This is a genomic window from Vibrio sp. D404a (assembly GCF_030248535.1).
GTDB lineage: Bacteria > Pseudomonadota > Gammaproteobacteria > Enterobacterales > Vibrionaceae > Vibrio.
The window spans coordinates 1-57,671 of sequence record NZ_JAHGAJ010000018.1; the positions used below are offsets into that span (position 1 = coordinate 1).

46 protein-coding genes and 2 tRNA genes (1 of these 48 running past the window's edge) are annotated in these 57,671 nt (G+C 45.8%); 10 read left to right on the top strand and 38 right to left on the bottom strand.

The features are described from left to right. Positions 1-89: 89 nt before the first annotated feature. Together fusA and radA are read right to left on the bottom strand one after the other, a co-directional pair. A complete protein-coding gene (gene fusA, locus KI655_RS11280) occupies positions 90-2,177 on the bottom strand; it encodes an elongation factor G (protein ID WP_150869204.1) in 2,088 nt (695 codons plus the stop codon). 236 nt (positions 2,178-2,413) lie between these two features. Next, complete coding sequence (radA, locus tag KI655_RS11285; RefSeq protein WP_255230010.1) at positions 2,414-3,793, bottom strand: DNA repair protein RadA; 1,380 nt, start codon at positions 3,791-3,793, stop codon at positions 2,414-2,416. A gap of 161 nt (positions 3,794-3,954) precedes the next feature. On the opposite strand from radA, the gene KI655_RS11290 reads away from it, so the two are divergent. Then, positions 3,955-6,303 carry a PilZ domain-containing protein gene (locus KI655_RS11290; protein WP_285404902.1) on the top strand — a complete coding sequence of 783 codons (2,349 nt, stop codon included), beginning with the start codon at positions 3,955-3,957 and terminating at the stop codon, positions 6,301-6,303. Between the two features lie 113 nt (positions 6,304-6,416). Here the strand turns inward: KI655_RS11290 and serB are convergent, their stop codons facing one another. Continuing rightward, the gene (gene serB / locus KI655_RS11295) at positions 6,417-7,397 is read right to left on the bottom strand and encodes a phosphoserine phosphatase (RefSeq protein ID WP_285404904.1); all 981 of its coding nucleotides are present in this window, start codon (positions 7,395-7,397) and stop codon (positions 6,417-6,419) included. Positions 7,398-7,506: 109 nt separating this feature from the next. Between serB and KI655_RS11300 the strand changes: the two genes are divergently transcribed. Next, positions 7,507-8,121 (top strand): YtjB family periplasmic protein, encoded by a 615-nt coding sequence (locus KI655_RS11300; RefSeq protein WP_285404906.1) that lies wholly within the window; start codon positions 7,507-7,509, stop codon positions 8,119-8,121. Between the two features lie 95 nt (positions 8,122-8,216). Here KI655_RS11300 and deoD read toward each other — a convergent pair whose 3' ends face one another. The 9 genes from deoD to KI655_RS11345 form a co-directional block, all read right to left on the bottom strand. After that, positions 8,217-8,936, bottom strand: coding sequence for a purine-nucleoside phosphorylase (deoD, locus tag KI655_RS11305; protein ID WP_032551570.1), 720 nt, complete (start codon positions 8,934-8,936; stop codon positions 8,217-8,219). A gap of 70 nt (positions 8,937-9,006) precedes the next feature. After that, a complete protein-coding gene (locus KI655_RS11310; RefSeq protein WP_285404908.1) occupies positions 9,007-10,227 on the bottom strand; it encodes a phosphopentomutase in 1,221 nt (406 codons plus the stop codon). A 68-nt stretch (positions 10,228-10,295) separates the two neighbouring features. Beyond that, positions 10,296-11,654: a thymidine phosphorylase gene (gene deoA, locus KI655_RS11315; RefSeq protein ID WP_032551568.1), complete on the bottom strand. Its 1,359-nt coding sequence runs from the start codon at positions 11,652-11,654 to the stop codon at positions 10,296-10,298. 161 nt (positions 11,655-11,815) lie between these two features. Beyond that, positions 11,816-12,592: a deoxyribose-phosphate aldolase gene (deoC, locus tag KI655_RS11320; RefSeq protein ID WP_032551567.1), complete on the bottom strand. Its 777-nt coding sequence runs from the start codon at positions 12,590-12,592 to the stop codon at positions 11,816-11,818. Positions 12,593-13,144: 552 nt separating this feature from the next. After that, a complete protein-coding gene (locus KI655_RS11325) occupies positions 13,145-14,407 on the bottom strand; it encodes a NupC/NupG family nucleoside CNT transporter (protein ID WP_285404911.1) in 1,263 nt (420 codons plus the stop codon). 204 nt (positions 14,408-14,611) lie between these two features. Further along, positions 14,612-15,412 (bottom strand): TatD family hydrolase, encoded by an 801-nt coding sequence (locus tag KI655_RS11330; RefSeq protein ID WP_285404913.1) that lies wholly within the window; start codon positions 15,410-15,412, stop codon positions 14,612-14,614. Beyond that, positions 15,412-15,546 carry a DUF5363 family protein gene (locus KI655_RS11335; RefSeq protein WP_285404915.1) on the bottom strand — a complete coding sequence of 45 codons (135 nt, stop codon included), beginning with the start codon at positions 15,544-15,546 and terminating at the stop codon, positions 15,412-15,414. Before KI655_RS11335 ends, KI655_RS11330 begins: the two co-directional genes overlap by 1 nt. Before the next feature lie 108 nt (positions 15,547-15,654). Next, complete coding sequence (gene prfC / locus KI655_RS11340) at positions 15,655-17,235, bottom strand: peptide chain release factor 3 (protein WP_285404917.1); 1,581 nt, start codon at positions 17,233-17,235, stop codon at positions 15,655-15,657. A gap of 145 nt (positions 17,236-17,380) precedes the next feature. Beyond that, positions 17,381-19,393, bottom strand: a complete 2,013-nt coding sequence (locus KI655_RS11345) for a bifunctional diguanylate cyclase/phosphodiesterase (RefSeq protein ID WP_285404919.1) — start codon at positions 19,391-19,393, stop codon at positions 17,381-17,383. Positions 19,394-19,595: 202 nt separating this feature from the next. Here KI655_RS11345 and KI655_RS11350 point away from each other — a divergent pair, with 202 nt between their 5' ends. Continuing rightward, a complete protein-coding gene (locus KI655_RS11350; protein ID WP_285404921.1) occupies positions 19,596-20,582 on the top strand; it encodes a PstS family phosphate ABC transporter substrate-binding protein in 987 nt (328 codons plus the stop codon). Positions 20,583-20,670: 88 nt separating this feature from the next. Here KI655_RS11350 and rimI read toward each other — a convergent pair whose 3' ends face one another. From rimI to KI655_RS11370, 4 genes are all read right to left on the bottom strand, one after another. Continuing rightward, entirely contained in the window at positions 20,671-21,117 is a 447-nt protein-coding gene (gene rimI, locus KI655_RS11355) for a ribosomal protein S18-alanine N-acetyltransferase (protein WP_285404923.1), read from the bottom strand. Then, the gene (locus KI655_RS11360) at positions 21,110-21,508 is read right to left on the bottom strand and encodes a DNA polymerase III subunit psi (RefSeq protein WP_285404925.1); all 399 of its coding nucleotides are present in this window, start codon (positions 21,506-21,508) and stop codon (positions 21,110-21,112) included. Before KI655_RS11360 ends, rimI begins: the two co-directional genes overlap by 8 nt. Positions 21,509-21,654: 146 nt before the next feature. Next, positions 21,655-22,158, bottom strand: coding sequence for a GNAT family N-acetyltransferase (locus KI655_RS11365; protein WP_285404927.1), 504 nt, complete (start codon positions 22,156-22,158; stop codon positions 21,655-21,657). Further along, positions 22,142-22,669 carry an SCP2 domain-containing protein gene (locus KI655_RS11370; protein ID WP_285404930.1) on the bottom strand — a complete coding sequence of 176 codons (528 nt, stop codon included), beginning with the start codon at positions 22,667-22,669 and terminating at the stop codon, positions 22,142-22,144. The genes KI655_RS11365 and KI655_RS11370 overlap by 17 nt, the downstream gene beginning before the upstream one ends. Positions 22,670-22,929: 260 nt before the next feature. On the opposite strand from KI655_RS11370, the gene KI655_RS11375 reads away from it, so the two are divergent. The 3 genes from KI655_RS11375 to KI655_RS11385 all read left to right on the top strand — a co-directional run bounded on the left by KI655_RS11375 (position 22,930) and on the right by KI655_RS11385 (position 27,017). Beyond that, positions 22,930-24,969, top strand: coding sequence for a bifunctional diguanylate cyclase/phosphodiesterase (locus KI655_RS11375; protein WP_285404932.1), 2,040 nt, complete (start codon positions 22,930-22,932; stop codon positions 24,967-24,969). A gap of 138 nt (positions 24,970-25,107) precedes the next feature. Further along, the gene (locus tag KI655_RS11380; RefSeq protein ID WP_285404934.1) at positions 25,108-26,121 is read left to right on the top strand and encodes a peptidase U32 family protein; all 1,014 of its coding nucleotides are present in this window, start codon (positions 25,108-25,110) and stop codon (positions 26,119-26,121) included. Positions 26,122-26,138: 17 nt separating this feature from the next. Further along, positions 26,139-27,017 carry a U32 family peptidase gene (locus tag KI655_RS11385; RefSeq protein WP_285404935.1) on the top strand — a complete coding sequence of 293 codons (879 nt, stop codon included), beginning with the start codon at positions 26,139-26,141 and terminating at the stop codon, positions 27,015-27,017. Positions 27,018-27,089: 72 nt separating this feature from the next. On the opposite strand, the gene KI655_RS11390 is transcribed toward KI655_RS11385, so the two are convergent. The 17 genes from KI655_RS11390 to rlmE all read right to left on the bottom strand — a co-directional run bounded on the left by KI655_RS11390 (position 27,090) and on the right by rlmE (position 45,360). Further along, entirely contained in the window at positions 27,090-28,427 is a 1,338-nt protein-coding gene (locus tag KI655_RS11390; protein WP_285404936.1) for an MATE family efflux transporter, read from the bottom strand. A 127-nt stretch (positions 28,428-28,554) separates the two neighbouring features. After that, entirely contained in the window at positions 28,555-28,962 is a 408-nt protein-coding gene (locus tag KI655_RS11395) for a MarR family winged helix-turn-helix transcriptional regulator (RefSeq protein WP_285404937.1), read from the bottom strand. A 154-nt stretch (positions 28,963-29,116) separates the two neighbouring features. Next, a complete protein-coding gene (nlpI, locus tag KI655_RS11400) occupies positions 29,117-30,037 on the bottom strand; it encodes a lipoprotein NlpI (protein WP_285404938.1) in 921 nt (306 codons plus the stop codon). A 122-nt stretch (positions 30,038-30,159) separates the two neighbouring features. After that, positions 30,160-32,280 carry a polyribonucleotide nucleotidyltransferase gene (gene pnp / locus KI655_RS11405; protein WP_150893559.1) on the bottom strand — a complete coding sequence of 707 codons (2,121 nt, stop codon included), beginning with the start codon at positions 32,278-32,280 and terminating at the stop codon, positions 30,160-30,162. A 363-nt stretch (positions 32,281-32,643) separates the two neighbouring features. Continuing rightward, positions 32,644-32,913: a 30S ribosomal protein S15 gene (rpsO, locus tag KI655_RS11410; RefSeq protein WP_032551549.1), complete on the bottom strand. Its 270-nt coding sequence runs from the start codon at positions 32,911-32,913 to the stop codon at positions 32,644-32,646. Between the two features lie 206 nt (positions 32,914-33,119). Continuing rightward, positions 33,120-34,073 (bottom strand): tRNA pseudouridine(55) synthase TruB, encoded by a 954-nt coding sequence (gene truB / locus KI655_RS11415; protein ID WP_150869219.1) that lies wholly within the window; start codon positions 34,071-34,073, stop codon positions 33,120-33,122. Beyond that, on the bottom strand, positions 34,073-34,483 hold the full coding sequence (gene rbfA / locus KI655_RS11420) for a 30S ribosome-binding factor RbfA (RefSeq protein WP_032551547.1): 411 nt from the start codon (positions 34,481-34,483) through the stop codon (positions 34,073-34,075). The genes truB and rbfA overlap by 1 nt, the downstream gene beginning before the upstream one ends. Positions 34,484-34,616: 133 nt before the next feature. Next, positions 34,617-37,304 carry a translation initiation factor IF-2 gene (gene infB, locus KI655_RS11425; RefSeq protein WP_285404942.1) on the bottom strand — a complete coding sequence of 896 codons (2,688 nt, stop codon included), beginning with the start codon at positions 37,302-37,304 and terminating at the stop codon, positions 34,617-34,619. Between the two features lie 22 nt (positions 37,305-37,326). Then, positions 37,327-38,814 (bottom strand): transcription termination factor NusA, encoded by a 1,488-nt coding sequence (nusA, locus tag KI655_RS11430; protein ID WP_285404944.1) that lies wholly within the window; start codon positions 38,812-38,814, stop codon positions 37,327-37,329. A gap of 35 nt (positions 38,815-38,849) precedes the next feature. Continuing rightward, entirely contained in the window at positions 38,850-39,305 is a 456-nt protein-coding gene (rimP, locus tag KI655_RS11435) for a ribosome maturation factor RimP (RefSeq protein ID WP_285404946.1), read from the bottom strand. 236 nt (positions 39,306-39,541) lie between these two features. Continuing rightward, a tRNA-Met gene (locus KI655_RS11440) sits at positions 39,542-39,618 on the bottom strand. Between the two features lie 53 nt (positions 39,619-39,671). Then, positions 39,672-39,755 (bottom strand) — tRNA-Leu (locus tag KI655_RS11445). A gap of 15 nt (positions 39,756-39,770) precedes the next feature. After that, positions 39,771-40,103 (bottom strand): preprotein translocase subunit SecG, encoded by a 333-nt coding sequence (gene secG / locus KI655_RS11450; RefSeq protein WP_285404948.1) that lies wholly within the window; start codon positions 40,101-40,103, stop codon positions 39,771-39,773. Between the two features lie 281 nt (positions 40,104-40,384). Continuing rightward, the gene (glmM, locus tag KI655_RS11455; RefSeq protein ID WP_285404950.1) at positions 40,385-41,725 is read right to left on the bottom strand and encodes a phosphoglucosamine mutase; all 1,341 of its coding nucleotides are present in this window, start codon (positions 41,723-41,725) and stop codon (positions 40,385-40,387) included. 32 nt (positions 41,726-41,757) lie between these two features. Further along, positions 41,758-42,588 carry a dihydropteroate synthase gene (gene folP, locus KI655_RS11460; RefSeq protein WP_285404952.1) on the bottom strand — a complete coding sequence of 277 codons (831 nt, stop codon included), beginning with the start codon at positions 42,586-42,588 and terminating at the stop codon, positions 41,758-41,760. Positions 42,589-42,671: 83 nt separating this feature from the next. Beyond that, a complete protein-coding gene (gene ftsH, locus KI655_RS11465; RefSeq protein WP_285404954.1) occupies positions 42,672-44,624 on the bottom strand; it encodes an ATP-dependent zinc metalloprotease FtsH in 1,953 nt (650 codons plus the stop codon). Positions 44,625-44,730: 106 nt separating this feature from the next. Next, on the bottom strand, positions 44,731-45,360 hold the full coding sequence (gene rlmE / locus KI655_RS11470; protein ID WP_285404956.1) for a 23S rRNA (uridine(2552)-2'-O)-methyltransferase RlmE: 630 nt from the start codon (positions 45,358-45,360) through the stop codon (positions 44,731-44,733). Positions 45,361-45,474: 114 nt separating this feature from the next. Here rlmE and yhbY point away from each other — a divergent pair, with 114 nt between their 5' ends. After that, positions 45,475-45,771 carry a ribosome assembly RNA-binding protein YhbY gene (gene yhbY, locus KI655_RS11475; protein ID WP_032551538.1) on the top strand — a complete coding sequence of 99 codons (297 nt, stop codon included), beginning with the start codon at positions 45,475-45,477 and terminating at the stop codon, positions 45,769-45,771. 115 nt (positions 45,772-45,886) lie between these two features. Here the strand turns inward: yhbY and greA are convergent, their stop codons facing one another. Further along, complete coding sequence (greA, locus tag KI655_RS11480; protein ID WP_032551537.1) at positions 45,887-46,360, bottom strand: transcription elongation factor GreA; 474 nt, start codon at positions 46,358-46,360, stop codon at positions 45,887-45,889. 517 nt (positions 46,361-46,877) lie between these two features. On the opposite strand from greA, the gene KI655_RS11485 reads away from it, so the two are divergent. Both KI655_RS11485 and dacB read left to right on the top strand, forming a co-directional pair. After that, a complete protein-coding gene (locus KI655_RS11485; RefSeq protein ID WP_285404960.1) occupies positions 46,878-47,912 on the top strand; it encodes a porin in 1,035 nt (344 codons plus the stop codon). Between the two features lie 112 nt (positions 47,913-48,024). Beyond that, a complete protein-coding gene (dacB, locus tag KI655_RS11490) occupies positions 48,025-49,431 on the top strand; it encodes a serine-type D-Ala-D-Ala carboxypeptidase (protein WP_285404962.1) in 1,407 nt (468 codons plus the stop codon). Positions 49,432-49,508: 77 nt separating this feature from the next. Here dacB and KI655_RS11495 read toward each other — a convergent pair whose 3' ends face one another. Together KI655_RS11495 and tyrS are read right to left on the bottom strand one after the other, a co-directional pair. Further along, positions 49,509-50,354 (bottom strand): magnesium transporter, encoded by an 846-nt coding sequence (locus tag KI655_RS11495; protein WP_285404964.1) that lies wholly within the window; start codon positions 50,352-50,354, stop codon positions 49,509-49,511. A 426-nt stretch (positions 50,355-50,780) separates the two neighbouring features. Beyond that, positions 50,781-51,968, bottom strand: coding sequence for a tyrosine--tRNA ligase (gene tyrS, locus KI655_RS11500; RefSeq protein ID WP_285404966.1), 1,188 nt, complete (start codon positions 51,966-51,968; stop codon positions 50,781-50,783). Between the two features lie 129 nt (positions 51,969-52,097). On the opposite strand from tyrS, the gene KI655_RS11505 reads away from it, so the two are divergent. Then, on the top strand, positions 52,098-53,387 hold the full coding sequence (locus KI655_RS11505; RefSeq protein ID WP_285404968.1) for a peptidoglycan DD-metalloendopeptidase family protein: 1,290 nt from the start codon (positions 52,098-52,100) through the stop codon (positions 53,385-53,387). A 96-nt stretch (positions 53,388-53,483) separates the two neighbouring features. On the opposite strand, the gene KI655_RS11510 is transcribed toward KI655_RS11505, so the two are convergent. Next, positions 53,484-56,588 carry an efflux RND transporter permease subunit gene (locus tag KI655_RS11510; protein WP_285404970.1) on the bottom strand — a complete coding sequence of 1,035 codons (3,105 nt, stop codon included), beginning with the start codon at positions 56,586-56,588 and terminating at the stop codon, positions 53,484-53,486. A gap of 11 nt (positions 56,589-56,599) precedes the next feature. Beyond that, positions 56,600-57,671, bottom strand: partial view of an efflux RND transporter periplasmic adaptor subunit gene (locus tag KI655_RS11515; RefSeq protein ID WP_285404973.1) — the 3' portion only. 38 nt of this gene lie beyond the right edge of the window; the window shows 1,072 of its 1,110 coding nt (coding positions 39-1,110); the start codon falls outside the window, past its right edge — the gene reads right to left on this strand; the stop codon is at positions 56,600-56,602.

Sequence of the window (57,671 nt, forward strand, 5' to 3'; positions counted from 1 at the left end):
CTCGCATCTCGCACGATGATTCCCATAAAACAAAAGCCCCGCAAGCTTTCACTTGCGGGGCTTTGAAACTAATTAGATTCTAAAAACAATTACTTGTTTTCTTTCTCTTCTTTAGCTTTTGCGATTACTTCTTCAGCAACGTTTGCTGGACATGGTGCGTAGTGTGCGAATTCCATAGAGAATTGACCACGACCAGAAGTAATTGTACGTAGGTGACCGATGTAACCAAACATTTCTGATAGAGGTACGTCAGCTTTAATACGTACGCCAGTAGCACCAGCTTGTTGGTCTTTGATCATACCACGACGACGGTTAAGGTCACCGATTACATCACCAACGTGATCTTCTGGAGTAAACACGTCAACGTTCATGATTGGCTCAAGAAGTTGCGCGCCAGCTTTTGGCATAGATTGACGGAATGCGCCTTTCGCTGCGATTTCGAATGCGATTGCAGACGAGTCAACTGCGTGGAAGCCACCGTCGAATAGTTCAACTTCAACGTCTAGAGTTGGGAAGCCAGCAAGAACACCGTTATCCATCATAGACTCGAAGCCTTTCTCTACTGCAGGCCAGAATTCTTTAGGTACGTTACCACCAACAACTGTTGAAGAGAACGTGAAGCCAGAGTTTGGCTCACCTGGTTTGATGCGGTAGTCGATCTTACCGAACTGACCTGAACCACCAGATTGCTTCTTGTGCGTGTAGCTATCTTCAATCGCTTGAGTGATAGTTTCACGGTAAGCTACTTGTGGAGCACCTACAGTTAGCTCAACGCCGTATGTACGCTTAAGGATGTCTACCTTGATGTCTAGGTGAAGTTCACCCATACCTTTCAGGATAGTTTCACCTGAATCTTCGTCAGTCTCAACTTGGAAAGATGGATCTTCTGCAACCATCTTACCGATAGCGATACCCATCTTCTCAGTAGAACCTTTATCTTTAGGCGCTACAGCGATAGAGATTACTGGTTCTGGGAAGATCATTGGCTCTAGAGTACATTCGTGCTTAGGATCACATAGAGTGTGACCAGTTTGAACGTTCTTCATACCAACAACTGCGATGATGTCACCAGCTTGAGCTTCAGTTAGCTCGTTACGGTCATCAGCTTGCATCTCAACCATACGGCCGATACGCTCAGTCTTACCAGTTGCAGCGTTAAGGATAGTATCACCCTTCTTCATGCGACCAGAGTAGATACGGATGAACGTTAGTGCACCGAAACGGTCGTCCATGATCTTAAATGCTAGAGCACGTAGTGGCTCATCTGCAGATACAGTTGCAACTTCACCAGTTGGTTCGCCAGTCTCTTTATCAGTTAGAGGCTGTGGATCAACTTCAGTTGGAGATGGTAGGTAATCTACAACAGCGTCTAGTACTAGCTGAACACCCTTGTTCTTAAATGCAGAACCACAGAATGTTGGGAAGAATGCTAGGTCACGAGTACCTTTACGGATACAACGCTTGATGTCTTCGATAGAAGGCTCTTCACCTTCCATGTAAGCTTCCATTAGATCATCGTCTTGCTCAACAGCAGTTTCGATTAGCTCTTCACGGTATTGCTCAACATCATCAACCATGTCAGCTGGGATGTCTTGGATTTCGTAGTTTTCTGGAAGACCAGAGTCGTCCCATACGTAAGCTTTACGGCTTAGTAGGTCTACAACACCAACGAAGTCGTCTTCACGACCGATTGGTAGAACCATAACTAGTGGGTTTGCACCTAGAACGTTTTTAACTTGGTCAACAACGTTGTAGAAGTCTGCGCCCATACGGTCTAGTTTGTTAACGAAGATCAGACGAGATACTTCTGATTCGTTAGCGTAACGCCAGTTAGTTTCTGATTGTGGTTCAACACCACCAGAACCACAGAATACACCAACACCGCCATCAAGAACTTTAAGAGAACGGTATACTTCAACTGTGAAGTCAACGTGTCCAGGAGTATCGATAACGTTTAGACGGTGACCGTTCCAGAAACAGCTTACAGCTGCTGATTGGATAGTAATACCGCGCTCAGCTTCCTGTTCCATGAAGTCAGTCGTTGATTCGCCGTCATGTACTTCACCAGTCTTGTGGATTTGACCAGTTAGCTTAAGGATACGCTCAGTGGTAGTTGTTTTACCCGCATCAACGTGCGCGAAAATACCAATGTTTCTGTATTTCGATAAATCTGCCATTGTCTTACTCTGTTAATAGGATATAAAATGCGCGCAGAGTATATCACAATCTGTGAAGACTGATAGCTTTGCATGCATTTGAGACTAAAAAACTTTTGCCTTTCCACAATAAGAAAGGAAAAGTGCTCTGTAGAAACAACCTAAGCGGTTGTTAATTTTAATATTGGGCTCGCAGAAAGACGATTAGCAAACCCAATTTGATTTGCTGCTGTATAGATTAGCCTAACTTAGCTTTATTACAACTCATCAAAAGCACTAATTGCTTCTGACAGCTTTTTCACTCCGTGGATTTGCATCCCTGGAATACCGCCCTTAGGCATATTGGCCGCTGGCACGATCGCTTTTTTAAAGCCATGCTTGAAGGCTTCATTTAGACGCTCTTGTCCACTTGGAACCGGTCTAATCTCTCCCGCCAAGCCAACTTCACCAAACACGACCACATCTTTAGGCAGTGCTCTGTCTCTAAAACTAGACAACAATGCCATCACTAATGCTAAGTCAGCACTGGTTTCGGTTACTTTAACACCACCGACGACATTCACAAACACATCTTGGTCGGCCATTTGCAGTCCGCCATGTTTATGCAGCACAGCGAGTAATAAAGAGAGGCGGTTTTGCTCTAGGCCTACGGCAACGCGTCGAGGGTTCGCCAACTGTGAATAATCCACCAGCGCTTGAATTTCGACGAGAAGCGGACGCGTACCTTCCCAGACCACCATCACTGAACTTCCCGACGTTTCTTCTTCACCACGAGAAAGGAAAATAGCCGAAGGGTTGGAGACTTCTTTAAGCCCCTGCCCTGTCATCGCAAATACACCCAGCTCATTTACCGCACCAAAACGGTTCTTATGGCTGCGCAGCGTTCTAAAGCGGCTATCAGTGCCACCATCAAGCAGTACCGAACAGTCAATGATGTGCTCTAGAACTTTCGGCCCCGCCAGCGTGCCATCTTTAGTTACGTGACCAACAAGGAAAATAGCCACATTATTCTGCTTAGCAAAACGAGTCAGTGCGGTTGCTGACTCACGTACCTGAGCCACACTGCCCGGCGATGACTGAACATCGGCAACGTGCATAACCTGAATCGAGTCGATAACCATGATCTTCGGTTGTTCTTTCTCCGCAACCTGGCAGATCTTATCAACGTTAGTTTCCGACAACATTTTTAGATGATCTTTCGGTAGCCCTAAACGCGAAGCGCGCATCGCCACCTGTTGCAACGATTCCTCACCTGTGACATATAAGGTAGGAAGCTGTGAAGAGAGCAAACACATCGTCTGTAATAATAGAGTCGACTTACCCGCACCTGGGTTACCACCAATAAGAATCGCCGCACCGGGAACGACACCACCACCAAGAACGCGGTCTAGCTCTTTAAAGCCGCTACTGAATCTTGGTACTTCTTGTAGGTCGATCTCTGAAAGTGTTTGAACACTCGACTCGGTTGCGCTACCTGCGTAGCCGGTGAGTCTTTCATTACGTGCAACCTGAGGTGATGCAGCGAGCCTAACCTCTGTGATTGTGTTCCAAGCTCCGCATGCATTACATTGGCCCTGCCAGCGCGGGAAGTCTGCGCCACAGTCATTACATACATAAGCTCGTTTTGCCTTAGCCATAAAACCTCAATAATTTACTTTGTTACACGATGATGTTGTCAAATTGTGATGTCGTTGACCGTACGGATTAAAATAATCGTTGCAGTCGTACCAGTTATACTTAAAGATCGATTTAAACTAGTCGATAACACAAGTGCACTATCCATTCTAACAATAAAAGTATGCAGCAATCTGAAATTCTATCTGTAGCAGAGCGACTCATCCCAGCCTATCACGCTGAGGATTTTGATTTCCTTCTATCACAAATGACAGAGGGCGAATCCCCGTCTCTGAAATTGCTCGTTAAAATGGAACTGAATCGTATCATGGCGCCGTGTACCAAGAGTATCGATTTGCGCGGCCGTATCGACAACGAATGTCACCAGTTTACCCTAGATGGGCGTAAACACTGGCTCGATGATATCGCTCTTAATGCCTATCAGCGCGGCACAAAGAAGTTTCGCGGCTACACTGAAGGCGTTTGGGAGATGGTCATGTCTCCGCGAACTCAGCCAGTCAACAACCAAATCAATACCACTCAGCAAGAAGACAACGGCATCACCAGTGCCAATAGCCCTTATGAAGCGGAACCTATTAACCTTGGTTACGACTTAAAGCGTCAAGAGAACCGCTTAAAGGTTGCCTCACAAGTTGAGATAACCACCTCAAAGGGTCAAGTGTTGCACGGTGTTACTGTGGATATATCGCCATCAGGCGGGAAATTCAAGGTGCCAAGCGCATTCAAATACAACCTTGGCGAAATTGTCGGCGTCAAATTTACTGAATTGGTCGAAAAGTCGAAAGAGCCTGATGTGGATAGAACCACTGAGTTTCGTATTCTTGGAATCGACGACTCTTTCGAGAACAATGCAGTTAAGTTCCTACGAACGGTGCGTGTTTGTGACAGCAATGTCGTAGGCAGACTGATCGAAGAGTCACTCAACAGCAGCAGCAAAAAGACCCAACACGAGAACCAAGACCGCATCATTCGTACTCGAACTCGCGGTATTGAGCATACTTACCTCAAACATACCTGTAACCTGCCCCTCTTTTTTAGCGGTAGTGAGCTAAAACTGGCTCTATTAACCGACAACAACCACCCTCTTTGGCAGTACTGGCATGACGAGCGTAACCAACAAGCTTTAGGTACGTTGTTTAATGAGCAGCGTATGAATCAATTGGCGAAACCTGGAGTGAAAGGGACAAGCAATGTTATCTACTCGTTCACTCACGAGCACCAAAATAAGACGCTGTTCTACTCCATGATGTTGCCAGAGGCGAGCCGTGAGCAACGCCAATTGTTCTGGCACATTGGTGCGAAGAGATCGAGTTGGAAGACCTTTAAGTTCTCTGTTTTTGAGTTGTCCGAAGAAGAGCGTCAAGCATTAGCACAGCACTCGAAGGATTTAGCGAGAAGCTCTGAACAGCTGACCCACTGTGGCATCTTGCAAGAAATCGGCGCAGACGACAGTGCCGATGATTATCTACTGACAGAAAAACCCCGTATCGCGAGCAGTGAGCTGAATAAGTTCCGTCACGCGAGAACTGTGGTTGGCAATATCCAGAGTATCTATTTCGATTCTCAATCTCGACGCAAAGAGCCGCGCTATCAGTTTAAGTCGCCATTGCAGATCACCACTGAAGACGGTGCAGCAGCCAATGGTCACACTCAAGACCTTTCTAAGCGAGGGTTAAGTATTGCACTCGAGCAGCCACTGGTATTAAAGATCGATGACCCTGTGACTATCAACTTCAGTGAGCTTCAGCTCTATGATAAGAAGCTACCACTCAGTGCTGTGCCTTACCGAGTGATCCGTGTTAGTCCGAACGGTAAGAATGTTCAGTTGGCGATCGATGAAACGGGCAAAACCATGCGTACCGTGGCCTTCCTTAACGGCCTTATCGATCATAACCAAAACAAACTGATCAAAAAGAAAGAGATACTACCGACTCACTCACTGTTGGAATCCCTCCACAATGTACTATTGAGTAAAATGGTCAGTAACCCGATCTTTATTGATAAACCAAGTTCAAAACTACGCTGTAAGATCATTGGGGTTAACTTCCCACTCAATAACTACTTGAGCTTACTGGCGAAGCTTGGACACAACCATAAATTGTCACTAGAGCCGATATTTAAGGGTCACAGTAATACTCTATTAGCGGATCCGCTGAAGAAAATAGAGGGAGCAGGCCCTAAGCATCATGATGTTTACGTAGCAGCGGTTAAGTTTGGTGACAAGATTCAATCAGTACATACCAAGCTAAGCCGAGAGTTCAAATCGGTGAAAGAACGAATCATGTTCATTAAGAAAGCTCAGCATATGGGGGAGCTCTACGTTTTACGAGTATCAACCGCACCAGTTTTCGACCCACTGACCAGCCTGTTCCAATCTGATTTAGAGGCGATTGCTCGCATTAGTATGTATCAGGCGAAGAAGTTAGAGAATGAAGTGACGGCCTTTATTGGCTATGGTGAGATGTGTGATATCACAGATGAAGTGCTGATCAGACTCGAGCTGACCAAGTAATCGAACGCTCGAATATATCAACATAGAAACACCATCAAAAAAGCAGGCTCAATGGCCTGCTTTTTCTATTTATATGGTCTGCTAAAACCATCAAATGTTATGTAGAAAGGCACCTAGGGTTTCACTTGCCAGCTGATTTTCTGCTGCTTAGCAAGCACACCAGAAAGAATACACAACACGCCACCTAATCCAGAGTAACGAACTGCAGATTGTGCTTGTTGCTCTACTTTCGGTTTCGCATGATACGCAATACCCAAACCTGCAGCTTTCATCATCACTAGGTCATTGGCACCATCGCCCACTGCAACGGTATTATGCAGCTCAATCTCATGTTCTTCTGCAAGCTCAATCAGAATGTCTGCTTTGGTCTGCGCCGATACGACATCTCCCAACACTTGCCCTGTCAGTTTGCCATTAACGATTTCCAAGGTGTTAGATTGAGCGTAATCTAAGTTAAGCGTGTCTTTAAGGTAGTCGGAGAAGTAGGTAAAGCCACCAGAAGCAATGGCAGTTTTCCAACCTAGCTTATTTAACGTGTTTACCAACTCAACTAGATCTGGCATGAATGGTAGTGTGCTGCGCACTTGTTCCAAGATAGCTTCATCGGCATCTTTCAAGGCACCAACACGTTGACGAAGGCTCTGTTCGAAATCGAGTTCACCCTGCATTGCGCGCTCAGTGATGTCCGATACTAATTCTCCCACTCCCGCCAATTTGGCAATCTCATCGATGCACTCAATCTGAATCGCAGTCGAATCCATATCCATCACGATTAGACCCGGCTTAGACAGATCTGGAACTTCACTTAGGCAGGCGTAATCCAGTTTTAGACCCTGTAAGATCTCTTCATGCGCAGGAGTAAGTTGTCCAGACATCAGAGCAACTTCGTATTTGCCCACTTTCCAAGTGTCTAGAATGGTATTGTAGAAGCCTGTGAAAAAGTCGATGTCATCGAAGGCTTGAGGAGAAAGATACTCACCAAACACGATCCAGTTTGCCTTTGATTTGGCCAGTTGAGAAGCGAATCGCGTCTCCGGGAGTCGAGTTAACAGTGTAGTATGCCTTTTGATAGGCAAGAGTTTCTGTGCGTCCATGTGTCTGATTCCTAATTAACTTAGCTAGACGTTAACCTATTGCAATTTACATGTGCAAGTCTCAATATGTCTTAATCATAACATTTGTTTATTTCAGGCTTGATGAATCATGAATGAATCCTTGTTCTCATTACGCAATGCACTGCGTATTTTGGCGCTAATCTTATTAGCCGCCATGCTGGTCGTGACCATTAAAAATACCGTGGTGATCAGTAAAGGTAATGAGAAAATTCAAGCGAAGCAGCTCGAAACTCTGACCAAGGTGCTTATCTCACAGGCATCGCTATCCGCGAGTAAAATGATCATTCAGCAAGACCAAGAGCGCTTGCTAGAACTCACCAATCAACTGTCTCAAGACCGCTTGGTATTCGATACCACGATTTATAATGCGGAAGGGGTGCGCTTAGCGTCGAGTGAAAAGGCGCTGACCGTGCGCGAGGTGCTTGGTCTTGATACCCCACTCTCAACGGCAAGCATTGGCAAGCAGCAATTGGTTGAGCCTATCTATTCTCCAGAAAATGCCATCATCGGCTTTATTCGCGTGACCTTTGAGACGGGTCGAGTAACAGCGATCTCCGATCATCATTACCGCAAGAGTGACCGCTATATGATAGGTATGGTAGTGATGGGATTTGTGAGTGGCGTGCTGTTTATTCTATTAATCCTCAGACGTGGCAAGTCTAAGTCAGGCGAGAACCTGCTACTCAAGAACGTTAACTCTTAGTAGGCAAGCCCAATCCAACCAAACAATAAAAAGCCCCTACAGTCGAGACTGCAGGGGCTTTTTTCATTCAGCTCAAAGCATACTTAGGCTTTCGATTACTCGTCGTCACCCAGCAGAACAGAGTCTAGTGCAATTACCATCATGTCATTGAAAGTCGTTTGACGCTCATCAGATGTGGTTTGCTCGCCTGTTTTAATGTGGTCTGAAACAGTACAGATAGTCAGTGCTTTCGCGCCGTATTCAGCACATACACCGTAGATACCAGCCGCTTCCATCTCAACGCCAACGATGCCGTACTTGTCCATAACTTCGAACATTTCTGGATCTGGAGTGTAAAACAGCTCAGCTGAGAATAGGTTACCGACTTTTACGTCAACACCGCGCGCTTTTGCCGCGTCTTCAGCTGCACGAACCATTTTGTAGTCAGCAATTGCAGCAAAGTCATGACCTTTAAAGCGAATACGGTTCACTTTTGAATCTGTACAAGCACCCATGCCGATAACAACGTCGCGCACTTTAATATCTTCGCTAACCGCACCACAGCTGCCAACACGGATGATTTTCTTCACGCCAAAGTCTTTAATCAGCTCTGTCGCGTAGATAGAGCACGATGGGATACCCATACCGTGGCCCATCACAGAGATCTTACGACCTTTGTAAGTACCTGTGTAACCAAACATGTTGCGAACATCACACACCTGAACAACATCATCTAGGAATGTTTCTGCGATGTATTTAGCACGTAGCGGGTCACCCGGCATAAGAACAACGTCTGCGAATGCGCCCATTTCAGCATTAATATGTGGAGTTGCCATTGAAAATATCCTTTATCTCAAAACAAAAATGAAGAGAGAGGCTACCCTCTCTCTTCAGTATACTTAAAAATTACAAAAAGCTTGTGCCGTAGCCCATTGGCGACGTGCCGAAGTACGCTGCTAGCGTTTGGCCGATATCAGCAAATGTGTCACGACGACCTAGTGAACCAGCAGGTACATTCTTACCGTAAACAATCACTGGGATGTGCTCACGAGTGTGGTCAGAACCAGGCCATGTTGGATCACAACCGTGGTCAGCAGTTAGGATCAAGATGTCATCTTCTTGCATCATATCCATAACTTCGTGAATACGACCATCGAAGTACTCAAGTGCCGCTGCGTAACCCGCTACGTCACGACGGTGACCGTAAGCAGAGTCGAAATCTACAAAGTTAGTGAACACAATCGTGTTGTCACCCGCTTCTTTGATCGCGTCTTTAGTTGCTTCAAATAGGTCAGGAATACCTGTCGCTTTAGTCTTCTTAGTGATACCACAGCCAGCGTAGATATCAGAGATCTTACCGATTGAGTGAACCTCACCGTTTTTCTCGTCAACCAGTTTTTGCAGGATCGTTGCTGATGGCGGCTCAACAGATAGATCGCGACGGTTACCGGTACGCTCAAACTGACCTTTACCCGCACCAACGAAAGGACGCGCGATAACACGACCGATGTTGTAATCTTCTAGCTCTTCACGAGCGATCTGACAAAGATCTAGCAGGTTTTGTAGACCAAATGTCTCTTCATGACATGCGATCTGGAATACTGAATCGGCTGATGTGTAGAAGATTGGTAGGCCCGTCTTCATGTGCTCTTCACCTAAATCATCCAGTACTTGAGTACCCGATGCGTGACAGTTACCTAGGAAACCAGATAGGCCAGCACGCTCTAGAATGCGGTCAGTCAACTCTTTAGGGAAGCTGTTTTCTTTATCAGTGAAGTAACCCCAATCAAAAAGAACAGGAACACCCGCAATTTCCCAGTGACCTGACGGTGTATCTTTACCAGAAGACAGCTCAGCTGCGTGGCCGTAAGCACCGATGATTTCAGCGTCTGCATCCATACCAGGAGCAAAACGACCTGTTGACTCTTTATGAGCCATCGCAAGACCCAGTTTAGATAGGTTTGGCAGAGTCAGTGGACCTTGACGGTCAGCGTTATCCGCTAAGCCCTTATCACACTGATCAGCGATGTGACCCATAGTATCTGAACCTACATCACCAAATTTCTCAGCATCCGCTGTTGCGCCAATACCAAATGAGTCTAAGACTAAAATAAATGCTCTTTTCATTGCTATTTCCTTTAGCCCGCTCATTATCGAATAATTTTGGTGTGAGCAGGCTTTGTGTAATTTTTTAATTAAACGTCTTCTGAACGAATTTGACGGTAAACGTCCGGCGTTGCTGTGTATTCGCCACCAACAGTAATCGCATTTTGAAGGGCTGTTGCCGCTTCTTGCCATTGCTCTTCGTTGCGTGCGTGAATAACTGCAAGAGGCTTGTCTTCGCTTGCCACTTCACCTAGACGGATGAAGTTATCGAAGCCGACTGCGTAATCGATGCTGTCAGTTGCAACGCGGCGACCGCCACCCATGCCAACAACAGCCATACCGATTGCGCGCGTATCCATTGCTGATACAACGCCACTTTCAAGTGCGTATACTGGCTTGATGATTTCCGCTTTCTCTAGGTAGTTGTCGTAGTTTTCTACGAAGTCAGCTGGACCGCCCAGGCCTGCAACCATCTTGCCGAAGCACTCTGCTGCTTTACCGTTATCCAGTACCGCCATTAGCTTCTCACGAGCCTCTTCAGAGTCTTTCGCAAGGTTGCCAAGTACCAGCATTTCAGCACATGACGCTAGCGTGATCTCAAGAAGACGAGGGTTACGGTATTCACCCGTTAGGAACTGAACCGCTTCACGTACCTCAACTGCATTACCTGCAGAAGACGCCAATACTTGGTTCATGTCTGTTAGAATCGCTGTTGTCTTAGTACCTGCACCGTTTGCTACAGCTACGATAGATTTCGCCAACTCTTCAGACGCTTCGTAAGTTGGCATGAACGCACCTGAACCTACTTTTACATCCATTACTAGAGAATCTAGGCCAGCAGCCAGTTTCTTAGACAGGATTGAAGCTGTGATTAGAGAGATGTTGTCTACCGTCGCAGTGATATCGCGCGTCGCGTATACACGCTTATCCGCTGGAGCTAAGTCACCCGTTTGACCGATGATTGCAACGCCTGCGTCTTTGGTTACTTCACCAAACACTTCATTGGTTGGTGTGATGTTGTAGCCAGGGATAGACTCAAGCTTATCGAGCGTACCACCCGTGTGGCCAAGACCACGGCCAGAGATCATAGGAACGAAGCCACCACATGCTGCCACCATTGGGCCAAGCATTAGTGAAGTTACGTCACCTACACCACCTGTAGAGTGTTTATCAACGATTGGGCCATCAAAGTTCATGTGGCTCCAGTCGATAACCATACCTGAATCACGCATTGCACACGTTAGGGCAATACGCTCTGGCATCGTCATTTCGTTGAAGAAGATCGCCATTGCAAATGCAGCGATTTGGCCTTCAGAAACCGTGTTCTTAGCAACGCCCTGGATGAAGAAGTTGATCTCTTCAGCAGTCAGCACTTCGCCGTCACGTTTTCTGCGAATAATTTCTTGAGGTAGAAAAGTTGGAGTTTTGGTATTAGATACTTCAGACATTAGATTCCTCCCAACACTCATGATGAGTATGGTATGTAAGGTAAAGAGGTAATATGGAGCGGCAAAAGCACCGCCCCATCAAACAGACTATGTTGTTATCAATACTCTAAATATTTGGCTTTACAGCTAACGACGCTGCTGTGTCAAATATGACGAGTAAATTAGTAAGCTGTTGGATCAGCTGTTTCGTCTGTTACTTCTAATGTGTTTAGTAGGTTAGTCAGTAGGCTTGACGCACCAAAACGGTAGTGCATGTTGTCAGCCCAATCTGCGCCTAGGATGTCATCAGCCATTGCTAGGTATTGTGCTGCATCTTCAGCAGTACGAACACCACCTGCTGGTTTGAAACCAACAGTCTTAGCTACGCCCATGTCGCGGATAACTTCAAGCATCATGCGCGCGTACTCTGGAGTCGCGTTTACTGGCACTTTACCTGTTGAAGTTTTAATGAAGTCAGCGCCTGCTTTGATACAAATTTCAGATGCTTTCTTGATTAGTGCTTCTTCTTTAAGCTCACCAGTTTCGATGATTACTTTCAGTGTGATGTCGCCACATGCTTCTTTACACTGTTTAACTAGCTCGAAACCTACTTCTTCGTTGCCAGCGATTAGAGCGCGGTATGGGAATACTACGTCTACTTCGTCTGCACCGTAAGCAACCGCTGCTTTTGTTTCAGCAACTGCGATTTCGATGTCATCGTTACCATGAGGGAAGTTAGTTACAGTCGCAATACGTACTTCTGGAGTACCTTGCTCACGCAGTGCCTTCTTAGCTGCTGGGATAAAGCGAGGGTAAATACAGATTGCAGCTGTGTTGCCCACTGCAGTCTTCGCGTCGTGACAAAGCGCTACAACTTTTTCAGTTGTGTCGTCGTCATTTAGCGTAGTTAGGTCCATAAGTTTAAGTGCACGTAGAGCTGCTGCTTTTAAATCGCTCATTTCTATCTCCGATCAATATATTCAAATAGTTAACTACTTCGCCCTCCATCCAGTATAGATGGATATTTTAGTAATGCTCTGTAGTCACCAATGAACGGACTTGGTTCCCTGAAGACTTGTTGGCCTTACGCCATCAATTGCTATCCTTGTCACCGCACAGTACCAGTTTGGTCTATGGCACAACAAATCTACCTTGTTGTGTCTAACATCTATAGCGTATCGCTATGTTTGGCTTAATCCCAGAAGAATCACGATTGCGATTAAACAAGCGCTCATTTTCTTGCCAAAAAGAGAAATCCTATCCCTATAGCTTATACATTATAGGTATCCTTCGATAATTTGTAGTGCTCCTTAGAACGCAAACGGTTTGTATCTCAAAATAATTCAGTTTCCGAGTTATTGATGACAGCAATCTTTGCTAATAACACATCCTGTGTATCAACGTTTCCTGCCCTTCTCCAATAATCTGGTCCCTAAAACAAAAAAGCCCCGCAGCAATTTCTTGCTACGGGGCGATATTAAAGTGGCGTCTATATAATCTAATCTACTTAATTAGAAAGATAGGAAGAAGCCAGCAATTGTCGCTGCCATCAGGTTAGATAGAGTACCAGCAACAACCGCTTTAACACCCATACGAGCGATGTCGTGACGACGGTTTGGAGCTAGACCACCTAGACCACCTAGTAGAATCGCGATAGAAGAAAGGTTTGCGAAACCACATAGAGCGAACGAGATAATTGCTTGAGTCTTAACAGACATTACTTGGCCAGTCGCTTCAACGATTTGAGCGTTCTCACCAACGTATGGTACGAAGTTTAGGTATGCAACGAATTCGTTAACAACTGTCTTCTGACCAATGAAAGAACCAGCGATAGTTGCTTCTTCCCATGGCACACCAATGATGAATGCTAGAGGAGCGAAGATCCAACCAAGAAGTAGTTCAAGAGTTAGGTTCTCCATACCGAACCAACCGCCAACGCCACCTAGGATACCGTTGATTAGAGCGATTAGACCGATGAACGCTAGTAGCATTGCGCCAACGTTTAGAGCAAGTTGAAGACCAACAGATGCACCACCAGCAGCTGCGTCGATAACGTTAGCTGGTTTGTCGTCGCCGCCGTCCATTTCGTCAGCGATGTTGTCATCTGGAGTGTCAGTTTCTGGCTTGATGATCTTAGCGAATAGTAGACCACCTGGTGCCGCCATGAATGATGCAGCAACTAGGTACTCTAGAGGTACACCCATAGAAGCGTAACCCGCTAGTACACCACCAGCAACAGAAGCTAGACCACCACACATTACAGCGAATAGTTCAGACTGAGTCATTTTTGGTACGAAAGGACGTACAACTAGAGGAGCTTCAGTTTGACCAACGAAGATGTTTGCTGCAGCAGACATAGACTCCGCACGAGATGTGCCAAGAGCTTTCTGTAGGCCACCACCAAGAATCTTGATAACCCATTGCATTACACCAATGTAGTAAAGTACAGAGATAAGTGCAGAGAAGAAGATTAGAGTTGGTAGTACTTGGAATGCAAAGATGAAACCGATACCGTCAACTGAGAAGTTAACTAGGCTGCCGAATAGGAAACCAGTACCGTCTTTACCGTAGTCGATCACGTTTGCTACACCTGCAGAGAAACCTGCAAGAAGGTCACGACCCCAAGGGATGTAAAGTACGAATGCACCAAGTGCGAATTGGATAGCGAATGCGCCACCCACCGTTCTAAAGTTAATAGCTTTGCGGTTGTCAGATAGTAGTACTGCGATTGCAATCAGTACAACCATACCGACTAGGCTCATAAACAGGCTCATAGTTTATGACTTCCTTATTAGTTATTTATTGGCGTGTTACAAAATGGGGCTATAAAGCGCTGGCAATTATACTCATGCGACCACTAATAAAGTAATGCCGCCTTCACACTTTCGTATAAGATTCATGTATCATTCATTTACATATGTGATGAGGATCACGATACAACTGTAATTTACGCAAACGATAAACAAAAACTTTGGATTTTATTCACATATACCGAATAGGAGATGGCTATTTTGCCAAATTTGCGTTGCAATCGATTGCTTTGGTTCTTTTCTAAGCGAAACAAGTTCATTTAATATCGTAACTAAATATTTGGAATGATTAATGTTTCCTTGCTGACCACTTATCGGCATGTCCGGAGCATCGGTCTCTAAAACCATCCATTCAAGGGGCAAACGGGAGACCGTAGTGCGCGTTTTCTGTGCTCTTGGGTAAGTTATCGTGCCACCGACCCCAATATAGAAACCTAAGCGAATCCACTCTAAAGCCTGCTGTTCACTGCCCGAAAAACCATGAATCACACCGCCATTGGCAAATTTTTGCTGCTTGATAAGCTGAATAAGACGGTTGTGTGACTTTCGCTCATGGATGATCAACGGCAGTTTATAAGCCGTAGCAAGCTCAATCTGACGAACAAAAAAGCGCTCTTGCTTGTCGATATCAACATCTACAAAGAAGTCCAAACCGCACTCCCCTATCGCTATACACTGCTTAGAGGCACCGCTTAAGTGATGCTCAAGTTGATCAAAATCACCTTCATTAGCCGTCGCTAGGAAGTAAGGATGAAAACCTAATGCGTAGTAAAGATTAGAGTGATGTGAGCTTAGCTGTTCGAGTGTGTTCCAGTTGTTTTTGCCAATAGAGGGGACAACGACCTTCTCAACTCCTTGCTCTTGCGCGGCTGTGAGATAGTTTTGAGCGGCCATAAGATCGTCTTGAGTGCCAGTTGAAAAGGCGTCGAAATCTAGATGGCAATGGGTATCAAATAGCGGTATCGACATTATGGCTTATCTTTAGACTCGGGTTGTGGATCACTGCGATAAGGAGTGCAGCTACGCTTATTCTCCGGCGTTAACCCTAGCTCTTTACACCATTTATCGTACTGCTTAATCCATCTTTTAATCACTTGAAACATCCACTCTCCTTAAGACCAGACATAAAAAACGCCTATTGCAGAACAATAGACGTTTTTAATCACTTCGACTAGCACCACCTCAACGGGTTAGCACCGTCATCAATAAGATTAGTGCTCGCGAGTTGCACGGAACTCAACATCAGGGAAACGCTCTGACGCTAGGTTTAAGTTAACCATGGTTGGTGCGATGTAGGTTAGGTTATCGCCGCCATCCAATGCTAGGTTAGTCTGGTTCTTACGCTTGAACTCTTCGAATTTCTTCGCGTCGCCACACTCAACCCAACGTGCTGTTGCAACGTTCACGCTCTCGTAGATAGCTTCAACGTTGTATTCCGCTTTCAGACGAGCCACAACCACGTCAAACTGAAGTACACCAACCGCGCCTACAATCAGATCGTTATTCTGTAGTGGACGGAATACTTGTACCGCGCCCTCTTCAGACAGCTGAACTAGACCTTTAAGCAGTTGCTTCTGTTTTAGTGGATCACGTAGACGAATACGACGGAACAGTTCTGGCGCAAAGTTAGGAATACCAGAGAACTTCAGTGATTCACCTTGAGTGAAGGTATCACCAATCTGGATTGTACCGTGGTTATGCAGACCAATGATGTCGCCAGCGTATGCTTTCTCAGCACGTGCACGGTCGCCCGCCATGAAGGTTACCGCATCAGAGATACTGACATTCTTACCAGTACGAACATGGTTCATCTTCATACCTTGAGAGTAAGTACCCGATACGATACGCATGAATGCGATACGGTCACGGTGTTTTGGATCCATGTTTGCTTGGATCTTAAATACGAAGCCTGAGAACTTCTCTTCTGTCGCTTCAACGTCACGCTCAACTGCTTGACGAGTTTTCGGCATTGGAGCCCACTCAGTCAGGCCGTCTAGCATGTGGTCAACACCAAAGTTACCCAATGCAGTACCGAAGAAAACCGGTGTTAGTTCGCCCGCTAGGAACAGCTCATGGTCAAACTCAGGGCATGCGCCCATTACTAGCTCTAGCTCTTCACGTACGCTTTCAGCTAGGTCTGCACCAACTTCTGCATCCAGTTCAGGGTTATCTAAACCTTTAATAATACGAACTTCTTGGATCTCATGGCCGTGACCAGATTCGTACAAAATCGTCTCATCGCGGTGAATGTGGTAAACACCTTTAAACTCTTTACCACAACCGATTGGCCAAGAGATTGGTGCACACGCCATACCTAGCTCGCTTTCAACTTCATCTAGAACTTCCATTGGATCACGTACATCACGGTCCAATTTGTTCATGAAGGTTACGATTGGAGTATCACGTAGACGCGTTACTTCCATTAGTTTACGTGTACGGTCTTCGACACCTTTTGCAGCATCGATAACCATTAGACATGAGTCAACAGCCGTTAGTGTACGGTAGGTATCTTCCGAGAAGTCTTCGTGCCCCGGAGTATCTAGTAGGTTTACTAGGCAATCGTTGTACGGGAACTGCATCACAGACGTGGTTACCGAGATACCACGTTCTTTTTCCATCTCCATCCAGTCAGACTTAGCATGCTGGTTAGAGCCACGGCCTTTTACGGTACCCGCTTTTTGAATCGCGTTTCCGAATAAAAGAACCTTTTCAGTAATCGTGGTTTTACCCGCATCCGGGTGAGAGATAATCGCAAACGTTCTACGTTTGCTCACTTCTTGTTGGAAAGACATAGTCGCCCTTTGCTGATCTAAAGCGTAAAAAGGGCAAGTTGTTGAGACTTGCCCTTGAATTTTGTGTGCGGATTATACAGAAGTCGCCCAGCTTTCTAAAGCCTGAGCTAGAAAAAGTCAGGAGTTAGAGTAATGACGGCTTACACTAGCCCAAAGAGCCAGACATAGGTACGACGTTGGAGACAGGAGCCAGCCTAAGGTTCTGTATCAACCTCTCTGCCGTTTGAGGGGAAGATAGGTAAAAGCCCTGACCGATTTCACACCCCATCGCCATTAAATCTCGTTGCTGTTCTAATGTCTCCACACCCTCAGCAACCACGGCGACTCCAAGCTCATTACCAATCTGAATCATGCTCTTAAGTAGCACCAGTGAGGTCGAGTTAGTGACATAATCCATCACAAAGCTGCGATCGATTTTAAGGGTATCAAACTCAAAGTCTTTAAGATAAGAGAGTGAGGAAAATCCAGTACCAAAATCATCGAGAGCGATACGAACACCAAGCTGACGCAGCTCTTTAAAAATGATTTGTGCAAACTGGTCATTCTCTATCATCACGGTTTCCGTGATCTCCACTTCGATTTTATGCGTTGCCACACCACTAGAGATGATCACGCGTTTTAATGCATCAAAAAACTGAGGATGCTTTAAGCTGCGAGCCGAGATATTCAGGCTCATCACACCAATATCAATGCCGCGAGTCAGCCAGTTCTTATGTTGCGCTAACGCCAGTTCCGCCACCAGCAGATCGATCTGACGAATTTGCCCCGTCGCTTCCGCAACAGGGATAAAGTCATTCGGGTACATTAAACCTTTAATCGGATGATGCCAGCGTACAAGCGCTTCCACACCCTCAATATCACCCGACTTCAACGCCCACTTTGGTAAGTAATGAATCTCAAACTGCTGTTTATCAATGGCTTGCCTTAAGTCGCGTTCCAACTCTTTTTGCGACATAGCAATATAGTTGAGCTCTTTGGAATAGAACTGGAAATTGTTTTTCCCTAGTGACTTGGCGTGATACATCGCATCATCAGCATAACGGATCAGAGAGTGCTGAGAGGTGCTATCGTCTGGGTAAATCGAAATACCAATACTCGCTGTGACTTCCGCGGTTCCATGTTTCAGTTCAAAGGGCTCTCTCAGACGCTTAATCAGTTTCGAGGCAATTTTATTGGCGACACTCACCGCCATATCGACATCGCGTAAATGCTCCAAAACAATAACAAACTCATCACCGCTGAATCGCGCCGAGAGATCCGTCACTCGAATCGATTGTGTTATGCGCTGTGCGACCCGCTTTAACAGTTCATCACCTGCGGCATGACCATAGAGATCGTTGACCTCTTTAAAATGATCAAGATCGAGAAACAACAGCGCGAACGGACGCTGAGTCTGTTGAGCATTGAGTATCGACTGCCCGAGTCTATCGAGAAACAGAGTTCGATTAGGTAACTCAGTTAAAGGATCGAAGTAAGCTTGAGTATGAAGCTGTTTGTTCTTGAGCTCGATAGAAGACTTGGCATCAGTGAGCGATTTCAATAACAAGTCTCGGCTCTGTTCATGCTTAAACTGAACACGGAGCGAGTACACACCGATAAAGACAGCCGCAATAATCAGGGTAATACTGGTTTTGGTATAGCTGGCAATGCCTGACTCATAGCTGGTTTTGATCACGCGCTGAATCTCATCCGCCTGACTGGCGAAGTCGAGATAATACTCGTCTGTCTTCAATCCCAATGACGGTGTTTCTAAAACCGATTGTTGATAGTGCGAACCAGCATATTGGCGAAACTCAGCTAGTGTTTGGCGTAGCATCATCAATCTTTCTCGAAGTTCAGGGTCACTGATCGGTTGATAGCTACCCATGATGCTCTCTCCCCCATCAAGCAGCGCTCCTACATGCCAATCCGCAATCTCTAAGTAGTACCAAACCTCTTGGATCGATTGGGTTGTATCGCCAGACACAATTTCATCAAACCATAAATAAGCGAGCGAACCATTGATCTTTATCTCAGCAGCAGCTTCTGCAAGGGGGGACTTTTTGATCAAGAGATCGGTCGATTGCATGACGAGGACTGTGGTCGACGCTACCACCAGCAACGCTAATAGAGAGGTGAAGAGGAACTTTCGCTTATTTAGCAATTTGGGGAACAACATAATCAGGACAATAGGATGAGGAATGAATCAACCTTAACCCATCAATGTTTCAAATTAATGAACAGCCAGATATTTCAGTTACTTATGAAGTTTTGATGAATATTGGTGAGTGCACATTGTATAACCAAGTCCAACACCGTATATTTCGGTAGCTTGATTAAATCTGACAATGCAGGCCGATAGAAGCGTAACGTACACTATGATGGAAAGGTTCTTACACAAAGCAATCACCACTGTTTTCTGTTTGTCTCTATGGTCAACCATGGGCATGGCGAAAGATCTGATCAAGATCGAAGGCTCCAGCACGGTTTATCCCATCACTCGTCAGTTTGCTCAGCAGTTTATGAGCCTGCACAAAGACGTCGCGCAAGTTGTGGTTGGTGTCACCGGAACCGGAGGGGGCTTTCGCAAATTTTGCCGCGGCAAGACGGATATCTCCAACGCCTCTCGTCCTATCAAGACTCAAGAAAAAGCCTTGTGCCGAGAGAATGGCATTGAATTTTTAGAACTGCCCATTGCGCTCGATGCGATCACGCTTGTGGTCAGCAAAGACAATAACTGGTTGCAACACCTGTCCCTTGAAGAGTTGGCCACTTTATGGCACCCCTCTTCTGAGAAAACCATTACTCATTGGCATCAGCTCAATCCGAGCTTCCCAACAGAGCCAATTAAGCTCTATGCTCCGGGTAGTGACTCGGGAACTTACGACTACTTCACCAATGTTGTTCTTAATGGTAATGAACTGCGCAGCGACCATGTCGCCAATGAAGATGACTACCTGCTGGCCTCAAAGGTCGCCACCGATAAAAATGCGTTGGCCTTCTTAGGCTTTGCCTATTACCAAAACAATCAAACTCAACTCAAAGCTGTCTCGATATCAAGAAAAGATCAGCCAGCCATCGCGCCGAGTATCAATAGTGTCACCAGTGGCCAATACAACTCGCTCTCTCGCCCCTTGTTCATCTACGTTAATAAGGCAGCCGTCAATCGATACTCCGTCAATCAGTTCGTCGAGCACTACTTAAATCAAAAGCATCTCTCGTATGTCGTGAGTACTGCGGGCTACATCCCACTATCCCCTAGAATGCAAAATACCGCCCAATCGATTTTTGAAGCCCAAACTATTGGTTCAGTGTTTAACAGTAAGGAACTGAGCACCAACTTCGAGCGCTTTATGGAGCGTAATTAAGTCGTTATCTTGGCTTTAAAGAAAATGGGCAACAAAAAAGCCCAACCTAAGTTGAGCTTTGCTAATATCGATATTGTCGAACAAAAGACTAAAAGAATATGTAGCTCATGATGATTGCATCTTCTTTGCCTGTTGCCGTTGGGTAGTAATTACGGCGACGGTCAACCTCATTGAATCCTACCCACTCATACAGACCAAATGCGTTAAGGTTGCTTTCACGCACCTCAAGCCATGCACTTTCTGCCTTTGCTTGTTCACACACCAATAGAAAATGTTCAATCAAAGCTTTGCCATAACCTTTGCCTTGATGGTGAGGAGCAACAGCGATGTTCAGCAGCGTTACTTCGCCAACGATGTTTTGCGCATAGAAGTACCCAACCACTTCATCGTCGACTAGCATCACATGATGGCAGCCGCCGCGACTATCGAGATCGCGAATCATGTTTTGTGACCAAGGATGAGTATGAGCTTGCTGCTCAATCTGCCAGATTGCATCAAGATGCGACTCTGACATGGAGATAAATTGACTATTCATAAGAACAAATTTGTTGCCACAAAGCTCGACGTTGCTGGTTGTTGCCATCGATGTGAGATAATAAAGGGGACTGCAGCGTTTTAGCCGCAATATCAGTATCGGATTCACACCCTGCGAACCACACCCATTGCGGTGAACTTAAATCAAAATGACTCAGCTCACTTGGGTGTACATACTGCGCTTGTGATAACTCCAGCTTGATACTTTTCAACACTCGTTCAAACATCTCTGCCAGTGCACCTTGAGGCTTTTCTGGTGAAACTAATAGCAACTGGCATGTTTCAGGCAGTTTAGCGAGCTCGGTCTGATAACCAGCCAGACGCTCGGGGTGGCTCAGTTCCCACTGAGTAATCCCCATTTCTTGTAAATACTGCGCATGAATCTGTGACATGTGTTTGCCTATATGACTGAGCTCAAGGTTGAATCGAGCTGATACTAACAAAAAATAAAGGAGCATCAAGCTCCTTTATTTTTATTGGTCACGTTTCTTCTACTACTGCCTGATACAATGACTGAGCAGAAGATAGCTTGGCTAGTCTAAAGTTCATTAAACTCAGGGCTATATTCGATAGTACCACTGTGCCCATCAAAGATGCCCTCGACCAACTCAATCGCTTGGAATGCCCCCTCAGGTACATCCCAACGACATTGCAAATCGAATTCGCTGGCTGGTTTAAATCCAACCTTGCTGTAGAAGCTTGGGTCGCCCAGAACCACACATGCTGGATAACCAAAATCGTGCAGTGACGAAAATGCCTCTTCCATTAGCGATTTAGCAATACCTTGACCACGAAAGTCTTCACGTACCGCCAATGGCGCTAGGCCTTGCCAGTTGTAGTCTTCACCTTTGAGTGTGAGCGGGCTAAACATCACATGCCCAACCACTTCACCCTCGTCAGAGCACGCCACTAGAGATAGTGTTAAATGGCTATTCTCTCGCAGGCTCATCACCAGGTTGGCTTCCGCCTCTGTTTCAAAAACAGATTTCAGTAAGCGGTCAATTGCAAGTATGTCTGCAGGTGCTTCAGTTCGAATAAGCATTCATTACCTCATTTTGTGTCTGAGGTGATTGTACCCCCTTCTGCACAAAATCAGCTAATTGATTCAACAACATTTTCATTGGAGCAGGAAGTAAGTCTAAATCCACGCTATCCATTAGGTTCTTCACCTCTAGACCAAGCTCGGTATCCCCTTCAATTGAAAGGCGGCGTTGGAAAAATAGCGTATCTGGGTCTTCTTTACGCCCAGCGATCAAAACAAGGTCATTTAGGTTGCCACTGAAGCTCACATCTTCGGTTACTTCTTTGTCTGCCACCACCAGCTTTTCATCTTGATAGCTGATACACCAACTTAACCCCATGTCTTTTATGGACACTTTTAGCCACTTATCTTCGAGAAACTCAAAGTCACCATCTTCCAATGCTTCCTTGAAGACATTTTTAAGAGCTTCTAATAAGGCTTTTTTTTGTACTGTTTTTGGCAATAACTGGACTGGAGATCGCAAAATTGATGCGGCATTTTGAACTAGTTGAGTGCGAATCTTGTTTATCACGTGACTTATCCGTAACTTTATCAATAATATGGATCTCATCATAAGTGATGTTAAAGGCTCAATTCCTGTTATGTATCAAATTAATTTCGGTTTGATGCTTGTACTTTAATATCCCCAAAATCGCGGTTATAGTAACTCAGGTAATGAGAACAGTCGCAAAATCGCAGCTATGTTAGCTAGATACCTAAAATTACATCATTCAGTAATAAACATTCATCTATAATGAATGCTCAAGCTCTTGGAGAATTGGTAGTACTTTGATGCCTCCCCAGCAACTACAACATTGGTTTTCACAGCTCACAGCAAATAGCCCTTTCTTTTTTGCTGTTCTGGATGCTCAACATAACTATTTTATGGTGAATGAGCGCTACTGTGATATTGCGGGGTTAAACCAATCAGAGTTAACCGGAATGAACGACCGTCAAACCCTCGGCGACCAGTTCTACCAACATCTTAAGCCTTATTACGAGCGCGCTTTTAAAGGCGAATCCATTGAAGCGGAAATCACGCTCAACGAGACCGACCTCGACACCAGCCTTCACTTCAGCCTAGCCCCACTGTCTAACGGCAAAGAGACGGATTACATTGTTTTCCACGCCTTTGACACCTCTGAAAACCAAGTTCTAGTGCGCTCACTCGAAGAGTCTGAAGCCAAATTCCACAAGCTATCTTATTTGCTGCCAGACGGCCTGCTTCTTGTCGAAGATGACTTTATTCTCTCTTCTAACCCAGCGGCCGCACGTTTACTTGGGTTTAACTCGCCATCAGAGTTGCTTGGCGAAGAGTTAGGGCGTCTGTTTATTGATGAGCAAACCAAAACAGTCTTTAACAATAAGCTCAGCTCTATTGTTTCTGAGTCTGGTTTGGTGTGCTTAACTGGCGCGCGCTGTGGCTTTGAACGTAAGGTTCAATTGCATATTGATTCAACCGCCTTGTTAGGCAGTACGACTCAGTTAGTCTTGATTCAAGACGCACAAGAGACACCCAAAACCATTACGACAGCCGTTAATGAAGATGCCTATATCGACGACCTAACCAAGCTGTATAACCGTGTTGGTTTCACCAAGCGACTCGAGCAATTCATTCATAATGAAACAGCTGTTGTAATGCTGTACCTCGACATTGATAACTTCAAAAACATCAATGATTCACTCGGCCATCATATTGGTGACAAGGTGATCAAAGAGGTCGCCTCGCGCCTGAAGCGTCTATTACCAAGACGTGCTGTGGTGGGTCACTTAGGTGGCGATGAGTTCGGTATCATCCTGCCAGAGCCAGAGCACAAGCAGACGGTTGAAACCCTATCAGAGAAGATCATCTCGCTGATCAATCAACCGTTCGATCTGCACCACTTTAGTAAGCGCTTAGCTTGTTCGATTGGTAGTGTTAGCTTCCCACAAGATGGCATTGATGCCCGTATTTTGCTGCAAAACGCCGATACTGCGATGTATGAAGCGAAAGACCGAGGTCGTAACCGCTTAATCAAGTTCAACGAACAGATGAACAAAGAAGCTCGTATGCGTCTTTGGCTCGAAATCGAACTTCAGAAAGCACTGCAGCAGAATGGTTTAGAGGTGTGGTATCAGCCTAAGGTTAACGCCCGTGATTTCACCATCAACGGCGCAGAAGCGTTAGTACGTTGGAAGCACCCTGTTGAAGGCTACATCAGCCCTGCCGCCTTTATCCCGGTCGCGGAGCGAGCTGGTCTGATTGAACAACTGGGGCGGGTGGTCATGCGTGAAGTATTTGCAACGGTTAAGCGTTGGAAGATTCAGGGTATCTTACCGGGGCGTGTCGCAATCAACCTTTCTCCAGAGCAATTTGGTAACCCTAAGCTTATCGACTACATGGAGAAACTGCTGCGTACGACAGAGCTAGACCCAAGCGCGATTACCTTCGAGTTGACCGAAAGTGCGGTGATGAGTGACAGCGAACACACGCTTCAGATGCTTAACGCCATTAAGAAGCTTGGCTTTGCCCTATCAATTGACGATTTTGGTACTGGTTACTCATCGCTCTCTTACTTGGCTCGTTTCCCAATTGACGAGTTGAAGATAGATCGTGCCTTCATCACCGACATTGATACCCTGCCAAAGCAAGTCACGGTGATTGAGAACATCATCAACCTCGGTAAGTCTCTCAACCTGACTGTGGTTGCTGAAGGTGTAGAAACCAGTGAGCAAGCCACACTGCTCTCGAACCTGAACTGTAGCTCTATACAAGGTTTCCACTTCTACCGACCTCAGCCAAAACAGGAAGTTGAAGAGCTATTCGCCCAGAACCGTCGCCACAAGAACTAACCCACCAGTTTTGAATTTTACTCTACCTCAAATGGAGTAAAAGCGGATTTATCCGACTAAACCTGCCTTACATCAATTCTGACGTTCACATTTCTTCATAAAATGCTCGCTTCAAATTTATCTACTGGTAGTGAGCAAATGGAACTCTTATGCCCAGCAGGAAACCTACCTGCTTTGAAAACAGCCATTGACTGTGGTGCCGATGCTGTCTACATCGGATTCAAAGACGACACCAATGCACGCCACTTTGCTGGCCTGAACTTCTCTGGCAAAAAGCTGGATCGTGCCGTTGAATACGTCCATGACCGCAACAAAAAAATTCATATCGCACTCAACACATTCGCTCACCCTAACGGTTTCCAGCGCTGGACTAATGCCGTCGACCAAGCAGCCGCACTAGGCGTTGATGCTCTGATCGTGGCAGATATTGCCGTACTTGAATACGCAGCAAATAAATACCCTCACATGGAGCTACACCTGTCGGTACAAGCATCAGCAACCAATGCGGCTGCGATTGATTTCTACCACAAGAACTTCAATGTGAAACGTGTGGTATTGCCACGTGTGTTGTCGATTCATCAAGTAAAACAACTCTCTCGTAATATCTCTTCTGACGTTGACCTTGAAGTCTTCGCCTTTGGTAGCCTATGCATTATGGCTGAAGGTCGTTGCTATCTGTCTTCATACATGACCGGCGAATCCCCAAATACGGTAGGCGCCTGTTCTCCTGCGAAATACGTTCGCTGGCAAGAAACAGAAACCGGGCTAGAGTCACGACTAAATGAAATCTTGATCGACAAATACGCTCAGGGCGAGAACGCAGGCTACCCAACCTTATGTAAAGGTCGCTTTGAAGCGGACATTGAAGGCGAGCGTAAGCGCTACCACGCCCTTGAAGAACCAACCAGCCTCAATACCCTCTCGATGCTGCCAGAGCTGTTTGCCGCTAACGTTGCATCGGTGAAAATCGAAGGTCGTCAACGCAGCCCTGCCTACGTTGAACAAGTGACTCATACTTGGCGCGCTGCGATTGATCGCTACCAAGCCAACCCAGAGGCTTATCACGTTGATGCCGCTTGGAATGCTGCCTTAGCAAATGTATCAGAAGGCACACAAACGACGCTTGGTGCTTACCACCGTAAATGGCAATAGGATCGATGGAGAACGCAATGAAATACGCACTAGGTCCACTACTCTACTTCTGGCCAAAGCAAGATGTAGAAAGCTTCTACGAGCAAGCAAAAACAAGCTCTGCCGACATTATCTATCTTGGTGAAGCGGTCTGTTCTAAACGCCGTGAGATGAAAACCAAACACTGGCTGGATATTGCCAAAGAACTATCAGCGTCAGGTAAACAAGTTGTGCTTTCAACCATGGCGCTGTTAGAAGCGCCAAGCGAAGTGAACATCATGAAGAAATACGTCGACAACGGCGATTTCGCGATTGAAGCCAATGATGTATCAGCGATTCAGCTGGCGAGTGAAAGTAAGGTGCCATTTGTGGTTGGCCCTGCGGTCAACACTTATAATGCACACACCCTAAACCTGTTTCTTAAGCAGGGTATGACACGTTGGTGTATGCCGGTTGAGCTATCTCGCGAGTGGCTATCTAACGTGCTGACTCAGTGTGAAGAACTCAACATTCGTAACAAGTTCGAAGTTGAGGTGTTCAGCCACGGTTATCTGCCTTTAGCTTACTCAGCGCGTTGCTTCACTGCTCGTGCTGAAAACAAAGCAAAAGACGATTGCGAGACTTGCTGCATCAAGTACCCAACAGGTCTTCAAGTCGAGAGCCAAGAGGGGCAATCAGTCTTCAACCTTAACGGTATCCAGACTCAGTCAGGTTACTGCTACAACCTAATCAATGATCTGCCGAATATGCATGATCTGGTTGATGTGGTTCGTCTAAGCCCACTAGGTATCGACACCTTCTCTGAGCTCAATAACTTCAGAGCTAATGAAAACGGTGAGAGCCCAATTCAGATTGCTGACCGTCAGTGCAACGGCTACTGGCACCAATTAGCAGGCTTAGAAGTAAAGAACATCTAAGCCAAGCCCTCAAAAACACAAAAAGGTCTAGCAATCGCTAGACCTTTTCTTTATCCATAAACTTCTAATCGGTTATGCGGTGGCCGTTTGCAGATCCGGCGCATTGAGCTTCTTTATATCTTTCACCAGCATCACGATCACGACCGCGCTCAGCGCAATGTTTGAGAGTGGGTACGCGATCCAGATCCCCGGCACACCAAACAGCTTCGGCATGATGTACAAGAACGGTAGCTGAATCAGCATATTACCGACCGTGACAAACATCGCCTTACTGCCTTTGTTGACGGCTTGGTAATAAGCACCTGCTACCACTAGGAAACCATCCAGAGCCAAGGCAAACATGTGTAGTCTAATCCCCAATACCGTGTATTCCACCAGCTGTGGGTCTTCAGAGTTAAACACTGAGACAAATTCCCTTGGGAAGATGTTCAATAGAATAATAAACGCCATGCCGACAGCAACAGAGCTCACCATCGCAATCTTAAGCAGTTGGCGAATGTTGTCTTGGCGCTTAGCTCCGTGGTTGTAACTCACAAGCGGCTGCATACCATTGGCGATACCCTCTGCTGTGAGGTAGTAAACCGTCACAATGTAGCCAAGGATAGCGTAAGCACCAATCATCAACTGGTTACCATATTGAGCAAACAGTGCGTTATGCAGCGCGACCATCATCGAGCCGTAAGCATACATAAAGAAACTAGAGGTGCCGATGGCAAAGATCTGAGGAATCACATTTAACTTCAGTCTTAATTCACTCCAGCGCAGACGCAGGTTCGCTCTACGTGAGAAGAAGTAAGCTAAACCGAGCCCGGTTACGACAAACTGTGCAATCGCGGTGGCAAGTGCTGCACCGGTCAACTCCCAATTCAGCCATGCGATGAACATATAATCGAGTACGATGTTGATCACCGCCCCTACGACCATCAAAATAGTCGCTAAATTCGGGCTGTCGTCATTACGCAGCAAGAACGGCATTGCTATCGAGCCCAAGGTAAAGACACTGCCCACAATCAGAATCTGTAGGTACTGCAAGCCAAGATCAAACACTCGCCCTTCAGCGCCCTGCCAACGTAAAAAATCGTCTGCAAACAAGAACAAGATCCCGGCAACGAATGGAGCCAATGCTAATAACAGGGTCAGGCCAGTCGCAAGGATCTGTTTTGCACCCTGTGTATCTTTCTCCCCTTGGCGAATCGAAACCAAGGCTCCAGTACCTACACCCACGAGCATACCTAGGCCAAGGATCGAGCCGATCACAGGCCAAGCAACGTTGATACCCGCTAGGCCATCGGCACCGACAAAGCGACCAATGAAAATGCCATCGACGACTTGGTATAAGCCATTGACCAGCATTGCAGCCACGGTTGGGATTGTGTAGCGCCAAAACTGGCGACTGATTGACTGACTCATCTTCTACTCTTACTTTCTGCTGTTATCTCACTACCAATGAGTGAGTAATGACGTTTCTGCTGTCCTTGAAACTTATGTTCATCCTGCTGATCACTTAGTTAACCAGACTAACTAAATAATCAAATTTTTACTTTAATGCTTTGCTTAGCAATAGGTTTAACTGCTTTGATTCGTCTTCAGTTAATTGACTCTCTAGCGTGTTCGCCATTACCTGATAGATTTTGCTCTCTTCTTCTAGACCAGTTTCTGCTTTTGCTGTCAGCACAACCAATTTAGATCGTGCATCCTCTGGACTGGGCATTCGCTCGACTAAACCTTTTCGCTCTAAACGCTGAACCATAGTTGTCGCCGAAGGCTTAGTGACCAGCATCTCTTCAGCAAGGTCCGTTAGTCGAATTGGCTCTTTAGACGCTTGAATCACTTTAAGGTAGTCGTACTCATTAAAGCTCAGCTGTCCAATCGGATCCTCTTTTAACTGCGTTCGCCATATCTTAGAGGCAAAGCGTTCTATCTTTTCTAGGTTTTCGTTCAACATCTATTCTTCGAACAACCAATATTTAATTAGCAATGCTAACTATTTTAATCGTCATTGATTAAATTGCAATCAGAAAACGTGTGCCACATAAAAAAAGCCGCTAATCAATAGCGGCTTCTTGGTACGAGTTAGGAGTGAATCAGTCTGTAAGCGATCAGTTCGCTTCAGCTTGCTCTTGTTCTAGTTTGGCCTGAGCAATGCGCTCTTCTTTAATCTCGGTAAAAATATTACCTAACTCAAGGAAAGAGTAGCGATGTTCAACATACTCATAAACGTTGAATGAGACGGCCAGTTTGTAGAGAGAGATCGCATTCGCGTAGTCACCACGCATGTGGTAGCGCTTCGCCAAGTAGAAGTAGGTCTCGGTTAGGCGTTGAGCCAACAAAGTGTTGTCTCGCGTACCCGTTAGGATTGCCTTAAAGGCCTGCTCTTCTGAGATCTCATCGAGCATTATAGCGACCAAAACCCATCCCCACTGTTCATCACGATCTTGGTAGCGCGATTTCAGATCTTGTAGGGCTTGCTCCGGCGTTAACTCATGCTGAATGATGTAGAGCCATAGCGCACGAAATGGATCGCTAGGATCGTCATTGTAGTGCTTGAGCATCTCTTCATTAGACAATTCGTAACGTTCGCCATAGTAGAGGGCAATCGCTCGGTTACGCTCTGCATAAGAGTTACTTGGATCAAGTTCAAGTGTTGAATCGAAAGACTCATAAGCCGCGTCAAACTCACCCACCTGAGTAAAGTAAACGCCTAGCAAGTTGAAAATATCAGGTTGTGCAGGGTTCAAAGACAAAGACTGATTGAAATCGAGTCGAGCGAGATCACGCAGACCTACGCTATCGTAATAGTTGCCGCGTTCAAAAAGCATTTTAGCGCGAACGTCATCACCCAGGTCGGGTCTTTGTAACAACTGAGATAAGCGAGCTATCTGAACTTCTTGCTGCACACTCGGCTGAAGTGGTACAGCCATTGGTGGATAGACCCAGCGCTGAGCTGAGCTGTCCATTGTCGATGCACAACCTGTTAAAACAAGCAGCAGAGACAGACTCGCGGTTTGAAACCATTTCACAAATACTTACTCCTGTTATGACCGCAATAAAAAAGGGAGCGATATGCTCCCTTTATAACATGCTTTATTAATGATGGGTTAGAAATCACTAAAAAGCGATAGTTCCATCATTTTACTGAGAATTACTCAGCAGCAGGTGCTTCGCCTTCAGCTGGCGTTTCAACTGCTTCTTTCATGCTTAGACGTACACGGCCTTGACGGTCAATCTCAAGAACCTTAACTGGTACTTCTTGGCCTTCAGTTAGGTAGTCAGATACTTTCTCTACGCGCTTGTCAGCGATTTGAGAGATGTGTACTAGACCATCTTTACCAGGAAGAATCGTTACGAATGCACCGAAGTCTGCTAGACGCGCTACTTTACCTTGGTAAATGCGGCCAACTTCAACTTCTGCAGTGATCTCTTCGATACGACGGATCGCTTCTTTCGCAGCTGTACCTTCAGTTGCAGCGATCTTGATTGTACCGTCGTCGTCGATTTCGATAGTTGTACCTGTCTCTTCAGTTAGAGCACGGATAACTGCACCACCTTTACCGATAACGTCTTTGATCTTCTCAGCGCTGATCTTCATTGTGTGAATACGCGGAGCGAACTCAGAGATATCTTCACGAGCACCAGAGATAGCTTCATCCATTACAGATAGGATGTGCTTACGTGCACCTTGCGCTTGGTTAAGAGCAATTTGCATGATCTCTTTAGTGATACCTTCGATCTTGATGTCCATTTGAAGTGCTGTGATACCAGTGTTAGTACCCGCTACTTTAAAGTCCATGTCACCTAGGTGGTCTTCGTCACCAAGGATGTCAGAAAGAACAACGAAGTCGTCGCCTTCTTTAACAAGACCCATTGCGATACCCGCAACAGAAGACTTGATTGGCACACCTGCATCCATAAGAGCAAGAGAAGTACCACATACAGAAGCCATTGAAGAAGAACCGTTAGATTCAGTGATTTCCGATACAACACGTACTGTGTATGGGAATTCATCAACAGAAGGCATTACTGCTGCGATACCGCGTTTAGCCAGTTTACCGTGACCGATTTCACGACGCTTAGGAGAACCTACAAAACCAGTTTCGCCAACACAGTATGGAGGGAAGTTGTAGTGTAGTAGGAAGTGATCTTTACGCTCACCAGTTAGCTCGTCGATGATTTGAGCATCACGCTGCGTACCTAGAGTCGCAGTTACTAGAGCCTGAGTTTCGCCACGTGTAAATAGTGATGAACCGTGTGTACGAGGAAGAACACCAGTACGTACGTCTAGCGCACGAACCATGTCTTTTTCACGGCCGTCGATACGTGGGTTACCAGCGATGATGCTGCGACGTACAACTGTCTTCTCTAGATCGTGGAAGATAGTGTGGATTTCTTTTGTGTTCGCTTCTGGATCTTCAGCAAGTAGCACTTCGTTTACTTCACCAGCGATCTCGTGGATGCGGTCGTAACGAGCCATCTTCTCAGTGATTTGGTAAGCTTCAACAAGCTTAGTTTCAGCCAGTTCAGCGATCTTGTTTACAAGTGCTGTGTTCTCTTCTGGAGCAACCCAATCCCAAGCAGGAGTCGCAACTTCAGCAGCAAACTCGTTGATTGCGTTGATCACTGTTTGTTGTTGGTCGTGGCCGTAAACAACCGCTGATAGCATTTCTTCTTCAGTTAGGTTGTCAGCTTCTGACTCAACCATTAGTACTGCAGATTCAGTACCCGCAACAACTAGGTCTAGCTTAGAAGCTTCTAGCTCTGTGTTGCTTGGGTTAAGTACTAGTTGACCGTCGATGTGACCAACACGTGCAGCACCGATAGGACCGTTGAACGGAATACCAGAGATAGCTAGCGCCGCAGAAGTACCGATCATAGTTACGATATCAGGTTGAACATCTGGGTTAACAGATACTACCGTTGCGATAACTTGTACTTCGTTTTTGAATGCATCTGGGAAAAGTGGACGGATTGGACGGTCGATTAGACGAGCCGTTAGCGTTTCACCTTCAGATGGACGACCTTCACGCTTGAAGAAGCCACCAGGGATCTTACCTGCAGCGTATGTACGCTCTTGGTAGTTAACTGTTAGTGGGAAGAAGTCTTGACCTTCAACCGCTTCTTTTTTACCAACAACAGATACGAATACAGACGTATCGTCCATTGTTACCATTACTGCAGCAGTAGCTTGACGTGCAATAACACCTGTTTCTAGAGTTACGGTGTGGTTACCGTACTGAAACGTTTTTACAACTGGTTTTTCAAACATTGTATTTCCTTCATCTAAAGATTGCTCTTTAGAATAAGTGAATGGGTACTCCGCAATGACTAATCGCGACTAGTAAAAAGAGACGAAAAAGAACGACGTTCTCCGCTCATCTGTTTTTAATAGTCGCGACCTATTGGCCGACATCTGTGACTGTCATTGTTGAGTAAAGTGAAGTGCCAGCGTTTCATAGAATTACTGGCGTGCAAGAGTATAAACTATTTTTCTGACAAGAGACATTTTCAGAGCCAAAAAACGAGTTTACAGCACACATAACGGGTACTTTTCTCTGCGTTGTGACGATATTTCAGACATAAAAAAAGCCTCAGCAATTGCTGAGGCTCTTTCATCAAATTCGAGATTTGATTAGCGACGTAGACCTAGACGCTTGATAAGCTCTTGGTAACGACCAAGATCTTTACCTTTTAGGTAGTCTAGAAGCTTACGACGGCTAGAAACCATACGTAGAAGACCACGACGGCTGTGGTGATCGCCTTTGTGAGCTTTGAAGTGACCTTGTAGGTGGTTGATAGAAGCAGTAAGTAGAGCTACTTGTACTTCTGGTGAACCTGTGTCGCCTTCAGAGCGCGCGTATTCTGCAACGATTGCTGCTTTAGTTTCTGCATTCAGAGACATAATTCTCTCCTGATAAGAGTAGTTTGATATTTGTAGCAGCCAATCTCTGATTCAGCCGCTACGCGAGCCGTGGATTATAGGGAAGTTTGCCTAGTGGTGCAATAACAATCTATCGCTATCTCACCGCTACAAAACAAAAAAGCAGAAGACCTAAATTGGACTTCTGCTTTTCACGACTTATAAGCAAAGATTGCGTTTAATCTTGATTACGCTTGCGGCTCTTCTTCACGGAAAACCACCAAGCGCTTTGGTGCTACGCGACCATCATTATCGATCTGAGCTACACCAACAAACAGCTTCTCTTCACCACTTGTCATACGCACTGTGCCTTCTGCTGGTGCACCGGCAACTTGTACTGGCATACCGTGCTGAACTAAATCAGTCAGCTCCGCATTCAGATTCACTTCTGGTAGATCTTCTACTGCGGTGTCCATTGGCATCAGCAGTGGATCAAGCAGCTCTTTTGGTGCAATGTCTTGCTGTTGAGCTTGCTCTAGGATCTCATTCAGTTGCTCTAACGTTACCATGCGCTCGTATGGGTACTTTGCAACACCGGTACGACGCAACATGGTTACGTGCGCACCACAGCCTAGCATTTCGCCCAGATCGTCAGTGATGGTACGGATGTAAGTGCCTTTTGAACAGTGCACTTCCATCTCAACTTCATCACCTTCAAAGCGAAGTAGATCGATAGAGTAAACCGTGATCTTACGAGATTCACGCGGTACTTCGATGCCTGCACGCGCGTATTCATACAAAGGCTTACCTTGGTATTTTAACGCAGAGAACATGGATGGTACTTGGTCAGTTTCACCCTTGAAGCTCTCAATGCAACGCTCAAGCTGTTCGCGAGTGACATTCACTTCACGAGTTTCAACAACTTCACCATCAGAGTCAGAAGTGTTGGTACGCTCACCTAGCTTAGCGATCACAACATAGCGCTTATCAGAATCTAATAGAAACTGAGAAAACTTGGTTGCCTCACCTAAACAGATTGGCAGCATGCCTGTCGCAAGAGGATCCAAAGCACCGGTGTGCCCTGCTTTCTCTGCAAAGTAAATACGCTTTACTTTCTGCAGTGCGTCATTTGATGAGATGCCAGTCGGCTTATCTAATAAAATAACCCCGTTAATCGGGCGACCTTTACGACGGCGAGCCATTACTCTTCACCTTCCGAAGTAGACTCATCACGGCCAGCAGCTTGCTGCTTACGCTTATCTTCGCTTACCACTTCAGATACTAGGTTAGACATACGCATACCTTCAACCAAAGTGTTGTCGTAAGTGAAACGAATTTCTGGTGTTAGGCGTAGGCGGATACGCTTACCTAGCATCATACGTAGTTGAGGCTCGTGCTCTTTCAGTGCAGCTAGGCTCGACTCTGGTGTTTGCTCGCCCACACATAGGAAAGTAACGAATACTTTTGCGTAAGCAAGGTCACGAGAAACCTCTACATCAGAGATAGTTACCATACCGATACGTGAGTCACGAACTTCACGTTGCAGCATGATTGCTAGCTCTTTTTGTAGTTGCTGAGACACGCGCTGCGTGCGGCTAAATTCTTTTGACATTTTCTTTTCTCACTTAGAAAGATGGGGGGCTTGGTAATAACCAGCCCCCCATGGTGTATTCAACAACCGATTACCACTTACCTATACAAGTAATGTTAGTAACCTTAGTCAATATGTCGAGTCAGCGGACTGATTAGTCTAGAGTACGCTTAACTTCAACGATTTCGAATACTTCGATTTGGTCACCAACGCGAACGTCATTGTAGTTCTTAACGCCGATACCACACTCGTAGCCATTCTTAACTTCTTGTACGTCATCTTTAAAGCGACGTAGTGACTCTAGTTCACCTTCGTAGATAACAACGTTGTCGCGTAGCACGCGGATTGGGTTGTTACGCTTGATCGTACCTTCAGTAACCATACAACCTGCGATTGCACCAAGCTTAGGCGACTTAAACACGTCACGTACTTGAGCAAGACCGATGATCTCTTGTTTGAACTCAGGAGCAAGCATACCGCCCATCGCCTGTTTCACTTCGTCGATCAGTTGGTAGATGATTGAGTAGTAACGTAGGTCTAGGTTTTCGTTCTCAACAGTACGACGAGCTGTCGCGTCTGCACGAACGTTGAAGCCTAGGATGATAGCGTTAGATGCTGCTGCAAGTACTGCATCAGTTTCTGTAATACCACCAACACCAGAACCTACGATGTTCACTTTAACTTCGTCAGTAGACAGTTTCAGTAGAGAGTCTGCGATAGCCTCTACAGAACCTTGTACGTCCGCCTTAAGAACAACGTTAAGCTCAGCAACTTCACCAGCAGCCATGTTAGAGAACATGTTCTCAAGTTTCGCTTTCTGTTGACGTGCTAGTTTCACATCACGGAATTTACCTTGACGGTAGTTCGCTACTTCACGTGCTTTACGCTCATCACGTACAACTGTTGCTTCATCACCAGATGCTGGTACACCAGAAAGACCTAGGATCTCTACTGGGATAGATGGACCTGCAGATGTCACTTCTTGACCGTTCTCATCGCGCATTGCACGAACACGGCCGTACTCTTGACCACAAAGAACGATGTCGCCCTTGTTTAGAGTACCAGACTGTACAAGTACAGTAGCAACTGGACCACGGCCTTTATCTAGACGAGATTCTACAACCACACCAGATGCCATGCCTTCTTCTACTGCTGTAAGCTCAAGGACTTCAGATTGTAGAAGGATAGTCTCTAGAAGACCTTCGATGTTAGTACCTTGTTTCGCAGAGATGTGAACGAACATGTTCTCACCGCCCCACTCTTCAGGGATAACGTCGTACTGTGCCAGCTCGTTCTTAACGTTGTCTGGGTTAGCGTCTTCTTTATCGATCTTGTTTACAGCAACGATTAGCGGTACTTCAGCTGCTTTCGCGTGCTGGATCGCTTCGATCGTTTGTGGCATTACGCCATCGTCTGCTGCTACTACTAGAACAACGATATCTGTCGCTTGAGCACCACGAGCACGCATTGCTGTAAATGCCGCGTGTCCAGGAGTATCAAGGAAGGTGATCATGCCGTTTTCAGTTTCAACGTGGTATGCACCGATGTGCTGCGTGATACCGCCCGCTTCGCCTGAAGCAACGTGAGCTTTACGGATGTAGTCAAGTGTAGACGTTTTACCGTGGTCAACGTGACCCATGATAGTTACAACAGGAGCACGTGGAACAGCTTCAGCGTTGTTGTCACGGTCGTTTAGTACCGCTTCTTCTAGCTCGTTCTCTTTACGTAGGATTACCTTGTGACCCATCTCTTCAGCAACAAGTTGTGCTGTCTCTTGGTCGATCACTTGGTTGATAGTCGCCATAGCGCCCATCTTCATCATTACTTTGATAACTTCAGTTGCTTTAACAGCCATTTTGCTAGCTAGTTCAGAAACAACGATAGTCTCACCGATAACAACGTCAGCTTTCGCTACAGATGCTGTCTTATCGAAGCCCTGTTGCATTGAAGTTGGTTTAGCCAGTTTACCTTTACCGCCACGACCACGTTGGTTACGACCACCACGGTTGTTAGTAGCTTGCTTGTCAGCTGGCTTCTTCTTACGACGACGAGGCGCCTTCTCTTCTTTCTGGTCAGCTGCATCTTCCGCTTCACGAGCGTACGTAGAAGTTGTCACATGGTAGTCCGCAGACTTCTCTTGCTCTTGCTTCTTCTGCTCTTCTTCAGACCAGCGCGCTTCGTTCTCTTCTGCTAGTTTACGTGCTTCTTCAACTAGCTTCGCCGCTTCAGCTTCAGCTTTACGCTGTGCTTCTTGCTCTTGACGAGCTTTTAGTTCATCCGCTTCTTTTTTCGCTTGTGCGTTAGCGTCTGCATTTTTTGCATTCATGTCTTTTTTAGCCTTATCAGCTTGTGCGCGTTTTGCTTTTTCTTCAGCTTCACGTTTTGCGTCCGCTTCACGTTTTGCCTTCTCTTCAGCTTCGCGCTGTGCTTTCTCTGCAGCTTCACGTTTCGCTTGCTCTTCAGCTTCACGACGTGCTTTCTCTTCAGCTTCACGCTTCGCTGCTTCCTCAGCTTCACGTTTCGCTTCATCTTCAATAGCGCTGCGCTTCACGTAAGTACGCTTCTTGCGTACTTCTACTTGAACATCCTTACTCTTACCGCCTCCAGCGGCAACACTTAGCGTGCTGCGGGTCTTGCGTTGAAGAGTTAAACGAGTCGGTTCAGCTTCACCAGAAGTATCACCGTGCTCTTTTTTCAGATGCGTCAGTAATACCTGTTTTTCTGAATCAGTAACTTGATCCGACCCTGTTTTCTTCATGCCTGCATCAGCAAGTTGTTCAATTAAGCGGTCAACTGGCGTACCAATCTCTTCACTCAGTGCTTTAACTGTTAATTGTGTCATACCGCTTTCTCTCCTTGCTGAATTATTCTTCGTCGCCGAACCAACAGATGTTACGCGCAGCCATGATTAGCTCGCCCGCACGCTCTGCAGTTAGGTCTTCAATGCCTTCTAGTTCATCAACGCCTTGGTCAGCTAGGTCTTCTAATGTTGCTACACCTTTCGCTGCCAGTTTGTAAGCCATTTCGCGCTCTAGGCCTTCAAGTGCTAGAAGGTCTTCTGCTGGCTCAACACCGTCAAACGTCTCTTCTTTCGCTAGTGCTAGCGTAGTTAGAGCGTCTTTTGCACGGTTACGTAGTTCTTCTACGATGCCTTCGTCTAAGCCATCAACTTCTAGAAGCTCGTTTACTGGTACGTAAGCAACTTCTTCTAGCGTAGAGAAACCTTCTTCAACAAGCAGTTGAGCAAAGTCTTCTTCGATGTCTAGGTGCTTCATGAAGTTTTCGATAGAAGCAACCGCTTCTTCTTGGTGTTTCTTTTGAAGGTCTTCAACTGTCATTACGTTCAGTTCCCAACCAGTCAGTTGAGACGCTAGACGTACGTTTTGACCACTACGGCCGATAGCTTGTGCTAGGTTGTCCGCTTCAACAGCGATGTCCATTGAGTGTGCATCTTCATCAACGATGATAGAAGCAACGTCAGCTGGTGCCATTGCGTTGATAACGAATTGCGCTGGGTTATCGTCCCAAAGAACGATATCGATACGCTCACCACCAAGCTCGCTTGATACAGCTTGTACACGTGCACCACGCATACCAACACACGCACCCACAGGGTCGATACGCTTGTCGTTTGTTTTCACAGCGATTTTAGCACGAGAACCTGCATCACGTGCAGCACCTTTTAGTTCAATCAGCTCTTCACCGATCTCAGGCACTTCAACACGGAATAGTTCTGCAAGCATTTCAGGCTTAGAACGAGTGATGAACAGTTGGAAGCCGCGCGCTTCTGGTGCAACTTTGTATAGAAGACCACGTACACGGTCGCCTGGACGGAAGTTTTCACGTGGCAGTTGATCATCACGTAGGATAACCGCTTCAGCGTTGTTACCTAGATCTAGGATGATAGTGTCACGGTTAACTTTCTTAACTACGCCCGTTACTAGTTCACCTTCGTTGTCGATGAACTGTTCAACGATTTGCGCACGCTCAGCTTCACGTACTTTTTGTACGATAACTTGTTTAGCAGTTTGAGTCGTAATACGGTCGAATGTTACTGATTCGATGTCGTCTTCGATGAAACCACCCAGTTCGATTTCTGGGTTATCAAACTTAGCCGCTTCAAGAGAGATCTCTTTCGTCGGGTTTTCAACTTCTTCAACAGCTTCCCAACGACGGAAAGTTTCGAAATCACCAGTTTTACGGTCAATTTCTACACGAACTTCGATTTCGAATTCGCTTTTCTTCTTTGTTGCTGTTGCAAGCGCGATTTCAAGCGCTTCAAAAATACGCTCACGAGGAACTGCTTTCTCGTTAGAAACAGCTTCTACTACCGCCAAAATTTCTTTGTTCATTAATCTAGCCTCTTAAGCTCTTCTCTCAGGGAGAACTAAAATTTAGGGATCAGGTTCGCTTTTGAAATATTGCTGAGGGCGAATTCTTCTTCTTGCCCTTCAACCAATACTGTTACGGTTTCGCCTTCGATAGATTGGATATCACCTTTCCATTTACGACGGTTGCCGACAGCCATTTTCAAAACGATGCTTACCTCGTGACCAATAAATTGTTGGTAATGCTCTGCTTTGAACAGTGGTCTTTCTAAACCTGGTGAAGACACTTCAAGGTTATAAGCCACTGAAATTGGATCTTCAACGTCCATTACGGCACTTACTTGGTGACTAACTTCAGCGCAGTCGTCTACATTGATGCCGTTTGGAGAATCGATGTAAATACGTAGCGTTGAGTGCTCACCCGCACGAATAAATTCTAATCCAACTAACTCATAACCTGATGCTGCTACTGGAGCGTCAAGCATTTCAGTAAGTTGTCTTTCTAAACCAGTCATTTAACCACTCCAGAAACAAAAAAAGGGCTCAAAGCCCAATTTAAATTCCAAGCAAACATTATCTAGCTGCATTTACAAATGCTTAGATAACAAAAAACCCCGTATAAGCCGGGGTTTTTGTTGCTGGACCCTTATAGACTAAGTGCCATCATCAATTTGATATCGCACTTAGCTCACAGTGAGGTTCACACTGTGCAAACTTGCTACCAATCAAGACTAAATATAGCACTTTAAATTGGTTGCGGGAGCCGGATTTGAACCGACGACCTTCGGGTTATGAGCCCGACGAGCTACCAAGCTGCTCCATCCCGCGTCCGACTTGCGAGCATTATACGCTCAACAAGATGTTTTACAAGTTTGTAATAATGGTGCCGAGAGAGGGACTCGAACCCTCACACCATAGGCACCAGCACCTCATGCTGGCGTGTCTACCAATTTCACCATCTCGGCATCAATTCTTTCAGATTATTGTGGAATTTCGTCGCCTTGCGCCGGAACTTCACTCACTGCATCTTCAGCTTGTTCGATAACTTGACCCTGTGTAGGATCTACCCATTGTGACTCAGTTTTATGTGTAGACATATTACCAAGCACTAAGCTAAGGATAAAAAATGTAGTTGCAAAAATTGCAGTCATTCGGGTTAGGAAATTTCCTGAGCCACTAGCACCAAACACAGTGTTTGAAGCGCCAGCACCGAAAGAGGCTCCCATATCTGCGCCTTTACCTTGTTGAATTAACACTAGGCCAATTACACCAAGCGCTGCCAACAGGTAAATCACAAGTAGAACTGTAAACATTTTTCCACCTATGTTCCTAATTGTTGAGCCAGCGCCGTTAAGTATTGACATAAAATCATGTTATACAGAACAAGGCTAGCGACCTCCTTACTGAAGGCCGAGCAATACTAGCGAATGCAACGTACGCTGACAAGCGGAATTTACCAAAAAATAAGCCTTTAACTAACGAACGCTCAAAAAAAGGGCAAAACGCAATAAAACCCAGTCTAACGATAGGTAAAGCGTCGCCCTTTTTGCAGTTTTCGTTATTTAGCTATTTTCGTTATTTAGCTAAAGGAAACTTAGCAGCTTGCTTTTACCGCTTCTGCAATCTTAAGCGCTGAGTTTTGTACTAGTTCAGCATCTTCGCCTTCAACCATCACGCGTAGAAGTGGCTCGGTACCTGACTTACGCAGCAGTACTCGGCCTTTCTCACCCAGTTCAGCTTCAACTTCGATAACAGACTGTTTTACAGCTTCTGCTTCTAGAGGGTTTGAATCACCACTAAAACGAACATTCTCAAGCACTTGTGGGTATAGCGTCATGCCTTGAGACAGCTCGTTCAATGACATTTCACTGCCAACAACGGATGCTAGAACTTGCAGTGCTGCGACAATTGCGTCACCTGTCGTTACTTTGTCTAGTAGGATAACGTGACCTGAGTTCTCGGCACCGATCTTCCAGCCTTTTGCTAGAAGTTGTTCCATTACGTAACGGTCACCAACCGCAGCGCGAACAAATGGAATACCTAGTTGCTTAAGACCGTTTTCCATACCAAGGTTCGTCATTAGCGTACCAACAACGCCGCCTTTGAGTTCACCACGACGCAATGCGTCACGTGCGATGATATAAGCGATTTGGTCACCATCCACTTTGTTGCCCAGTTCATCAACCATGATGATACGGTCGCCGTCACCATCAAACGCTAGACCAAGATCCGCTTTCTCTTCTACAACGCGAGCTTGTAGAGCACGTACATCTGTCGCACCAACTTCGTGGTTGATGTTAGTGCCATTTGGCTCAACACCCATTGCGATCACTTCTGCACCTAACTCGCTAAATACCGCAGGAGCGATGTGGTAAGTCGCACCGTGTGCACAATCGACAACAATCTTCTTACCCGCAAGGCTTAACTCAGTTGGGAAAGTGCTCTTACAGAATTCAATGTAACGACCTGCAGCATCATTAAGGCGTGTCGCCTTACCAAGATCAGCCGATTCAACACACTCGATCTCTTTATCTAGCTCAGCTTCAATCGCTAGCTCGATATCGTCTGGCAGTTTAGTACCTTCAGAAGAGAAAAATTTAATGCCGTTATCGTAGTATGGGTTATGAGAAGCAGAGATAACAATACCAGCTTCTGCACGGAAAGTTTGTGTTAGGTACGCAACTGCCGGTGTTGGCATTGGACCTGTAAACGTCGCTTTCAAACCTGCTGCCGCTAAACCTGCTTCAAGTGCAGATTCCAGCATGTAACCAGAGATACGCGTATCTTTACCGATGATTACTTTCTTTGTGCCTTGTTTTGCAAGAACACGACCCGCAGCCCAGCCAAGCTTTAGAACAAAGTCCGGTGTAATTGGGTACTGACCTACTTTGCCGCGTACACCGTCTGTACCAAAATAACGTCTTTTATCAGACATGTTGCTTTTCCTTAGTTGTATTTTTATCTATTTTAATGATTGTTATTCATCATTTTAATGATTTGCATAGCTTCCAATGTATCTTCTACATCGTGAACTCGAATGATCTGAGCCCCTTTCATGGCGGCAATCGTAGCACAGGTTACGCTACCAACCATACAGTCAGCTGGTTTCTTGTCCAATAACTTAAAGATCATTGACTTGCGAGACATCCCTGCAAGCAGTGGCAAACCGAGTGTGTGGAACTTATCAAGGTGTGCCAGCAGCTGATAATTATGCTCAAGCGTCTTACCAAAACCAAAACCAGGGTCCAGAATCAGCTTATCTTTTGATATTCCCGCAGCTTCACACGCAGAGATGCGCTCTTGAAGAAAATCAGAGACATCTTGTAGTAAATCATCATAGGTTGGATTGGTTTGCATTGTGCGAGGTTGCCCCTGCATATGCATTAGACAGATCGGCACACCGGCTTCAGCCGCAACTTCAAGTGCGCCCGGCTCTTGTAGTGCTCGAACATCATTGATCAGATCAGCGCCTGCTTCGACCGCTTGGCGCATCACTTCTGCCTTACTGGTATCGATCGAGATCCACACATCGTATTGTTCACGAATCGCTTTAATTGCAGGTATAACACGAGCAAGCTCTTCTTCCAGTGTTACGTCTGGCGCCCCCGGACGAGTCGACTCACCACCGATATCAATTATCGAGACACCAGCCTCAATCATTTTCTTTGCTTGAATTAGAGCATTATCGAGAGAGTTAAATTTTCCACCATCAGAGAAAGAATCAGGAGTGACATTAAGAATGCCCATGACATGCGGGCGATTAAGGGTAAGCGTTTTATGGTTTGCAGTTAGGTTCATGAATTCCATTCTTCGCAGGTTGTTAGCCTAAAAACAGAAAAACCCTGAGCAGGCACTCAGGGTTTTTATTAACGATTTATAGATTAAGAATCTTTGTTCGCGTTATCTTCAGAATCCGTTTTCGCTTCTTCAGCTTTCACTTCTTCTTTCGTTTCTTCTGGTTTAGCTTCCGCTTTCGGCTCTTCCTTTGCAGGTTCAGCTTTCACTTGGTCGCCCCAACCAGCTGGTTCACGAATCGTCTCTTTACGCTCCATCAGGTCATCAATCTGACCTGCATCGATCGTTTCAAACTTCATTAGAGCATCTTTCATCGAGTGCATGATATCCATGTTCTCTTCAAGAATCTTCTTAGCTCGGTCGTAGTTGCGGTCGATAAGGATACGAATCTCTTCATCGATTAGCTTAGTCGTATCATCAGATACGTGCTTCGCTTGGCTCATACCGCGACCCAAGAACACTTCACCTTCTTCTTCAGCATAAAGAAGAGGACCTAGTTTCTCTGAGAAGCCCCACTGCGTTACCATCTTACGAGCAATATCAGTTGCGCGTTCAATATCGTTAGACGCACCAGTCGAAACCTTGTCTTTACCGTAAATAAGCTCTTCAGCAAGACGGCCTCCATATAGGCTCGAAATCATCGACTCTAGGTGTTGGCGAGACATGCTCACACGATCTTGCTCAGGAAGATACATAGTCACACCCAGTGCACGACCACGTGGAATGATAGACACCTTGTACACTGGATCATGTTCAGGTACTAGGCGACCAACAATTGCGTGACCAGCTTCGTGGTATGCTGTCGATTCTTTTGTATCTTCAGACATCACCATTGAGCGGCGCTCTGCACCCATCATGATTTTGTCTTTCGCTAGTTCAAACTCAACCATAGAAACGTTGCGCTTGTTACCACGCGCAGCAAACAGAGCGGCTTCGTTAACTAGGTTTGCTAGGTCAGCACCAGAGAAGCCTGGCGTACCACGTGCAATCAATGAAGGTTCAACGTCACCTGCTAGAGGTACTTTACGCATGTGAACCTTAAGAATCTGCTCACGGCCACGTACATCTGGAAGACCTACCACAACTTGACGGTCGAAACGACCAGGACGAAGTAGTGCAGGGTCAAGAACGTCTGGACGGTTTGTAGCAGCGATAACAATAATACCTTCGTTACCTTCAAAACCATCCATCTCAACCAGCATTTGGTTCAGGGTTTGCTCACGCTCATCGTGACCACCACCAACACCAGCGCCACGCTGACGACCTACTGCATCGATCTCATCGATAAAGATGATACAAGGTGCCGCTTTCTTCGCCTGTTCGAACATGTCACGCACACGAGATGCACCAACACCAACGAACATTTCAACGAAGTCAGAACCTGAGATAGTAAAGAACGGTACCTTCGCTTCACCTGCAATCGCTTTTGCAAGTAGCGTTTTACCTGTACCCGGAGGACCAACAAGTAGGATACCAGTAGGAATTTTACCACCTAGCTTCTGGAATCGACTTGGGTCACGTAGGTAATCCACCAACTCTTTCACGTCTTCTTTTGCTTCGTCACAACCTGCAACATCAGCAAACAACGTTTTGATTTGCTCTTCGCTCATCATACGAGCTTTACTCTTACCGAAAGACATCGCGCCTTTACCGCCGCCACCGCCTTGCATTTGACGCATGAAGAAAATCCATACACCAATCAGTAAGATCATAGGGAACCAAGAGATGAAGATAGTGCCAAGTAGGCTCTGCTCTTCAGGTGGTGTACCTTGAACTTTTACGTTTTGATTAATTAAGTCATCAAGCAGTTTTTGATCATAAACAGGCATGTACGTAACGTACTTAGCACCACCGCCACGACGCGTGAAAGTGATCTCGCTGTTATTGAACTGCGCTTCTTGAATCTGGCCTTGGCCAACTTCCTGTACAAACGTGGTGTAATCTACTGCTCTGCCGTTACTTTCACCAGGGCCAAAGCTCTGGAATACCGACATCAATACTACAGCGATAACAAGCCACAGAATTAAATTTTTTGCCATGTCACTCAAGGTGTCAGCCTCGCGATAACTAATTGTAATTAAAGGTAGGGTACTACAGTTTGTAACCTGTAGCTATATTGTTAACGCACACTATTTAACAGAATCGTTAACCTTTGTAACCAGTGGCTACAATAAACACTTCACGGGAACGAGCTCGCGAAGAATCGGGTTTTCTCACTTTAACCGTTTTGAACATCTCACGGACGTCCTTAACGTACTGGTCGAACCCTTCGCCTTGGAATACTTTAACAACAAAACTACCATTGGTAGCTAGAACTTGTCGACACATATCCAATGCTAATTCAACTAAATACATAGCTCTTGGTTGATCTACAGAGTTGTTGCCAGCGATATTCGGCGCCATATCAGACATTACTACGTCCACCATGTCCGGTTGGATCCTATCTAATAAAGCTTCTAGTACCGCATCTTCTCTGAAATCCCCTTGCAAGAAGCTCACACCTGCGATTGGATCCATAGGTAATAAGTCACATGCAATGATTTGACCACTGTCACCTACAATCTTAGCAGCATATTGAGACCACCCGCCAGGCGCTGCACCTAAATCGACAATTGTCATGCCTGGAGACAGCAATTTGTCTTTAGTTTGAATCTCTTCCATTTTGAAGTAAGCACGAGAACGATAGCCTTTTTTACGGGCTTCATTCGCATACTTGTCGTCGAAGTGTTCCTTCAACCAACGGCCTGAACTGGCCGAGTGTTTCTGTTTGCTCATTGGGTACCTAAAGTGGAGGAAAGTACTAATTGCTGAATAAATTATAGTCTTCAGCTTTAGATGGCGTTAAAATAGGTTTTTTCAACCCTAATAGTAAAGAAAATTGGCCGCGTAATGAACCTAAGTACCAAACAAAAGCAGCATCTAAAGGGCCTAGCTCACAGTTTAAAACCTGTTGTGCTAATGGGCGCAAATGGACTTACTGAAGCTGTTCTAGCGGAAATCGAAATCGCTCTAGACCATCACGAACTGATCAAAATTAAAGTTGCATCAGAAGATCGTGAGACTAAACAACTAATTATCGATGCCATCGTACGTGAGACTAAAGCAGAAAAAGTACAAACTATCGGTAAAGTACTTGTGCTATTCCGCCAGTCTGAAGAGCGTAAAATCGAGATTCCACGTAAGTAAGCTTAGACTACAGAGACAATCTCAAACATCAGAGATAATCTCGTTGTGTAATCACTACGTGAGAAAAGAAAAAGGTCGCAATTGCGACCTTTTTTGCTATCTAGAGACTGATAAATTAGATGTATTCTACTTTATCAATTTCAAAATCTTTTTCGCCACCCGGCGTTGAAATCATTACTTCGTCGCCTTCCATCTTACCGATAAGACCACGAGCGATAGGTGACTTCACAGAGATACGGCCAGTTTTGATGTCCGCTTCGTCTTCAGAAACGATTTGGTAGCGAACTTCTTCATCTGTATCTACATCAATCAACGTAACAGTTGTACCGAAGATGATTTTGCCTGTGTTTTCCATTTGAGTAACATCGATGATCTGTGCAACAGACAGCTTGTACTCGATATCACGGATCTGTGCTTCACAGATACCCTGCTCTTCACGCGCTGCGTGATATTCTGCATTCTCTTTCAAGTCACCCAGTTCACGAGCTTCACCGATCGCTGCTGAGATGATTGGGCGCTGCTTAAGCAGACGCTCTAGTTCTTCACGTAGCTGTTGTGCGCCACGCACTGTCATTGGAACCTTTTCCATTTTCTACCTCTATGCTGAAAGCTTTCTTCAGCCAAAATAAAGCCCCCCAACCTCTATGGTCGGGTAGCTGGAACAAAACGATTTAGCTTAGTGTAAACAAACTTAGTGGCTAAATCACCTTTATTCAGCGTTGTATTACAAAACCGCTATCTAGGTCTAAATTACACACATCACAAAAATGAATATTAACCTTTCGATTAATAACTATCGAAATAAAAACCTAAAAAAAGCAAAAACAAACAAAACAGCAAACTATTCACTAAAAATAAAAAACCAATAATAACAATAATTTAAGATATAAAAACCCCAATAAAACACTGTTCATTATTTTTATTGATATCATTTTACTAACTTGCTGCGGAACTTTAAGGGTAAAAAGTACCCCACGGATTGCTCTGGCAAGTTTCTCGCTTATGTCCTAAGCCTGATTATGAAGCTTGATTTATACGAGCAATACAAAAAAGGATTCAAATCCTTTGATAACAACCTTTATGGACAGTAATTAGGAATTAATAACATGAACAAGACTATGATCGCGCTTGCTGTATCAGCTGCAGCTCTTGCAACTGGTGCTAACGCTTCTGAACTTTACAACCAAGACGGTACTTCTCTAGACATGGGTGGCCGTGCGGAAGCTCGTCTATCTATGAAAGATGGCAAAGTTGAAGACAAAACACGAGTTCGTCTTAACTTCCTAGGTAAAGTAGAAATCCAAGACGGCCTATACGGTGTTGGTTTCTACGAAGGCGAATTCACTACTGCTGAAGATGGCGGCGCTACAGACAACAACGACGGCAGCATTACTAACCGTTACACATACGCTGGTCTAGGCGGCGCATTCGGTGAAGTGACTTACGGTAAAAACGACGGTGCTCTAGGCGTAATCACAGACTTCACAGATATCATGGCTTACCACGGTAACTCTGCAGCAGACAAAATCGCTGTTGCTGACCGTTCTGATAACATGCTGTCTTACAAAGGCGAATTCCAAGCTCTAAACGTAAAAGCAAGCTACCGTTTTGCGGACCGTGATGGTGTTGACGCTAATGGTGAATTCACTGACAACGGTAAAGATGGCTACTCTCTATCTGGTATCTACGCGATCGGCGAGACAGGCATTAAAGTAGGTGCAGGTTACGCAGACCAAGATAAGAGCAACGAGTACATGCTTTCTGGTTCTTACACTATGGGCGACCTATACTTCGCTGGTGTATTCACTGACGGTGAAAAGCAGCAAAATAACGGTACTATCGACCTAAACTCTGCTGTTGATTACACAGGTTACGAACTGGCTGCTGCTTACACAATGGGCCAAACTGTATTCTCTTCTACGTACAACAACGCTGAAACTGACGGCGAAACGTCTGCTGACAACATCGCTATCGATGCAACGTACTACTTCAAGCCTAACTTCCGTGGCTACGTATCGTACAACTTCAACCTAATCAGCAAAGGCGACAAGATCGGCTCTAACGATACTTCAGCATCAACTGTTGCAACTTCTGCAGACGCTGAAGACGAGCTAGCTCTAGGTCTACGTTACGACTTCTAATTCAGATTATCTAATTGATTAATTAGTTAATTTCGAATCAAAACGCCCGCTCTCTAGCGGGCGTTTTTTATATCTGTATACTGAGATTATCCACTACCGACTCAGCACTCTTATGCGCCTATTGTCCTCATTACTGGCTGTCAGCTTTAGTTGTTCAGTTTCAGCGTATTCCCCACTAGAAAAACTGCCTGATGGTAGCTCTAGCAGCTTGGTCTTGCAGTCATTAAGTAGCAGTAACACTCAATTGACTATTAACTCTGAAGGTTACTATCCGCCAGCGAGCACTCTCAAATTAGTAACGGCATTAGCCGCTAAGCTTGAGCTTGGTGATAACTTTCACTACAACACCACTATCCGTCAAGCAGGCCAAGACGCGGTCATTGCGTTCAGTGGCGACCCTACTCTGCAACGCGACGACCTCAAGAAACTGCTCAATCAATATGCTAAAAAGCAGAGCAAAACCATTCAGGGTAACCTCTACTTAGATAATTCCGCATTTACTGGCTATCACCGAGCTGTGGGGTGGCCTTGGGATATTCTTGGTGTCTGCTACAGTGCTCCTTCAACAGCTATAACGCTCGACAGTAATTGCGCGCAAGCTTCTATCTACACTCAAGACAACGGGAAGACACGTGTTTACATCCCCGTCCATTACCCTGTCGTGGTCTCAACCACGGCAAATACAGTGACTAAGTCCGGCCAAAAAGCGACACAATGCGAGTTAGAACTGCTAACCACGCCAGACAATCATTACCAATTATCTGGCTGTTTGGTCGAACGCAAAAAACCACTGCCACTTAAGTTTGCGATTCAAAATCCTGAGCTTTACACCCAAGAGGTAACCCAATCACTGCTTAAAGAGTCAGGATTAACAGTTAAAGGCGAAATTATCATTGGGGCTGCCCCTTCATCTAAACAAATCAAAGTGGTCGCAAGCCATGAGTCACAGAAGCTACCTGTTCTACTCGATACCATGCTTAAAAAATCAGATAACCTGATTGCTGACAACCTAACTAAAACACTGGGTGCCAAGTTTTACGTACAACCGGGTAGTTTTAACAATGGTACGGAAGCTATCAAACAGATTTTACTGACCAAAGCGAACATCGACCTCACTCGCGCACATCTTACAGACGGTTCAGGACTCTCTCGCAACAATAGAATGACTGCGCAAAGCATGGTTGAAGTACTGAGATATATCTGGAAGCACGACAACACGCTCAACCTTATCCAAGCGATGCCAACCTCTGGGGTAGATGGCACACTGCGTTACCGACAAAGTATGCGAAAAGCCCCCATCAAAGACAACATCATCGCAAAGAGTGGCTCAGTGTATGGAAGCTACAACATGGCAGGCTATGGCCTTGATAAGGAAGGTAAGCCTAGTTCTTTATTCGTTCAATTCGTTCGCGACTATTTCCCTAACAAGCAAGATCCCGACAAGCCTGTTGAGCAACCAATAGTCAGCTTTGAAAAAGCGTTTTATAGTGATGTGATTGAGTTTAGCCAAAGTAACTAGATAAAAAACGGCGCAGTAAGTAAACACTCACTGCGCCGTTTATTTTCAGTTGAACTTAAAGCGACTCTTTACTGGGCTCAAGCAATTCCAAGAAACGCATTCACAACAGTAAAGTAGATCCACATTCCTGAAATATCGACGATAGAAGCGAGCACCGGGCTCACTAGTACAGCAGGGTCGAGCTTAAATAGACGCGCGACAATTGGCAGGCCACCACCGAGTACAGTCGATATCGTCACCTGAATAAACAGAGCCACAGCGATCGCGAAGGCAATCATTTCAAGATCATAACCACCTGTTGCTTGGTTATCGCTAAACAGCAAAATACGTCCAACCATAACCGCCGCAATCGCAGCCGCCAAACAGATAGCAACTCGGAACTCTTTCCAAATCACACTCAGCCATTGGCGTTTTTTCAGCTCTCCGGTAGCCAAAGCCCTAATGACCAAAGTCGCCGCTTGTGTGCCGGTGTTACCACCAGCCGCAGCGATCACAGGCATATAAATAGCGAGCAAAACCAACTGGCTGAGAATATCCTCATACTGAGCGATAATCAGGCCTGATACTATTCCCAGTAAAGCCAGCGCGATAATCCAGCCAATACGCTGCCTTACGTGGCTTAGCACTCCAGTAGACAAATAGCCCTGTTGTGGTTCAACCTCAGAGTAAATAAGACCTAATTGGTGAGCTAAGTGGCGAGAGCGTTTTTCATAGCCCTGCTCTTCTAGCTCACTAAGTAGAGCTTGAATAACACTGAGTGAGCACTGACCCAGAACCAAGACTGCGTCTTCCAGAGGCATTCGATTAAGCAGAGCAACCTGCTGCTCTCTAGAGTATTGCTGAAAGGCACTCGATACAGCTTGAATGTCTTTCTCAGAGTATAAAGCTTCAATAGATAAAAAAGTGTTGTTCATTACCGTCATGGCGAATCTCCCGATTGGCAAAGGTAACGACCATCAAAACAAATAACCCATAGCTAACGCTTCTAGAGTATAAAGCTGTGTACGCCAAGAGCGTATAACTCCATAGTTCAAGAACATATAACTAAATGCATCAAGAGCTTAAAGCTACTGATGTCTCTATTTGTTGGAATCTAGAGTGTGGAAAAGAATGAGGGGAACAAAAGATACCCTACCTGAACGGCAGGACAATAGATCAATACCGAGACAGGTTATTCTTCTCCCTTCAAACTAGGAGGATGGTCGGTATTGTTCATAAAAATCTCCAAAATTACTGTCAGTTCGACAGCGCGCATAGTGTAGCAAGGCCGTAAAAAATACTTGGTCAACTTTCTGTCAATAAAAAAGGCATCCGTAGATGCCTTTTTACTCACTCATTGAGATTTAATATTACTTGATAGTAATACGAGCAAACTTACGCTTACCTACTTGGTAAACTGCTGTGCCTGCTTCTGGTACGAATTTGCTGTCTGCGATTTTCTCGCCTTCAAGCTTAGCAGCGCCTTGCTTGATCATACGCATTGCATCAGAGGTTGAGTTTACTAGACCCGCTTCTTTCAATACGTTCGCAATTGGTAGACCAGCTTCGAATTCAAACTCAGGCATGTCGTCTGGCACTTGGTTCTTCGCAAAACGGTTAACGAACTCTTGCTCAGCCGCATCTGCGTCAGCTTCAGAGTGAAAGCGTGCAATGATCTCTTTTGCTAGCAGTACTTTAACGTCACGTGGGTTTTTGCCCGCGTCAACGCCAGCTTTCAGCTCTGCAACTTCTTCAAGAGGACGGAAAGACAATAGCTCGTAGTAGCTCCACATCAGATCGTCAGAGATAGACATGATCTTACCAAACATCTCGCTTGGAGCTTCGCTAATACCAATGTAGTTGTGCGCAGACTTAGACATTTTCTTAACGCCGTCTAGACCAACAAGTAGTGGCATCATCAGTACCGCTTGTGGTTTTTGACCTGCCGCTTTTTGCAGTTCACGACCCATTAGCAGGTTGAACTTCTGGTCAGTACCACCAAGCTCAACGTCGCTCTCTAGTGCAACAGAGTCGTGACCTTGTAGAAGTGGGTACATAAATTCATGAATAGCGATCGGTTGACCACCAGCGTAACGCTTTTTAAAGTCATCACGCTCAAGCATACGAGCAACAGTTTGGTTAGAAGCTAGACGAATCATGCCTTCAGCACCAAGCTCAGATAGCCACTCAGAGTTGAAACGGATTTGCGTTTTAGCAGGATCTAGAATCTTGAATACTTGCTCTTTGTAAGTTTCAGCATTCTTTAGAACGTCTTCGCGGCTTAGAGGTGGACGCGTTGAGTTCTTGCCTGATGGATCACCTACCATCGCGGTGAAGTCACCGATTAGGAATGTCACTTCGTGACCAAGCTCTTGGAAAGCACGAAGCTTGTTAAAGATAACCGTATGGCCTAGGTGGATATCTGGTGCTGTTGGATCCGCGCCCAGTTTAATGCGTAGAGGACGACCCTCTTTCAGTTTTGCAATCAGTTCGTCTTCTGGAATCAGTTCTTCAACGCCACGTTTGATCTCGGCTAGTGCAGCTTCAATACTCGCCATTCTTGTTCACTCCCACAGATTTGGCAAAAATATAATAGTTAGACATCTTACTTGAATAGCGATGTATTTTGAAACCAGTTACACTATTCAGTCGTCTATTTTCTTAATATTTACTATACGAACCGGAACATGTTGTCTATTTTTGCACGCCTTCCTATATTGCACCGGGTCTTTATTGCATTTTTTAGTGCGGTAATCTTCATTGCCCTTTTTCTTCTACCCGATGTCAGTTCTCTGCGTGATAAAAGTGACTCTCTAGTTATTGGCAAACAATACCCTCTCACCATCGACGCTGCTGCTCTGGTCAGTAATGAAGACCATGTACCAACTGCGGTACTCAACTGGGAAAAATACACGGTTCGTTCTGGAGAAAGTACCTCGGTATTGTTTGAGCGTATCGGCCTCTCTTACCGACTCTTAATCACGCTGTTGAATACCAATAAAGACATCAACAAACAACTCTCGAACCTCAAACCTGGCGATGTTTTACAATTCGGTTTTGATGAAAACAATAACCTTATCCAGCTCAAGCGCCAACTGAGCGCGTTTGAAAGTTTCAAGATCACCAAGTCCGGTGACAGTTACATCTCTGGTTTTGACAAGAAAGAGGTCGCCTACCAATACAACTACGCTGAAGCCGACATCACTTCTAACTTCTGGAACGCGGGTATGAGCGCAGGCTTAACTGCGAACCAAATCATGGAACTGGCAGGCATTTTTGGTTGGGATATCGACTTCGCGTTAGACATTCGCAAGAACGACAGCTTTAAGATCTTGTACCAAGAAAAAGTGGTTGAGGGTGAAGTGATTGGCCGCGGCAAGATCACTGCAGCAGTATTCAAAAACCAAGGTGATACCTTCACTGCAATCCTCGATGATAAAACAGGCAACTACTTTGATGACCAAGGCCGCGCGATGAAGAAAGCATTCCTGCGCTCTCCTGTTGATTTCCGTCGTGTAACCTCGAACTTCAACCCTCGCCGTAAACACCCAGTAACGGGTAAAGTGCGACCACACCGCGGTACCGACTATGCTGCACCTGTCGGCACTCCTATCTGGGCAGCTGGTGACGGTATTGTTCAGAAATCGAGTTATAACCAGTTCAACGGTAACTATGTCTTTATCAGACACAGCAACACCTACCTCACCAAATACCTGCACCTCAAGAAGCGCTTGGTAAAAACAGGGCAGCGCGTCAAACAAGGCCAGACCATCGGTACTCTAGGTGGCACGGGGCGTGTAACGGGTCCACACCTGCACTACGAGTTCTTGGTTAATGGCGTGCACAAAAATGCGCGAACCGTGAAGCTGCCACAGTCGAAATCACTGACAGGCAAAGCCAAAGCGACCTTTATTGCTAACTCGAAGCTACGCCTAGAAAAACTCAATCGCTACAGTCAATTGCTGGCGACCAACTAGCGTTTTCAAGATAGGTTAGTCAATTACATACACAAAGAGCACCATGCAGGTGCTCTTTTGTTTCACTAAGATTTGCGGTACTGAGGCTCTGTCAAATTACTCAAGAACACTGCCACCTTCTTTGTTCTTATCTCGACCTAACATCAGAAGACAAGGTGTCAGCACCAAGGTTAAAACCGTTGCAAATGCCAAACCTCCTGCAATCGCGGTTGCCAATTGCGACCACCATTGAGTACTCGGCGCTCCAAATTCGATCTTCTGATTAATTAAGTCGATGTTCATCTCAAGCACCATCGGCATCAAACCCAGAATGGTAGTTACTGTTGTCAGCATCACTGGTCTCAGACGCTGGACACCGGTTCTTAAAATCGCATCTCGCTTATCTAAGCCCCTTTTCACCAATTGATTGTATGTGTCGATCAGTACGATATTGTTGTTCACAACGATGCCTGCTAGCGCGATAACCCCAATCCCTGACATCACCACGCCAAAAGGGCGCTGGAATATCAGCAATCCCATAAACACACCGACGGTTGAGAACAGTACCGCACTTAGAATCAAGAAGGCTTGGTAAAAACTGTTGAACTGAGTGATGAGAATCAATGCCATAGCCGCTAACGCAACCATAAAGGCACTCTGTAGAAAAGCGGACGAGTTCTCTTGCTCCTCATTCTGACCACGAATACGAAACTCAACGCCATTAGGTAGCCCTAGTTCACTTAACGCCTGCTCAATCTTCGGCAGCTCTAACGCGAGATTGAACCCCTCTTTCATGTCCGCCATAACATTCACCACACGCTTTCCGTCAAGGCGTTTAATCGTATCTTGCTTATGATCCGGAACGATTTGAGCAAAGTTAGTAATAGGGACTAGACCTGCTGGCGTTTTTACTCGCAACTGGTCGAAACGACCGATATCCCTTTTGTCATTTGGATAGCGCACTAAGATATCGACCTCCTCCGAAGAGTCATCAGGCAAATAATCTCCGATCTTGAGTCCGTTGGTCACGAATTGGACCGTATTCCCAACCAAGGTAGCATCAGCAGCAAAGCGAGCTGCATCATCTCGCCTGATATCCACTTTCCAATCGATACCATCTTTACTGCTAGTGTCGCTAATATTGGTAAGAGCAGGACTTGCATCTGCCCAAGCTCTAACCATTTTAGCGGCTTGGTTTAACTGCTCTGGCGTTTTGGCAGAGAGCTCAATCACCAAGTCATTCTCTACCGGAGGCCCCGCATCTGGAAACTTAAACTCGATTTCTACACCCGCATATTGATCAGTCTGAACCTTTAGCTCTTCAATAATATCTTTCACGCTGCGGCGATACTGCCAGTCAACCGGTGTTATCGAGATAAGGCCAATCTGGTCATCTCCCCCGGTGCGTGTATAAACACTGTCAAACTCTTCATGACCAAGCATCATCTGCTCAATATCTCGCATGATAACGTCTTTTTCTTGAATCGAGAGATCGCCATGTGAGCGTACTTTTACGTTGAAGAATGGAGGGTCAACTTCAGGGAAGAATTCCGCTCCAAGTCCCGCTTTGGCGTAAGAAAACCCGACAGCAATAGAGAGCAATATCGCGCTCAATAAGATTTTAAGTGGATGTTGAATAGCGATTGAGAGGGTACGGTAATAGAGCTTAGTAATCCCTGTCGCTTTTGAGAAGTCACCATTATGCAGCGCCACCATACGTGTTTGATTGGTTGAAGATACATATTGTGGCTTACCAATCAGCCCGCCCAAAACCGGAACAAACAGCAGTGCCATTAGCAAAGAAGCAAACAAGGTCGCAATCAAGGTTAATGGCAAGTACTTCATGAACTCACCGGTAACGTCAGGCCAGAACAGCAATGGGGCAAACGCAGCTAATGTTGTTGCAGTCGATGCTGTGATTGGCCACGCCATTCGCTTCGCTGCCGCTTGATAAGCTGTTCTTCTTGCTTCACCCTCTTGCATCCTTCGATCGGCAAACTCGGTGACAACAATCGCCCCATCCACCAGTAAACCGACGGCCATAATCAGCGAAAACAACACCACGATGTTGACTGTCAAACCAAACACCGATAACACCAACAGCCCAGTTAAGAACGATCCGGGGATAGAGATACCGACCAGTAGCGCCGTGCGAACACCTAGAATCGCGATGATCACGATCACCACCAATATAATGGCGGAGAGGATGTTGTTTTGCAGATCATTAAGCATGATCTTGACGTCTTTCGACTCATCCCAAGTGAACTTAACCAACAAGTTATTTGGCCACTCTGCTCTTTGCTGAGCGACTCCCACTACGGTTTTAACCAGCTCTACCGTTTCAATGATGTTCTCGCCTGCGCGTTTCTTGATATCTAGCACCACTGCAGACTTACCATCCAATCGAGCAAAGCTTTCAGGGTCGCGAAAAGCTCGCCTTACTGTGGCAACATCGCCAAAGGTGACCACCTGTTTACCATCAACCTTGATTGGCAGCTCAAGTACATCTTTGAGAGAGTTAAAAACAGAAGGAACTTTGATCGAGAATCGACCATAACCGGTATCAACAAACCCAGCCGCTACTACGCGGTTGTTTAGCGCAATCAGGTTATAGATATCGGCTTGATCTAGGCTGTAGCTCTCCATCAATAGCGGATCAACGATGATCTCCACAATATCTTCCCGATCACCCGCTATATCGACCTCAAGAATTTGACGATAACTCTCTAGCTTATCTCCAAGTTCACGAGCAATCTGAACGATCGTCCGTTCTGGAACCGTACCGTAAAGAACGACGGAAAGTACTGGCTGCTCAGATGCCAACGTCACCTCGTTTACCGTTGGCTCATCACTGTCTTCAGGTAATTTGGGCTTGGCAAGATCGACCGCATCTCGAACATCAGCCATTGCTTTAGTTAGGTCAACACCCACATTGAACTCTAAAACCACAGAAGCGTGACCTTCCGAGGCGGTCGCCGTCATCTCTTTTACGCCCTCAATCGAGCGCAGCTCTTGCTCAATCGGTCGAACTAACAAGCGCTCAGCATCTGTTGGCGAAATACCTTGGTGTCCGACCGAGACATAGATGATCGGAATGGTGATATCTGGGCTCGACTCCTTGGGAATCGTAATATAAGTACCGATGCCAGCGACTAGGATAAACAGCAGTAATGAGAGCATGGTTCGCGAGCGAGACAAAGCAGCATCAATCAATGAGTACATGATGTTATCTCCTAGTTCGCTGCTGTTGGTTGCTCTGTGGCAATCACGCTATCACCATCACGCACAAAACCTTGTCCAACGGTAATGATATCGACTTGTTCACCAAGCCCAGCAAGCCAAACACCGTCTTGCTCTGCTTTCACCAATTGAATCTCGACAAACTTAACGACCTGTTTATCTCCGGATGACACCAGAGTTTTCACGCCAAGGTTACCCGCTTCATCCAGCGCTAGCATTGCAGGAGTCACCTTGATTGCAGACTGGCTCTCTAAGTTCAGCGACACCTCAGCACTGACACCGGCAGGAAGAAGCCGTTGTGGATTCGGAATTTCAATTTCTATTGGGAATGTATTGGTCGAGGGCGTCGATATTCGAGAAATATAACGAAGTTTTCCCTCAGCATTTTGATGGCCTAGCAATCGTACTGAAGCCGCTTGCCCAGATTGCAGCTGTTGAATATGTCGTTCACTCACATCCGCTTCAATCACTAGCGGATCAAGGTCTATGACTCCTGCGACAGGGTCGCCAACACCAACAAAATCCCCCAGCTCAACATGCAGCTCTTGCACTATGCCAGAGAAAGGAGAGCGAATAACCGTATTACGAAGCGCCATCTCAGCATTGCTCTGCATGGCTTTGGCTTCCGTCAACGATGCCTCCGCTGTGGTATAGGCGATCTCACCTTGTAAACCACGCTTTTTCAAAGATTGAGCAGCCTTAAACTCTTTCTGCTTAAGTCGGTATAACGCTGACGCACGCTCTAGCTGGATACCTAGATCCGCTTTGTCTATTTGTGCTATCGGTTGACCTGCTTCAACCACGTCTCCTTTAGCGATGTTCAATGTGACGATCTTACCGGCAATCTCTGCCCCTAGACGCGCATGTCGATCTGGCGCAGTTCGACCGTATAGTTCGATGGTTCGGTAGGTTGGTGAAGCATGAAAAGTTTGAAAGGAGACTTTGGCTAAAGGAACTTGAGGATTCGCTGTTGAGTTGGGCTCTTCGGCCTGCCCCACACCCAACCCTAACCATACTGACAACAGTATGATCAAACATAGAGAGACCAACCACGGTCGCTTCGAC

Excerpts from the sequence above, each read along its gene's own strand:
- KI655_RS11375 (WP_285404932.1), top strand. The coding sequence starts at position 22,930 with ATGCCTCCCCAGCAACTACAACATTGGTTTTCACAGCTCACAGCAAAT.
- KI655_RS11390 (WP_285404936.1), bottom strand. The coding sequence starts at position 28,427 with ATGAGTCAGTCAATCAGTCGCCAGTTTTGGCGCTACACAATCCCAACC.
- KI655_RS11385 (WP_285404935.1), top strand. The coding sequence starts at position 26,139 with ATGAAATACGCACTAGGTCCACTACTCTACTTCTGGCCAAAGCAAGAT.
- rimP (WP_285404946.1), bottom strand. The coding sequence starts at position 39,305 with ATGACTGGTTTAGAAAGACAACTTACTGAAATGCTTGACGCTCCAGTA.
- rimI (WP_285404923.1), bottom strand. The coding sequence starts at position 21,117 with ATGAATAGTCAATTTATCTCCATGTCAGAGTCGCATCTTGATGCAATC.
- KI655_RS11310 (WP_285404908.1), bottom strand. The coding sequence starts at position 10,227 with ATGAAAAGAGCATTTATTTTAGTCTTAGACTCATTTGGTATTGGCGCA.
- yhbY (WP_032551538.1), top strand. The coding sequence starts at position 45,475 with ATGAACCTAAGTACCAAACAAAAGCAGCATCTAAAGGGCCTAGCTCAC.
- KI655_RS11395 (WP_285404937.1), bottom strand. The coding sequence starts at position 28,962 with ATGTTGAACGAAAACCTAGAAAAGATAGAACGCTTTGCCTCTAAGATA.
- KI655_RS11290 (WP_285404902.1), top strand. The coding sequence starts at position 3,955 with ATGCAGCAATCTGAAATTCTATCTGTAGCAGAGCGACTCATCCCAGCC.
- KI655_RS11365 (WP_285404927.1), bottom strand. The coding sequence starts at position 22,158 with ATGCTTATTCGAACTGAAGCACCTGCAGACATACTTGCAATTGACCGC.
- deoD (WP_032551570.1), bottom strand. The coding sequence starts at position 8,936 with ATGGCAACTCCACATATTAATGCTGAAATGGGCGCATTCGCAGACGTT.
- KI655_RS11485 (WP_285404960.1), top strand. The coding sequence starts at position 46,878 with ATGAACAAGACTATGATCGCGCTTGCTGTATCAGCTGCAGCTCTTGCA.
- KI655_RS11360 (WP_285404925.1), bottom strand. The coding sequence starts at position 21,508 with ATGTCACAGATTCATGCGCAGTATTTACAAGAAATGGGGATTACTCAG.
- infB (WP_285404942.1), bottom strand. The coding sequence starts at position 37,304 with ATGACACAATTAACAGTTAAAGCACTGAGTGAAGAGATTGGTACGCCA.
- rpsO (WP_032551549.1), bottom strand. The coding sequence starts at position 32,913 with ATGTCTCTGAATGCAGAAACTAAAGCAGCAATCGTTGCAGAATACGCG.
- KI655_RS11380 (WP_285404934.1), top strand. The coding sequence starts at position 25,108 with ATGGAACTCTTATGCCCAGCAGGAAACCTACCTGCTTTGAAAACAGCC.
- deoC (WP_032551567.1), bottom strand. The coding sequence starts at position 12,592 with ATGAGCGATTTAAAAGCAGCAGCTCTACGTGCACTTAAACTTATGGAC.
- pnp (WP_150893559.1), bottom strand. The coding sequence starts at position 32,280 with ATGTTTGAAAAACCAGTTGTAAAAACGTTTCAGTACGGTAACCACACC.
- prfC (WP_285404917.1), bottom strand. The coding sequence starts at position 17,235 with ATGTCTTTCCAACAAGAAGTGAGCAAACGTAGAACGTTTGCGATTATC.
- ftsH (WP_285404954.1), bottom strand. The coding sequence starts at position 44,624 with ATGGCAAAAAATTTAATTCTGTGGCTTGTTATCGCTGTAGTATTGATG.
- rlmE (WP_285404956.1), bottom strand. The coding sequence starts at position 45,360 with ATGAGCAAACAGAAACACTCGGCCAGTTCAGGCCGTTGGTTGAAGGAA.
- rbfA (WP_032551547.1), bottom strand. The coding sequence starts at position 34,483 with ATGTCAAAAGAATTTAGCCGCACGCAGCGCGTGTCTCAGCAACTACAA.
- glmM (WP_285404950.1), bottom strand. The coding sequence starts at position 41,725 with ATGTCTGATAAAAGACGTTATTTTGGTACAGACGGTGTACGCGGCAAA.
- KI655_RS11345 (WP_285404919.1), bottom strand. The coding sequence starts at position 19,393 with ATGTTGTTCCCCAAATTGCTAAATAAGCGAAAGTTCCTCTTCACCTCT.
- deoA (WP_032551568.1), bottom strand. The coding sequence starts at position 11,654 with ATGTCTGAAGTATCTAATACCAAAACTCCAACTTTTCTACCTCAAGAA.
- truB (WP_150869219.1), bottom strand. The coding sequence starts at position 34,073 with ATGGCTCGCCGTCGTAAAGGTCGCCCGATTAACGGGGTTATTTTATTA.
- KI655_RS11300 (WP_285404906.1), top strand. The coding sequence starts at position 7,507 with ATGAATGAATCCTTGTTCTCATTACGCAATGCACTGCGTATTTTGGCG.
- KI655_RS11335 (WP_285404915.1), bottom strand. The coding sequence starts at position 15,546 with ATGTTTCAAGTGATTAAAAGATGGATTAAGCAGTACGATAAATGGTGT.
- folP (WP_285404952.1), bottom strand. The coding sequence starts at position 42,588 with ATGAACCTAACTGCAAACCATAAAACGCTTACCCTTAATCGCCCGCAT.
- KI655_RS11350 (WP_285404921.1), top strand. The coding sequence starts at position 19,596 with ATGGAAAGGTTCTTACACAAAGCAATCACCACTGTTTTCTGTTTGTCT.
- radA (WP_255230010.1), bottom strand. The coding sequence starts at position 3,793 with ATGGCTAAGGCAAAACGAGCTTATGTATGTAATGACTGTGGCGCAGAC.
- nusA (WP_285404944.1), bottom strand. The coding sequence starts at position 38,814 with ATGAACAAAGAAATTTTGGCGGTAGTAGAAGCTGTTTCTAACGAGAAA.
- serB (WP_285404904.1), bottom strand. The coding sequence starts at position 7,397 with ATGGACGCACAGAAACTCTTGCCTATCAAAAGGCATACTACACTGTTA.
- KI655_RS11510 (WP_285404970.1), bottom strand. The coding sequence starts at position 56,588 with ATGTACTCATTGATTGATGCTGCTTTGTCTCGCTCGCGAACCATGCTC.
- KI655_RS11495 (WP_285404964.1), bottom strand. The coding sequence starts at position 50,354 with ATGACGGTAATGAACAACACTTTTTTATCTATTGAAGCTTTATACTCT.
- greA (WP_032551537.1), bottom strand. The coding sequence starts at position 46,360 with ATGGAAAAGGTTCCAATGACAGTGCGTGGCGCACAACAGCTACGTGAA.
- dacB (WP_285404962.1), top strand. The coding sequence starts at position 48,025 with ATGCGCCTATTGTCCTCATTACTGGCTGTCAGCTTTAGTTGTTCAGTT.
- KI655_RS11330 (WP_285404913.1), bottom strand. The coding sequence starts at position 15,412 with ATGTCGATACCGCTATTTGATACCCATTGCCATCTAGATTTCGACGCC.
- KI655_RS11505 (WP_285404968.1), top strand. The coding sequence starts at position 52,098 with ATGTTGTCTATTTTTGCACGCCTTCCTATATTGCACCGGGTCTTTATT.
- fusA (WP_150869204.1), bottom strand. The coding sequence starts at position 2,177 with ATGGCAGATTTATCGAAATACAGAAACATTGGTATTTTCGCGCACGTT.
- secG (WP_285404948.1), bottom strand. The coding sequence starts at position 40,103 with ATGTTTACAGTTCTACTTGTGATTTACCTGTTGGCAGCGCTTGGTGTA.
- KI655_RS11325 (WP_285404911.1), bottom strand. The coding sequence starts at position 14,407 with ATGAGCCTGTTTATGAGCCTAGTCGGTATGGTTGTACTGATTGCAATC.
- tyrS (WP_285404966.1), bottom strand. The coding sequence starts at position 51,968 with ATGGCGAGTATTGAAGCTGCACTAGCCGAGATCAAACGTGGCGTTGAA.